Annotated in this window: 40 protein-coding genes and 2 pseudogenes; 29 read left to right on the top strand and 13 right to left on the bottom strand. The window is 69.9% G+C overall.

Annotation, left to right across the window (positions count from 1 at the left end; genetic code table 11):
- Window positions 1-117 precede the first annotated feature (117 nt).
- The 3 genes and pseudogenes from ACTG9Q_RS31930 to ACTG9Q_RS31920 all read right to left on the bottom strand — a co-directional run bounded on the left by ACTG9Q_RS31930 (window position 118) and on the right by ACTG9Q_RS31920 (window position 2771).
- Window positions 118-531 (bottom strand): hypothetical protein, encoded by a 414-nt coding sequence (locus ACTG9Q_RS31930; protein ID WP_455576679.1) that lies wholly within the window; start codon window positions 529-531, stop codon window positions 118-120.
- 70 nt (window positions 532-601) lie between these two features.
- Window positions 602-1384 (bottom strand): annotated as a pseudogene (locus tag ACTG9Q_RS31925) (amino acid permease); the annotation flags it as partial.
- 220 nt (window positions 1385-1604) lie between these two features.
- Entirely contained in the window at window positions 1605-2771 is a 1167-nt protein-coding gene (locus ACTG9Q_RS31920) for a S8 family peptidase (protein ID WP_455576678.1), read from the bottom strand.
- 489 nt (window positions 2772-3260) lie between these two features.
- Between ACTG9Q_RS31920 and ACTG9Q_RS31915 the strand changes: the two genes are divergently transcribed.
- From ACTG9Q_RS31915 to ACTG9Q_RS31885, 7 genes are all read left to right on the top strand, one after another.
- The gene (locus tag ACTG9Q_RS31915) at window positions 3261-3563 is read left to right on the top strand and encodes an urease subunit gamma (protein ID WP_455576677.1); all 303 of its coding nucleotides are present in this window, start codon (window positions 3261-3263) and stop codon (window positions 3561-3563) included.
- A gap of 11 nt (window positions 3564-3574) precedes the next feature.
- Window positions 3575-3880 carry an urease subunit beta gene (locus ACTG9Q_RS31910; protein WP_455576676.1) on the top strand — a complete coding sequence of 102 codons (306 nt, stop codon included), beginning with the start codon at window positions 3575-3577 and terminating at the stop codon, window positions 3878-3880.
- Entirely contained in the window at window positions 3877-5592 is a 1716-nt protein-coding gene (locus tag ACTG9Q_RS31905) for an urease subunit alpha (RefSeq protein ID WP_455576675.1), read from the top strand. Before ACTG9Q_RS31910 ends, ACTG9Q_RS31905 begins: the two co-directional genes overlap by 4 nt.
- Window positions 5593-5594: 2 nt before the next feature.
- The gene (locus ACTG9Q_RS31900; RefSeq protein ID WP_455576674.1) at window positions 5595-6263 is read left to right on the top strand and encodes an urease accessory protein UreF; all 669 of its coding nucleotides are present in this window, start codon (window positions 5595-5597) and stop codon (window positions 6261-6263) included.
- Window positions 6253-6936 carry an urease accessory protein UreG gene (gene ureG / locus ACTG9Q_RS31895; protein ID WP_455576673.1) on the top strand — a complete coding sequence of 228 codons (684 nt, stop codon included), beginning with the start codon at window positions 6253-6255 and terminating at the stop codon, window positions 6934-6936. The genes ACTG9Q_RS31900 and ureG overlap by 11 nt, the downstream gene beginning before the upstream one ends.
- The gene (locus tag ACTG9Q_RS31890; protein WP_455576672.1) at window positions 6936-7667 is read left to right on the top strand and encodes an urease accessory protein UreD; all 732 of its coding nucleotides are present in this window, start codon (window positions 6936-6938) and stop codon (window positions 7665-7667) included. The genes ureG and ACTG9Q_RS31890 overlap by 1 nt, the downstream gene beginning before the upstream one ends.
- 486 nt (window positions 7668-8153) lie before the next feature.
- The gene (locus ACTG9Q_RS31885; RefSeq protein ID WP_455576671.1) at window positions 8154-9353 is read left to right on the top strand and encodes a S8 family peptidase; all 1200 of its coding nucleotides are present in this window, start codon (window positions 8154-8156) and stop codon (window positions 9351-9353) included.
- A 229-nt stretch (window positions 9354-9582) separates the two neighbouring features.
- On the opposite strand, the gene ACTG9Q_RS31880 is transcribed toward ACTG9Q_RS31885, so the two are convergent.
- Window positions 9583-11187 carry a serine/threonine-protein kinase gene (locus ACTG9Q_RS31880; protein WP_455576670.1) on the bottom strand — a complete coding sequence of 535 codons (1605 nt, stop codon included), beginning with the start codon at window positions 11185-11187 and terminating at the stop codon, window positions 9583-9585.
- A 201-nt stretch (window positions 11188-11388) separates the two neighbouring features.
- Here ACTG9Q_RS31880 and ACTG9Q_RS31875 point away from each other — a divergent pair, with 201 nt between their 5' ends.
- On the top strand, window positions 11389-12117 hold the full coding sequence (locus tag ACTG9Q_RS31875; RefSeq protein ID WP_455576669.1) for a hypothetical protein: 729 nt from the start codon (window positions 11389-11391) through the stop codon (window positions 12115-12117).
- A 244-nt stretch (window positions 12118-12361) separates the two neighbouring features.
- Here the strand turns inward: ACTG9Q_RS31875 and ACTG9Q_RS31870 are convergent, their stop codons facing one another.
- Both ACTG9Q_RS31870 and ACTG9Q_RS31865 read right to left on the bottom strand, forming a co-directional pair.
- Window positions 12362-15040, bottom strand: coding sequence for a glycoside hydrolase family 2 TIM barrel-domain containing protein (locus tag ACTG9Q_RS31870; RefSeq protein ID WP_455576668.1), 2679 nt, complete (start codon window positions 15038-15040; stop codon window positions 12362-12364).
- Window positions 15041-15289: 249 nt separating this feature from the next.
- Entirely contained in the window at window positions 15290-16642 is a 1353-nt protein-coding gene (locus ACTG9Q_RS31865; protein WP_455576667.1) for a cellulase family glycosylhydrolase, read from the bottom strand.
- A gap of 603 nt (window positions 16643-17245) precedes the next feature.
- Between ACTG9Q_RS31865 and ACTG9Q_RS31860 the strand changes: the two genes are divergently transcribed.
- Complete coding sequence (locus ACTG9Q_RS31860; RefSeq protein ID WP_455576666.1) at window positions 17246-18694, top strand: glycosyl hydrolase; 1449 nt, start codon at window positions 17246-17248, stop codon at window positions 18692-18694.
- A 57-nt stretch (window positions 18695-18751) separates the two neighbouring features.
- Here the strand turns inward: ACTG9Q_RS31860 and ACTG9Q_RS31855 are convergent, their stop codons facing one another.
- Window positions 18752-19798 (bottom strand): ROK family protein, encoded by a 1047-nt coding sequence (locus tag ACTG9Q_RS31855; RefSeq protein ID WP_455576665.1) that lies wholly within the window; start codon window positions 19796-19798, stop codon window positions 18752-18754.
- Between the two features lie 10 nt (window positions 19799-19808).
- Between ACTG9Q_RS31855 and ACTG9Q_RS31850 the strand changes: the two genes are divergently transcribed.
- The 3 genes from ACTG9Q_RS31850 to ACTG9Q_RS31840 are packed head-to-tail and all read left to right on the top strand — an operon-like array spanning window position 19809 to window position 20811.
- A complete protein-coding gene (locus tag ACTG9Q_RS31850) occupies window positions 19809-20108 on the top strand; it encodes a hypothetical protein (RefSeq protein ID WP_455576664.1) in 300 nt (99 codons plus the stop codon).
- A complete protein-coding gene (locus ACTG9Q_RS31845) occupies window positions 20099-20293 on the top strand; it encodes a hypothetical protein (protein ID WP_455576663.1) in 195 nt (64 codons plus the stop codon). Before ACTG9Q_RS31850 ends, ACTG9Q_RS31845 begins: the two co-directional genes overlap by 10 nt.
- Window positions 20290-20811 (top strand): hypothetical protein, encoded by a 522-nt coding sequence (locus ACTG9Q_RS31840; protein WP_455576662.1) that lies wholly within the window; start codon window positions 20290-20292, stop codon window positions 20809-20811. The genes ACTG9Q_RS31845 and ACTG9Q_RS31840 overlap by 4 nt, the downstream gene beginning before the upstream one ends.
- A gap of 489 nt (window positions 20812-21300) precedes the next feature.
- Here the strand turns inward: ACTG9Q_RS31840 and ACTG9Q_RS31835 are convergent, their stop codons facing one another.
- From ACTG9Q_RS31835 to ACTG9Q_RS31820, 4 genes are all read right to left on the bottom strand, one after another.
- Window positions 21301-24420: a type I restriction endonuclease subunit R gene (locus ACTG9Q_RS31835; protein WP_455576661.1), complete on the bottom strand. Its 3120-nt coding sequence runs from the start codon at window positions 24418-24420 to the stop codon at window positions 21301-21303.
- 17 nt (window positions 24421-24437) lie between these two features.
- Window positions 24438-25670 (bottom strand): restriction endonuclease subunit S, encoded by a 1233-nt coding sequence (locus tag ACTG9Q_RS31830; RefSeq protein ID WP_455576660.1) that lies wholly within the window; start codon window positions 25668-25670, stop codon window positions 24438-24440.
- Window positions 25667-27412 carry a type I restriction-modification system subunit M gene (locus tag ACTG9Q_RS31825; protein WP_455576659.1) on the bottom strand — a complete coding sequence of 582 codons (1746 nt, stop codon included), beginning with the start codon at window positions 27410-27412 and terminating at the stop codon, window positions 25667-25669. Before ACTG9Q_RS31825 ends, ACTG9Q_RS31830 begins: the two co-directional genes overlap by 4 nt.
- Before the next feature lie 718 nt (window positions 27413-28130).
- Window positions 28131-28649, bottom strand: coding sequence for a toll/interleukin-1 receptor domain-containing protein (locus ACTG9Q_RS31820; protein WP_455576658.1), 519 nt, complete (start codon window positions 28647-28649; stop codon window positions 28131-28133).
- A gap of 63 nt (window positions 28650-28712) precedes the next feature.
- Here ACTG9Q_RS31820 and ACTG9Q_RS31815 point away from each other — a divergent pair, with 63 nt between their 5' ends.
- The 7 genes and pseudogenes from ACTG9Q_RS31815 to ACTG9Q_RS31785 all read left to right on the top strand — a co-directional run bounded on the left by ACTG9Q_RS31815 (window position 28713) and on the right by ACTG9Q_RS31785 (window position 40717).
- Entirely contained in the window at window positions 28713-30824 is a 2112-nt protein-coding gene (locus ACTG9Q_RS31815; RefSeq protein WP_455576657.1) for a tetratricopeptide repeat protein, read from the top strand.
- The gene (locus ACTG9Q_RS31810; RefSeq protein WP_455576656.1) at window positions 30821-31120 is read left to right on the top strand and encodes a CATRA system-associated protein; all 300 of its coding nucleotides are present in this window, start codon (window positions 30821-30823) and stop codon (window positions 31118-31120) included. The genes ACTG9Q_RS31815 and ACTG9Q_RS31810 overlap by 4 nt, the downstream gene beginning before the upstream one ends.
- Window positions 31120-32815 (top strand): annotated as a pseudogene (locus ACTG9Q_RS31805) (CATRA conflict system CASPASE/TPR repeat-associated protein). The gene ACTG9Q_RS31810 and the pseudogene ACTG9Q_RS31805 overlap by 1 nt, the downstream one beginning before the upstream one ends.
- The gene (locus ACTG9Q_RS31800; protein WP_455576655.1) at window positions 32805-36251 is read left to right on the top strand and encodes a CHAT domain-containing protein; all 3447 of its coding nucleotides are present in this window, start codon (window positions 32805-32807) and stop codon (window positions 36249-36251) included. The pseudogene ACTG9Q_RS31805 and the gene ACTG9Q_RS31800 overlap by 11 nt, the downstream one beginning before the upstream one ends.
- Window positions 36232-37410 carry an SEFIR domain-containing protein gene (locus ACTG9Q_RS31795; protein ID WP_455576654.1) on the top strand — a complete coding sequence of 393 codons (1179 nt, stop codon included), beginning with the start codon at window positions 36232-36234 and terminating at the stop codon, window positions 37408-37410. The genes ACTG9Q_RS31800 and ACTG9Q_RS31795 overlap by 20 nt, the downstream gene beginning before the upstream one ends.
- Window positions 37411-37563: 153 nt before the next feature.
- Window positions 37564-38073, top strand: a complete 510-nt coding sequence (locus ACTG9Q_RS31790; protein ID WP_455576653.1) for a GNAT family N-acetyltransferase — start codon at window positions 37564-37566, stop codon at window positions 38071-38073.
- A 385-nt stretch (window positions 38074-38458) separates the two neighbouring features.
- Window positions 38459-40717 (top strand): hypothetical protein, encoded by a 2259-nt coding sequence (locus tag ACTG9Q_RS31785; protein WP_455576652.1) that lies wholly within the window; start codon window positions 38459-38461, stop codon window positions 40715-40717.
- A gap of 118 nt (window positions 40718-40835) precedes the next feature.
- On the opposite strand, the gene ACTG9Q_RS31780 is transcribed toward ACTG9Q_RS31785, so the two are convergent.
- Window positions 40836-41921 (bottom strand): cytochrome P450, encoded by a 1086-nt coding sequence (locus ACTG9Q_RS31780; protein ID WP_455576651.1) that lies wholly within the window; start codon window positions 41919-41921, stop codon window positions 40836-40838.
- 304 nt (window positions 41922-42225) lie between these two features.
- Between ACTG9Q_RS31780 and ACTG9Q_RS31775 the strand changes: the two genes are divergently transcribed.
- Both ACTG9Q_RS31775 and ACTG9Q_RS31770 read left to right on the top strand, forming a co-directional pair.
- Window positions 42226-43047: a thioesterase II family protein gene (locus tag ACTG9Q_RS31775; protein ID WP_455576650.1), complete on the top strand. Its 822-nt coding sequence runs from the start codon at window positions 42226-42228 to the stop codon at window positions 43045-43047.
- Window positions 43038-43487: a hypothetical protein gene (locus ACTG9Q_RS31770; RefSeq protein ID WP_455576649.1), complete on the top strand. Its 450-nt coding sequence runs from the start codon at window positions 43038-43040 to the stop codon at window positions 43485-43487. The genes ACTG9Q_RS31775 and ACTG9Q_RS31770 overlap by 10 nt, the downstream gene beginning before the upstream one ends.
- A gap of 54 nt (window positions 43488-43541) precedes the next feature.
- Here the strand turns inward: ACTG9Q_RS31770 and ACTG9Q_RS31765 are convergent, their stop codons facing one another.
- Window positions 43542-44876 carry a GAF domain-containing protein gene (locus tag ACTG9Q_RS31765; protein WP_455576648.1) on the bottom strand — a complete coding sequence of 445 codons (1335 nt, stop codon included), beginning with the start codon at window positions 44874-44876 and terminating at the stop codon, window positions 43542-43544.
- Between the two features lie 425 nt (window positions 44877-45301).
- Between ACTG9Q_RS31765 and ACTG9Q_RS31760 the strand changes: the two genes are divergently transcribed.
- The 8 genes from ACTG9Q_RS31760 to ACTG9Q_RS31725 form a co-directional block, all read left to right on the top strand.
- On the top strand, window positions 45302-46477 hold the full coding sequence (locus tag ACTG9Q_RS31760) for a hypothetical protein (protein WP_455576647.1): 1176 nt from the start codon (window positions 45302-45304) through the stop codon (window positions 46475-46477).
- A gap of 238 nt (window positions 46478-46715) precedes the next feature.
- The gene (locus ACTG9Q_RS31755; RefSeq protein WP_455576646.1) at window positions 46716-47228 is read left to right on the top strand and encodes a 2'-5' RNA ligase family protein; all 513 of its coding nucleotides are present in this window, start codon (window positions 46716-46718) and stop codon (window positions 47226-47228) included.
- 115 nt (window positions 47229-47343) lie between these two features.
- The gene (locus ACTG9Q_RS31750; RefSeq protein WP_455576645.1) at window positions 47344-48513 is read left to right on the top strand and encodes an MFS transporter; all 1170 of its coding nucleotides are present in this window, start codon (window positions 47344-47346) and stop codon (window positions 48511-48513) included.
- Window positions 48510-49613 carry an aminotransferase class V-fold PLP-dependent enzyme gene (locus ACTG9Q_RS31745; RefSeq protein ID WP_455576644.1) on the top strand — a complete coding sequence of 368 codons (1104 nt, stop codon included), beginning with the start codon at window positions 48510-48512 and terminating at the stop codon, window positions 49611-49613. Before ACTG9Q_RS31750 ends, ACTG9Q_RS31745 begins: the two co-directional genes overlap by 4 nt.
- Before the next feature lie 245 nt (window positions 49614-49858).
- The gene (locus tag ACTG9Q_RS31740) at window positions 49859-52333 is read left to right on the top strand and encodes a tetratricopeptide repeat protein (RefSeq protein WP_455576643.1); all 2475 of its coding nucleotides are present in this window, start codon (window positions 49859-49861) and stop codon (window positions 52331-52333) included.
- A complete protein-coding gene (locus ACTG9Q_RS31735) occupies window positions 52330-53733 on the top strand; it encodes a leucyl aminopeptidase (RefSeq protein WP_455576642.1) in 1404 nt (467 codons plus the stop codon). Before ACTG9Q_RS31740 ends, ACTG9Q_RS31735 begins: the two co-directional genes overlap by 4 nt.
- A gap of 209 nt (window positions 53734-53942) precedes the next feature.
- Window positions 53943-54698 carry a class I SAM-dependent methyltransferase gene (locus ACTG9Q_RS31730; RefSeq protein WP_455576641.1) on the top strand — a complete coding sequence of 252 codons (756 nt, stop codon included), beginning with the start codon at window positions 53943-53945 and terminating at the stop codon, window positions 54696-54698.
- A 449-nt stretch (window positions 54699-55147) separates the two neighbouring features.
- Window positions 55148-55502 (top strand): endo-1,4-beta-xylanase (locus ACTG9Q_RS31725; RefSeq protein WP_455576640.1); only part of this gene is annotated, 355 nt, incomplete at its 3' end.

Below are 55502 nucleotides of genomic sequence, written 5' to 3'. Positions count from 1 at the left end.
GGAACACCCCCACCGACAAGCCCGTGAACACCGGCACCCACTCCGACCGGTCCGCACTGATCACCTGATCCACACCAAGATCATCGATCACACCGAGACAGCGTTACGGGACAACCTTTAGCGGGTGCGAATCCGTTTGACCGAGAAGGCGATGAGGATGACGGCCACCAGGGCGGCGGTCGAGAGCACCTGGGTGCGACCGCCGGGTGTGGTCAGCAGCAGGACGAACAGGCCGACGATCGCGGCCAGCGTCACCCACGACAGGTACGGGTGGGCCCACATGCGGACCGGGTGCTCGGGCCGGTGCAGCTTGAGCTGCGCGCACGCCACCAGGCCCCAGATGACCAGCATGACCATGCCGATGGCGTTGAGCAGGAACAGGAAGACGGTGTCCGGCCACAGGTAGTTCAGCAGCACCGCCACCAGTCCGAACAGCGACGACGCCACGACCGCCGCGCGCGGGACCTCGTTCGTGCCGGTGTTCGAGAGCGCCGTGGGGGCGAACCCGCGGGTGGAGAGCGAGAACGACATCCGCGCCCCCCGCGTACAGGGTCGCGTTGAGCGCCGACAGCAGCGCCACCAGGATGACGACGTTCATCACCTGGGCGGCGGCGGGCACCCCGATGTGGTTCAGCACCGCCGCGAACGGGCTTTCCCCCACCGCGACGTCGTTCCACGGCAACAAGGTCACCACGACCAGCAACGACCCCAGGTAGAACAGGCTCACCCGCCACATGGCGCTGCGCACCGCCCGCGCGACCGACCGCGCCGGGTCGTCCGACTCGGCCGCCGCGATGATCGCGATCTCCACCCCGCCGAACGCCACCACCGCGATGACCAACGCCTGCAACACCCCCGACCACCCGTTCGGCAGGAAGTCGGCGAAACCGCCCGTGACCCCGCCGCCGGGCATCGCCCCCAGGACCGCCAGCACCCCCAGCACCAGGAACGCGATGATCGCCACGACCTTGATCAGGGAGAACCAGAACTCGAACTCCCCGAACTTCCGCACCGCCGCCAGGTTGATCCCCATGAACAGCCCGACGAACACCAGGACGAGAATCCACTGTGGAACGCCCGGCGCCCATCCCCGGACGATGACCGCCGCCCCGGTCGCCTCCAGCCCGGCCACCACCGACATGGTGGTCCAGTACAGCCACCCCACCGTGAACCCGGCCCACTCCCCGAACGCCCGCCCCGCGTGCTCGGAGAACGCCCCGCTGGACGGGTGGGCCGAGGTCAACTCGGCCATCATCCGCATGACCAGCAATGTCAGCGCACCTGCCACCGCGAAGCACAGCAGCACAGCGGGCCCCGCCAGCGACACCGCCGCCCCCGACCCCACGAACAGCCCCGACCCGATCACACCACCGATCGCCAGCATCGTGACCTGGCGGTCCCGAAACCTCCCCCGCAGCGCGGGCCGCGCACCGGTCACCGTCACGGTCGTCTCCTCATGTCCGGTCCGCGTCAAGATCACCCAACCACACCGACCCGCCCCCGTCTGCCCGCCGCACAGACGCTTCCTGAACGGGACCGCGCGGTCCCGACGGGATGGGTGCCTGCCCCGGCGCGCGGGGGCGCCGCGTGCCGGGGCAGATCGTTCACAGACCCGCGGTGAACAGCAGGAGGTTCGCGGTGCCGCCGGTTGCGCCGTTGGTGACGACGTTCGGGGTGGCGTTGGCGTTGAGCCAGTTGTGCACCGTCGCCGAGGGGGCGTCGCCGTAGCGGGACTTGTAGAGCGCGGCCACGCCCGCCACGTGCGGAGCAGCCATGGAGGTGCCGCTCATCAGGCCGTTGCCGCCGGTGCGCAGCGTCGAGCGGATCGAGCCGCCCGGGGCGTAGAGGTCGATGCAGGAGCCGGTGCTGGAGAACGAGGAGCGGGCGTCGCTGCTCTCCGAGGAGGCCACCACGCTGGCGGTCTCCACCTTGCGCGGCAGGCGGTCGCAGGAGTTGCCGCCGGTGTTGCCCCCCGAGGTGGCCAGGAAGACCCCGGAGGCGATCATGTTCCGGATCGCGGTCTCCAGGCTCGCCGACGCGGTGAAGTTCCACGAGGTGTTCGCCACCGCGGGCCGCTGCGCGTTCGCGGTGACCCAGTTGATCGCGTTGAGCGCGGCGGTGGTGGTGGCGCTGCCGGAGCAGTTCATCATCTTCACCCCGTGCAGCCGCACCTCCTTGGCCACGCCGTAGGTGGTCGACCCGATGGTCCCGGCCACGTGCGTGCCGTGCCCCTGGCAGTCGGTGTTGTTGGTGTCGATGCCGTTGTAGTCGAAGGTGGCCCTACCGCCGTAGTCCGGGTGGCTCGGGGTGATCCCGGTGTCGATGATGTAGGCGTGCACGCCCGCGCCGGTCGCGGTGTAGGTGTAGCTCGCCGACAGCGGCCTCGCCCGCTGGTCCACCCGGTCGATCCCCCACGACGGCGGGTTGACCTGGGTGGCGTCGAGGACGTCGGTCACCAGCACGTCCTGTTCGATCGCGATGACCGCCGGGTCCTTCCGCAGGGCCCGTAACTGGCTGGGCGTCAGCTTGGCCGAGAACCCGGTGAACGCAGCGTCGTACACGCTTGCGGGCGTCACCCCCAGTGCTCCCGCGACCGCCGTCCCGTTGGCTTTCGGGTCCAGCGTGACGATGTAGCTCCCCTCGATCGGCTTCACGGTCGCCGACGCCACTCCCAGCGCAACCGGCACTCCCGCGTCGGCCGCCGCCGACACCCCACCTGTCATCGACACGGCCACCACGGCGACCGCGAACCCTCGCATCAACGAACGCACGGCTTGTCTCCTCACCGCCCCGACCCGCGCGCCCGGCGCAGGGTCGCCGGGACGAATTGGCACTGGACCAGGGCCTCATCAGCAGCCTGACCAGCCGTTCTCCCATGGTCAACAGTCCCAGCCGAACGGCAGCGCCCCCGTCACGGTCGGTCGACAAAACCGACAACTGGCAAGGACCGCCGCTCTCTTGCGAGCCCCCGGACAGCCCTGTCCCCACCCGCGCCGGTGACACAGCTCCCCTGCTCTGTGGACAGTTCACCCTGACGACAGATGGTCAGGTAGTGGTCGCCAGGCGATTACTTCGGTTCCAACGAGACGATCTTTGGTACGTCGCCGACAAAAGAGGGTTCTATTCGGCGGCAGTCGATCCTTGACGACCCCAGGGTCGTTAACACGCGCGTGATCCATTCAAGGCGGCTTCCGGCGGGCAGGCGGCACTAGAATGGCCACACCCGAGGCATCGCCTCTCCGACCGCGAAACGGATCGCCGTGCACCTCACGCCGCACGAACGTGACAAGTTGCTGGTCCACGTGGCCGCCGATGTGGCCCGGCGCAGGCTTGACCGCGGGGTGCTGCTCAACTATCCGGAGGCGGTCGCGCTGATCACCGCGCACGTGCTGGAGGGGGCCCGCGACGGGCTGGCCGTGCGGGAGTTGATGGCCAGTGGGCGTGGGGTCCTCTCCCGGGAGCAGGTGCAGGCCGGGGTGCCGGAGATGCTCGACTCCGTGCAGGTGGAGGCCACCTTCCCGGACGGGACCAAGCTGGTCACCGTGCATGACCCGATTCCGTGAGGAGCGCTGACATGCGGCCAGGCGAGGTGCTGTGCGGCGACGAGCCCGTCGACCTCAATCCCGGCAGGCCACGGGTCCGGCTGGTGGTGGTGAACGCCGCGGACCGGCCGGTCCAGGTCGGCTCGCACTACCACTTCGCCGAGGTCAACCCGGGGCTGCGGTTCGACCGCGAGGTGGCCTGGGGCCACCGCCTCGACATCCCGGCGGGGACCTCGGTGCGGTTCGAGCCCGGGATCGAGCACGAGGTCGACCTGGTGCCCATCGCGGGCCGCCGGATCGTCCCCGGGCTGCGCGGCGACCAGGCCGGTGATCTGTGACCCGGCTGTCCCGCGACCGCTACGCCGAGCTGTACGGCCCCACCGTCGGCGACCGCGTCCGCCTCGCCGACACCGATCTGCTGATCGAGGTCACCGAGGACCGCAGCCGCGGCGCGGGCGCGGGCGACGAGGTCCTCTTCGGCGGCGGCAAGGTGATCCGCGAGTCGATGGGCCAGGGCATGGCCACCCGGGCCGACGGCGCGCCCGACCTGGTGATCACCGGCGCGGTGATCCTGGACCACTGGGGCGTCGTCAAGGCCGACGTCGGCGTGCGCGACGGCCGCATCTGCGCGATCGGCAAGGCGGGCAACCCCGACACCATGGACGGGGTCGACCCGGCGCTGGTGATCGGGCCGTCCACCGAGGTCATCGCGGGCAACGGCCGCATCCTCACCGCGGGCGGCATCGACTGCCACGTGCACTTCATCTGCCCGCAGATCACCGACCAAGCGCTGGCCTCCGGCGTCACCACGCTCATCGGCGGCGGCACCGGGCCCGCCGAGGGCTCCAAGGCCACCACCGTCACCCCGGGCGCGTGGAACCTGGGCCGCATGATGCAGGCGATGGACCACCAGCCGGTCAACGTCCTGTTCCTGGGCAAGGGAAACACGGTCAGCAAGGAAGGGATGCTGGAGCAGGTCCGCGCGGGCGCGGGCGGCTTCAAGCTGCACGAGGACTGGGGAAGCACCCCGGCGGCCATCGACGCCTGCCTCGGCGTGGCCGACGAGACCGGCGTCCAGGTGGCCATCCACACCGACACCCTCAACGAGGCCGGGTTCGTGGAGTCCACTGTGGAGGCCATCGCCGGCCGCTCCATCAACGCGTACCACACCGAGGGCGCGGGCGGCGGGCACGCGCCCGACATCATCACCGTGGTCGGGCTGCCCAACGTGCTGCCCTCCTCGACCAACCCCACCCGCCCGCACACGGTCAACACCATCGATGAGCACCTCGACATGCTCATCGTCTGCCACCACCTCAATCCCTCGGTGCCCGAGGACCTGGCCTTCGCCGAGAGCCGCATCCGGCCCAGCACCATCGCCGCCGAGGACGTGCTGCACGACCTGGGCGCGATCTCGATGATCGGGTCGGACTCCCAGGCCATGGGACGCGTCGGCGAGGTCGTCATCCGCACCTGGCAGACCGCGCACGTGATGAAGCTGCGCCGCGGCGCCCTGCCCGGCGACGGCGCCGCCGACAACATGCGGGCCCGCCGCTACGTCGCCAAGTACACGATCAACCCGGCCATCGCGCACGGCATCGCCCACGAGGTCGGCTCGGTCGAGGTCGGCAAGCTGGCCGACCTGGTGCTGTGGGAGCCCAAGTTCTTCGGCGTCCGCCCGCACGCGGTGCTCAAGGGCGGGTTCGTGGCCTGGGCGGCGATGGGCGACGCCAACGCCTCCATCCCCACCCCGCAGCCGGTGCTCGCCCGCCCCATGTACGGGGCCGCGCCGTCGGTGGCGGCGGCGAGCGGCCTGCTGTTCGTCGCGCCGTCGGCGGACGGCGCGCTGGCCGACCGGTGGGGGCTGGCCGGCGCCATCGTGCCGGTGACCGACACCCGCTCGGTGTCCAAGGCGGACATGCTGCTCAACGACGCGCTGCCCGACGTCCGCGTCGACGCCGACAGCTTCGCCGTGCGCATCGACGGCGAACTGGTGGAGCCCCATCCGGTCGACGTGCTGCCCATGGCGCAGCGCTACTTCCTGTTCTGATCGTGGATATCGCCGCGCTGCTGCTGGCCGACTCCCGCTTCCCCGGCGGCGGCCACGTCCACTCCGGCGGGCTGGAGGAGGCCGTGGCCCGCAGGCTCGTCACCGATGTGCCGAGCCTGCGGGTGTTCCTCGGCGGCAGGCTGCGGACGGCGGGCGGGCTGGCCGCCGTCTTCGCCGCCGCGGCGGCTTCCCGGATGGGTGACTGGGCCCGGCTCGACGCCGAGATGGACGCCCGCACCCCCTCCCCCGCCCAGCGCTCGGCGTCGCGGGCGCAGGGCCGGGCGACGCTGCGCGCGGGCGCGGTGGCCTGGCCGTCGGCCGAGCTGCGCGCGCTGGCCGCGGCGACCCCGCGCCCGCACCACCCGATCGTGCTCGGCGCGCTGGCCGCCCTGGCGGGCGGCAGCCCGGTGGGGGCCGCGGCGACGGCCGGGTACCTGGCCGTCAGCGGCCCGGCGAGCGCGGCCATCCGGCTGCTGGGGCTCGACCCGTTCGCGGTCAACGCCGCCATCGCCGACCTCGCGCCCGCCCTGCGCGCCCAGGCGGAGCGGGCCGCGGCGACCGCCGCTGCCGACCCGGTCGACCTGCCCGCCCCCGGATCGCCGGGACTGGACCTGCTCGCGGAGTCCCATCTCCGCAACCACAAAGCGGAGGTGCGTCTCTTTGCCAGTTGATCACGGCCACGGACACCTGGTGTCCTTCGACCCGACCGAGATCGAGCCCGACCGCCACTCCCCCGCACCCGCCGCGGGCCGCGCGGTGCGCATCGGCATCGGCGGGCCGGTCGGCAGCGGCAAGACGGCGCTGGTCGCGGCGCTGTGCCGGGCGCTGCGCGGGGAGGTCGACCTCGCCGTGGTGACCAACGACATCTACACCACCGAGGACGCCGACTTCCTGCGCCGGGCAGGGGTGCTCGCCGACGACCGGATTGAGGCGGTGCAGACCGGAGCCTGCCCGCACACCGCGATCCGCGACGACATCACCGCCAACCTCGACGCCGTCGACACCCTCACCGAGCGCTTCCCCGAGGTGCGGCTGATCATCATCGAGAGCGGCGGCGACAACCTCACCGCGGTGTTCAGCCGCGGGCTGGTCGACGCCCAGGTGTTCGTGGTGGACGTGGCGGGCGGCGACAAGGTGCCCCGCAAGGGCGGCCCCGGCGTCACCACGGCCGACCTGCTGGTGATCAACAAGACCGATCTCGCCCCGCTGGTCGGCGCCGACCTCGACGTCATGCGGTCCGACGCCCACCGGATGCGCGGCGACCTCCCGGTGATCAGCCAGTCCCTTGTGGACACCCCGGACGCGCCCGACGTGGCGGCCTGGGTGCGCGGGCTGCTCGCCTGATGAAGGCCAGGGCCCGAGTCGTGGCCGAGGCCGTCGGCGGCCGGACCGTGCTGCGGGTGCTGGAGTCGGCGGCCCCGCTCACCCTGGTGCCCCGCCGCGGCCCCGGCCCGGTGACCGTCCACCTGGTCGGCAGCGCCGCCGCCCCGCTCGGCGGCGACGACCTGCACCTGACCGTCGAGGTCGGGCCGGGCGCCGAACTGGTGGTCGCCGGGGTGGCGGCCACCGTCGTGCTGCCCGGCCCGTCCGGCGAGCCCAGCCGCGCCGCCGTCGCCCTGCGGGTGGCCGACGGCGGCTCGCTGGCCTACCTGCCCGAGCCGACCGTGGTCACCGCCCGCGCGCTGCACACCGCCGAGCTGCGCGCCACCCTGTCCGGCACGGCCCGCCTGCGCTGCCGCGAGACACTGGTCCTGGGTCGCACCGACGAGCTTCCCGGCACCCTCGTCAGCGACTGGCACGTCGTCCGCGATGGCGTTCCCCTGCTCCGCCAACGCCTCGCCGTCGGCGACCCCGGCCTCGACGCCTCCCCGGCGGGCCAGGCGGGCCACCGCGTCCTGGCCACCGAACTCCGCGTCGGCGACCCGGACGTCCCGACCCCGACCAGCGGCGACTGGTGGTCGCTGGTCCCCTTGGCCCACGGCGGCACCCTGGCAACAGTGCTGGCCCACAACGCCGTCACCGCGGGCCGCCGCCTCGCCGAGGCCATGGCGGTGCCGCAGGCGGTTCATCGGTGAACCGGCGGCCACCCGGGGTCGGTCGCCCTGCGCGGTGTCGCCCTGGTCCGCTCCGGGCGGTCTTGGCCCAGCTCCCCGTGCCGTTCTCGGCAAGGGTGACGACGGCGCGCGATCCGCTCGCACGACCACGTCCGTTTCCCCGCCCTGCGCGTGACCGGGCGCGCCCGCACCTCCGGATGGCCGCCGGGTCGAGGTTCGGCCGGATGACCGTTGTGGGCGGTCGGCGCGGCGTCAATGTCGATCAGCGATGCCCGGAGAAGGAGAAACCGATGCGTTCGACGGCAAGGCTTCTCGTGGTGGCGCTGAGGGCTGCGATCGGGTTCGTGGTCGCCCCAGCGGCGGCGAACTGCGTGGCGTTCCATCGGCCCTATCGTTTGCCGCGCGGGCGTGCTTTGTTTAATCCGGAAGGTTCCCCGACATCGGCGCCCGAGCGATGCTCGCGCGCCGACCCTGCGGTTGGAGGAGCGTTTGAGGATCGGACTGGTAGTGGCGTTGGCGGTTTCCGGGATCGTGGCCGCGCCCGCACAGGCGGCGACGGGGGCGGTGCTCCACAGCGGGCATCCCGACGCCGTCTCGGGCAGTTACATCGTGGTGCTCAAGAAGGGCACCGATCTGAGCGCGGCGCGGACGGAGGTCGTGCACGGCACAAAGATCACCTTCAGCTACGAGCACGCCCTCTCCGGGTACGCCGTGCGGACCGACGCGACGAACGCCCGCCGGATCGCGGCGGACCCGCGGGTGGCCTACGTGGCGCAGGACCTGCGGGTCCGGCTCACCGACGCGGACCGGCCCGCCGCGCCCCCGCCGACGGTGGGCGCGCAGGCGCTGGGCGTGCAGATCAACCCGCCGTCCTGGGGCCTGGACCGGCTCGACCAGCGGTACCGCCCGATTGACGCGCGGTACCACTACGCCAACACCGGGTCGAACGTGCGCGCCTACATCGTCGGCACCGGCATCCGGTACACCCACCGGGAGTTCACCGGGTCCGCGGTGGCCGGCTACGACGCGGTCGGCGGGGTCGTCCCGCCCGGGTCCGACTGCAACGGGCACGGCACGCACATGGCGGGCACCGTCGGCGGGCAGACCGTGGGCGTCGCCAAGGACGTGACGCTGGTGTCGGTGCGGGTGCTCAACTGCCAGGGCAGCGGCACGTACTCGGCCATCCTGGCCGGGATCAACTGGATCACCCAGGACACCCAGGCCAGTGGGCGGCGCTCGGTGGTGATGATGAGCGTGGGCAGCTCGTTCAACCAGGCGTTCAACGACGCGATCACCGCGTCCACGAACGCCAACGTGCACTACTCGCTGCCCTCGGGCAGCGCAGGCGGCGACGCGTGCGGGTCCTCCCCCGGCAGCGCCACGGCGGGCACCACGGTCTCGGCGTCGGACGCGACCGACACCCGGGCGTCGTTCACGAACTTCGGGCCGTGCGTCGACCTGTTCGCCCCCGGGGTGAACATCTACTCCGCGTGGGGAACCTCCGACTCGGCGTACTCGACCATCAGCGGCGTCACGGCGAGCGCGCACGCCACCGGGGTCGCGGCACTGTGGCGGCACAGGTTCCCCAACGACAGCGCCCTCGCCACAGCCGCCGCGCTGACGGCCAACGCGACACCGGGGATCGTGGCCAACGTACCCGCGAACACGGCGAACCTGCTGCTGCACTCGGGAATGATCCCAACCTGACCGATCCGGGCGCGGCGGCCTGACCGGGTCGCCGCGTCCGGGGCGCGGCGCGCGAGGACGCGCCCCCGTCAGATCACCGCCCGCGTGTGCGATGGACTGCCGAGACTTGCTGAATTCCTCACCGCGATCGTCTAGGGGTTGACCAGCGGCGCAGTGGAAGGAGTTGCCGCTCTCATTCCGGGATGGTGTCGACCGCGCGTGGCCGGTTCCGGCAACGGGCCGGGCATGGTCAGCTGTCGCGGGCGAAGAGCTTGATCACGTCGCCGTCGAGGTCGGCGAGGAGGTAGGCGCCGCCGTAGTCGTCGCTGAGGTAGAGCTTCAGCTCGGGGGTGCCGTCGATGATGTCGGTGTCAATGACGATGTAGCGCATGGTGGGCTTGGCGATGCCCAGTTCTTTGTCCGCCCGCTTCCACAACCCGGGCAGCGCGTTCCAGTTCACCTCGTTGAGGTCGAGCACGGCGCGGTCGGCGTCCACCGTGTCCGGGCCCGTCCTGGCGGCGGTGCCGTCGCGGTACTCGAAGTCGTCGAATCCGTTCTTGACCGCCGCGGCCGGTGCGGTCGCCGATGCGTGCCCGGTATGGATGATCAGCTCGGACACCTTGGTGCCGCCCATCACCTCGGTCAGCGCACTGACCACCCCGCGCACGCCGTCCGGGGTGAGCAAGTCCTCCGACACGGTCGTGGTCGTGGTCGGGTTGACGGGCACTTCGGTTTTCCGTGGAGTGGTGGCTTGCGTGACCGACGTGTCCGTACCGGCGCTCGACGGGTTCTCGCCTGAGCCCGGGTCGCGGATGAGCAGTAGCGCGACCGTGAGGACCAGCGCCGCCGCGGTCACCGAGAACACGGCGGCGGCGGCGCGGTTGCGTGGAGCTGCCGGGATCGGACGCGACGGCGGACCGGACTGCTGGTAGGGCTGGTACTGCTGCTCGTACCGAGGCGCGGCGAACGGGACAACCGACACCGCCGGAGTGGGCGGCCCGAGTGGCGCGACCGTCCCGCGCTCGGCCGCCGCGAGCATCCGGTCGAGGACCTCGCCGGTGGGCCGGTGGGCCGGATCGGGAACGAGTACCGCGCTGAGGACGGGGCCGAGCGCACCCGCCCGCCGCGGCGGGGGTACCTGCTCGGTCAGCACCGCGGCGAGGGTGGCCATCGTGCTCCCGCGCCGCAGCGGGTGATGGCCTTCGACGGCCACGTACAGCAGCATCGCGAGGGACCAGAGGTCTGACGCGGTCTTGGTCTCATCGCCGAGCAGCCGCTCGGGGGCGATGTACTCGGGGGACCCGATCACCTCGCCGGTCGCGGTGAGCTGGCCGGAGTCGTGCAGGGCGGCGATGCCGAAGTCGGTGAGCACGGCGCTGCCGTCCGGCCGCAGCAGGACGTTGCCCGGCTTGACGTCGCGGTGCAGCACGCCCGCGGTGTGCGCGGCGCGGAGTGCTCGGAGGATGTCACGCCCGAGCCGAGCGGCCTCCGCCGGAGCGAGCGCGCCGTTGCGGAGCCGCGAGTCCAGCGACGTCCCATCGACCAGCTCCATGACGATCCACGGGTACGGCGAGTCGTCCGACTCGATGATCTGGTAGATCGACACGACGTTCGGGTGCTGCAGCCGGGCAAGCGCGCGGGACTCGCGCAGCACGCGCTCCCGCTGTTGCGCGGCCAGCACGGGGTCGTGCTCAAACAGCGCGGTGTCGGCCGGACGCACCTCCTTGATGGCGACCTCGCGCCGCAGACCCACGTCACGGGCGCGCCACACCGTCCCCATCCCACCGCTGCCCAGTCGATCCAGCAGCTCGAACCGGCCGCCCACCACGCGCCCGCCCTGTTCTCTTTCAGACACGTGCACACGCTAGCTGTCGCGGGTCGTGGCGTTGAGGACGGCGGCGCCGTCGACCAGATCTGCCGTTTCCAACCTCAGGCCCGGTTCAGGGGTGAACCTCCTGGTCAGCCATTGGCAACGGGCACGTGCGAGCGACAATCCGTCCCGAGCGCGCCGCGGTTGACGCTCCCGATTGATACCTTTCGCTCACGCCCGGTCACGGTGGGCGAGAACCTGGGAGGGGCGGTGCCGGACTTCTTCACGGACAAGCAGGGGCGGGTCAGACCGATCAGGGGCAAGAGCGGCAAGAGCGCCGTGATCGGCGGCGTGCTGGCGCTGGGGGTGTTCGCCTCGGGAGGCGGGTTCGGCTCGCTGGGCGTGGGCGGCGGTGCCGTCGGAGGACAGGTGGCCGCACACGGGGTGGTCGGATCGGTGCGGTTGGGCGGGGCGCCCGGCCAGCTGAGGGCACGCAAGATCGCTGGGCAGAAGGCGGCACCGCACAGCGCCAAGCGCGCTTGGCAGCGGATGGGGCTGCGCGAGGTCAAGCGGACAGCCAAGCAGCAAGCCTCCTGCGTGGCCACCTCCTTCGGGCAAGTGCGGGACTTCCTTACAAGGCACCGGTGCACCTACCTGGAGCGCGTGTTGTTCACCGTCGGCGACGACGCGGGGAACACCGCGGTGGTCTCCGTCGCCTGGGTCGGCTTGGCCGACCGGGGCAGCGCGCGGCAATTTCGGAACCTGATGGACGTACAGGGCAGCGGCGACATCACACCGCTCGGCGGGCCGCTGCTCAACCTCGGCGAAATCACCTTCACCGGACTCCGCTACGGCAGCGTCCTGAACCGTACGGCCGTCACGGTCGCCGAAGCCGAGAACGCCTTGGGCGGACAGTTCGACCACGAGTCGCTTGACGCGATCGCTGAGGTCGCGGCATATCTGCCGCGGCCGTGATCATGCCCTGCGTCAGCTGAAGGTTCCCGGCGACGTCCAGCACGTTCAGCTCGGTGGACTTGTCCGGCACGGAGTCCTAAGTCTGCGCCGGACCGGCAGTGGGCGCCCCGCACACGGCCACGAGGAAACAGCGAAGACTGGGGTCCTCGTCATCGCTCATGACACTCTTCCCCTCAACGGATGGCCGGTGAGCACCGTGCGGTGGAACGTGGTCCGCGTGCGTGGTGGTCTTCGACGGCTTTGGTCAGGCGGTGAACCGGAAGTGCACGGTGCGGTTGTACTGGCCGGCGGCCATGGCCTGCTGGCTTTCCGGGCCGAGGGTGCTCGCGGCGTGGAACTTGTTGCCGATGGCGGGGATGGCGTCCAGCAGGGAGATGCCGCCGCCGGGGAACGGGGCGGTGGCGGTCATCGGGCTGGGGCCGACCTCGGGGGTGAACAGGCGCAGGAAGAGGTTGTCCTGTTCGGCGACGAGGGTGATGGTGCCCTCGGTGGTGCGCAGCGCGGCCCAGTAGGTGTTGGCGTGGTAGCCCTTGAACTCGGGGTACTGCCACACGGTGGCGCCGGTGGCGGTGCGGTTGTAGTCCTTGGTCCACACACCGTGGTGCACGCCGCGCATCCGGTTCTTCCACACCCGGTAGGGGCCGTCGCCCAGCCAGGTCATGCCGAGGACGCGGTTCTCCGGGTAGTCCAGGTTCACGCCGAGGAAGTCGTGGCCGCCGGTGCGGGTGTAGCGGTACTCCAGGCGCAGCCAGCCGTTGGAGTCCAGGCGCCAGCGGACCTGGTTGAGGTCTCCTGAGTAGGTGGCCTGCACGACGTGGCCGGTGCCGTCGCGGAAGTGGGTGAAGCCGCTCAGCGACGCCGAGCCGACCGCCATCGCCGGGCCGTTGGTAAGCGAGACGAAGGTCCCGTTGCGGGTGACGCGGGTGAGCCTGCCGGTGGACTTGGCGATCGTGACCGCCGTGCCGTTGGCGCTCATGGTCACGCCGGTGCTGTCCTCGGTGACGGTCGTGGTGCCCGACACGGGGACGACGATGCGCCGAGCGACATCGACCGCCTTCTTGATCCGCCAGCTCCACGTGCACAGCGTCCGGCCGGTCGGGTCGAGCACGTCGATCCGCAAGGTGTCGGCGTCGGTCCACGTGGTGGGCAGCGCCAGCGGGACCGCGCCGCTCGCGCCCGGCGCGGCGTTCGGCCCGGCCACGCTGCCCTGCGCGAGGACGGTCGGCGCGGTGCCCGACGTGCCCGGCGCCGCCTGCCTGAGCAGCTGCCAGGAGAACCGGCAGCCCGCCAGGTTGGTGTGGTCGTAGCGGTTGACCACGTTGACCCGGCCGTCGAAGCCCGTCGGGAACGTGGTGGCGTAGTAGCCCGGGTTGGTGAGCTGGACCGGTGACCAGATGTCGCGGATGGTGTGGAAGCTGACCTCCTTCTCGCGGAAGGGCCCGAGGATGCCGTCCGGGCCGGAGTTGCCGGTGGTGTCGATGGCACCGCCCCGGTCGTCGCGGCGAAGCCCCTCGTCCACGAACGCCCAGATGAACCCGCCTGCCCGGCGCGCGCCCGCGCCCAACAGGGCCCAGTAGTCGTTGAGGCCCGCGCCGCCGCCACCGTCGTAGAGGCCGTGCAGGAACTCGGTCGGCATGTGGATCGCCGAGCCGTTGAGGATGTTGCGGGTGCTGTCGTAGGTCTCGTAGTGGTCGGTGTTGAGGCCGCTGAACGTCGCCCACGGGTGGATCACCGGGCGTCGCTGCGGGTCATAGCGGGCGTAATCGTCGTCCAGAGCGGTGTTCCAGCCACCCTCGTTGCCGTTCGCCCACATCACGACCGACGGGTGGTTGACGTCACGGGTCACCAGCGACGCGACCAGCGGCGCGCCCACGTTCTCGTCGTAGCGTTTTTGCCAGCCTGCCAGCTCGTCGATCACGTACAGGCCCAGCTCGTCGCACAGGTCGAGGAAGAAGGTGTCCGGCGGGTAGTGCGACATCCGCACGGCGTTGTTGTTCATCTCCTTCATCAACAGGACGTCCATCCGCGCCATGCGGGGGCTCGAAGCGCGGCCCAGCGTCGGCCAGAACGTGTGCCGGTTCGTGCCCTTCAGGATGACCTTCGACCCGTTGACGTACACGCCGTCACCGGCGCGGACCTCGATCGTGCGGAACCCGAAGCGCTCGGTGAGGCCGTGCAGCGGTGTGCCGCCGCTGTCGGTCAGCTGCACGTCGACCAGGTGCAGGTTCGGGGTCTCCGCGGTCCAGGTCTGCGGCGCCGACACCGACGTCGTCAGGGTCGCCATCGTCGCGCCCGAGTTGACCGCGACCGAGAACGTCCCCCCGACCGCGGTGCCGTCGAGCCGCCTGAGCTGCCCGACCACCCGACCGGGCCCGGTCACGCCCGCCAGGTGGACGTCCATCCGGAAGGCGCCGGTGTGCTTCGCGTCGATCGCCACCCGGTCGATCCGCGAGGCCGGGAACGCCTGCAGCGAGACCGGCCGGTAGATGCCGCTGAAGTTCCAGTAGTCGCCGCGCCGTTCGGCGTCGTTGACCGAGTTGTTCGCCGAGTCCCGGCTGACCGTCACCTCCAGCAGGTTCTCCTGCCCCAACCGCAGCAACGACGTGACGTCGTAGCGGAAGCGGTAGAAGCCGCCCTGGTGGGTCGGGCCCGCGAGAGTCCCGTTGATCCGCACCTGGGTGTCGGTCATCGACCCTTCGAAGACCACGAAGATCCGCCTGCCGGACCACGACGAGGACGGGGTGAACCGGCGCCGGTACAGGCCCCTCTCGTTGGGCCGCAGGTTCCAGCCCCACTGGTAGGTACCGAAACCCTGACACTCCCAGTTGGACGGAGTCGGGATCGTGCGCCACACCCCCGCGTTGCGGCCCTCCGTGACCTGGAAGTCCCACGGAACGGTGTTGTCCGCGTCAGATCCGGTCAACAGCAGGGTTTCGGTGGCGGGTCCTGCCGGAGCCGCGGCGGAGGTGGTCGCGCCCAGTGTGTTCAGACCGAGGGCGGACAAGCCCGCGATTCCCACCCCGGTCGCGCTCAACTCCAAGAAGTCTCGACGGCCGAACTCCACGTGAACCTCCAGGATGCGCGTGTTGTCGCCGACTCCGCCGCGTGCGACGGAGTCGGACGACAGGTCAACTTTCTTGATGATCTACAAAGGTCTGGCTGACGACTTCGGCTATCGCATGTTCGCCACGACGAAGGGCGCGTGGCCGTGCAGGTAGTTGGTCCAGCCCCCGGAGACCGGTGCGCCCGGGGCGAGCAGGTTCGTGGAGTCGGAGCCGGTGTGGAGCTTCCACGCGGTCCAGGAGATGTTGTTGGCCCGCATCCAGTCCACCCACGCCTGGGCCTCGGGTATGCAGGTGCGGCCGTCCGTGCCGCCGTCGGCGTGGCTGGCTCCCCACTCGGTGACGAAGAGCGCGATGCCCGAGCGAATCGCGGCGTCGGCCCGGTCCCGCAACCACTTGCCGTGCGAACAGGAGTAGAAGTGCAGCGTGTACATCAGGTTCGTGCCGGACAGCGGGCTGGCCGCCGCTTGGTCGACGCCCTGCGACCAGGTCGGCGTTCCCAGGACGATGATGTTGTCGGGGTCCGACGAGCGAATGGCCGAGACGACTGCCTGGTGGTACGGCTTGATCACCGAGGCCCAGCTCACCTGCAGCGGCTCGTTCCACGGTTCCCAGATGACGTTGGGCAGGTGGCCGTAGCGGCGTGCGAGGTCGGAGAAGAAGGCGACGGCCTGGGAGCGCGACAGGTTCGCTTCGTGGGCGTGGTAGTCCACGATCACGTAGACGCCCGCCGAGACGGCGTTGTTGATGATCGTCTCGACCTGCCCGCGGGCCTTGGTCGGGTTGCTCAAGTAGGCGCCGGACGGCTCGACCCCCATCGCGGCGCGGATGACCGGCAGGTTCCAGTTGTCCCGCATCCAGCGCAGCGCCGAGAGGTTCTCCGCGTAGGCGGGGTTCTCCCAGTTCAGCCAGAAGCTGCTGATCCCCCGAAGCTGGACCCGCGCGCCGTTGCGGTCGCACATGCCCGCCCCGCAGACCCTGAGCTGGCCGTGGCGCGCGACGGGAGTGGAGGACGGCGGGTTGGTCGTGGTCGGCGGGGTGGTGGTCACGGGCGGGGCGCCGGTCGAGGTCCACTGCTGGTGGGCCGCTCCGCTACACGTCCACAGGACGATCAGGGTGCCGTTGCCGGTGCCCGCCCCGCTCGCGTCCAGGCAGAGGCCAGACTGCGCGCCGGTGATCGTGCCGTTGGCGTTGACGTTCCACTGCTGGTTCGCGCCGTTGTTGCAGTCCCAGATGACGACCCTCGTGCCCGGAGCGGTGCCTGCGCCGAAGGCGTCGAGGCACTTCGAGCCGAGTACGCGCAGCTGCCTGGACGACGTGTGGTCGAAGGTCTGCTTCGACGATCCGTCGCAGTCGTACAGGGACACCTGCAGGCCGTTCTGCGTGGAACCGCCCGGCACGTCCACGCAACGCCCTGACGGCACCCCCTTGATCGTCAGGGTGGCCGCGGCGGCGTCCTTCACGCCGAGGAGCGTTCCGGCGATCACCAACGCGGCGGCGGCTATCGCGATGACCGGTGACTTGCGGAGTTTCGTGGTCCCGCTTCGACTTGTTCCTAGGACATCCATGTTTCCTCGCGTTGACTCAGGTGATCGCGAACAGGGAGGAAGAGGCCCGATCTCGCCCTGGACTCGTGCTCACCGTCCAGGAGCCTGGGATAGGCGCACCGCGACGTCGGACGCTTCGCTCGGCGTCAACGACCTCTAACTTTTCGGGTAAGCGCTTTCCTGCTGGCCGACTGCAGGTGTGGGATGCCCCACTGTCAACCACGCTTCCCAGCCACAGCACGGATTTGACCGCCCACCGCGCGATCCCCGCCGCGACCCCTTGACTTAGTTTCATCATGTACTTAACATTCTTGTCCAACGCACTTCACTACCGCACGGAGCAGGGACCACTCCGGCGGGGACAAGGGGCGATGATGCCCAGCTCGCTGCGCAGAGCCCCGCTAGCCCGCACCCCAGCGGGCACACCACCGCGGCCACGAGGCGGGGCCGCGCCAGGAGCGCCGGGAAGGCTTCACACGCCCCTCCGGCACACCGTCAACCGCACATCGAGGAGCAAAGATGCTCTTAGTTCACCCTGCCCGCAAAAAAGCGGTCCGCGCGCTGCTTGCCGCGTGCGTCGCGCTTCCCGGGCTCGCACTCGCCGTCGCGGCGGGCTCGGGCACCGCGAGCGCGGCCCCGGCGCCGCTGGTCGGCGCGCAGTCCGGCAAGTGCCTGGACGTCGTGGGCAACAACCAGACACCGGGTACCGCCGTGCAGATCTGGGACTGCCAAGGCCAGGCGAGCCAGGCGTGGGACTTCATGTCCACCGGAGAGGTCCGCGTCTATAGCGGCACCCGATGCCTGGACGTCCCTGGTGGAGCCACCGCGCCGGGAACCCGCCTGACGATCTGGAACTGCACCGGCGGGGCCAACCAGAGCTTCCGGCACAACAGCGACGGCAGCGTCACCGCGGTGCAGTCGGGCCTCTGCCTCGACGTGGCCAACCAGAGCACGGCCAACGGCGCCGCTGTGACCCTGTGGAACTGCAACGGCGGAGCCAACCAGCGCTGGTCTCGCAGCTCCCAGCCACCCACCACCACGACCACGCCGCCACCCGGCGGCTGCGGGGTCGCCCCGGTCAACCCCAACGCGACAGCCCAGGCCCGCCGGGTGCTCTGCTACATCCAGGGCCAGTACGGCCGGGCGATCCTGTCCGGACAGCAGGAGTCCACCTGGATCGGCGGACCCGAGTACGAGATGAGCTACATCTACAACAACACCGGCAAGTACCCCGCCATCCGCGGCCTGGACAAGGGCGACTCCGCCGACTTCGCCTCCCGCGCCATCACCTGGTGGAACTCCGGCGGCATCCCCATGGTCGGCTACCACATGGGCGCGCCGACATTCCCCGACGGCTATGACGGCTCCCGGCAGACCGTGTCCATCAACGCCGTGCTCACCTCCGGCACGCGCGAGCACACCTCGTTCCTGCAGCGCCTCGACGGACTCGCGAGTTCCCTGCAGCAGATGGAGAACGCGGGCGCGGTCGCGATCGTGCGCCCGTTCCACGAGGCGGGCGGCACCTGGTTCTGGTGGAGCAAGGAAGGCGGCAGCCAGTACAACCGGCTCTGGCGCTTCACCTTCGACTACCTCACCCGGACCAAGGGCCTGGACAACCTCATCTGGCTGCACGGCTACAACGGCCAGCCGCAGAGCTCCTTCTACCCCGGCAAGCAGTACGTCGACATCGGCGGGGCCGACACCTACGCCGGGAACGGCAACTACGACCCGCTCAAGCCCATGTACGACGCCGTCCGCAACATCGTCGGCAGCACGCTGCCCATCGCCCTGCACGAGAACGGTCCCATCCCGGACCCGGACCGCATGCAGTCGACAGGCGCTCGCTGGGTGCTGTTCGGCACCTGGCACGGCACCCACCTGACCGTCAGCAACTCCACCGCGCACTTGCGCAAGGTCTACGGCCACAGCTACGTCATCACCAGGGACGAGCTGCCCAACTTCCGCTAGCAGAGCCTGGGGTGGCACGGTCGCGCAAACCGTGCCACCCCAAGGTGCTCAGTCCCATCACGGGCTGGTGCCGGTGATCACCGCGCGGATCGCCAGAATGGCGGCCGACCTCGCCCACTCGCCGAAGTCGAACGGCTGCACCACCAGGTGGATCGCCGCGGCATCACCCTCGAACACGTCGGCCATCCCGCGCTCGACCGCCTCGGTCGCCACCTCGTACAGCGGCAGCCCCTCCCCCGTGAGCAGGACCCGCTCCGGGTCGAGGAAGTTCGCAGCGTGGCCGATCAGCGCGCCGAGCGCGTACCCGGATTCGGTGAACACCCGGACCGCCTCCGGGTCCCCGGCCCGCGCCAGCGCGACGGCCTCCTCGTAGCTCACCCGTCCACCCAGGCGGCGCAGGATCACGTGCGTCATCAGGAAACTCGACACGCACCCGCGGTGCCCGTAACCGCACTCCGGGCCGCCCACCGGGTCCACGAGCAGGTGCGCGAACCGCGGCGGCAAGCCCCGCGCTCCGCGCACCACGCGCCCGTCGACCACGAGACCGGTCCCGACACCGGCGCCCACCGTGATCAGCACCATTGAGGACACCCCGACCCCCGCGCCGAACCAGTGCACCGCCGCCGTCAACGCCTGCACGTCGTTGTCCACCGCCGTGGGCACCCCGGTCGCCTCCTGCAACGCCTCGGCCAACCGGACTTCGCCGTCCCAGTCGAGAAAGCCCGCGCCGCTCACGACACCGTCCCGGACGACGCCGCCCACCGTCACACCGAGCCCGGTGAACCCCGGAAACCGGCGCACCACCCGCGCGATCTGCCGGACCACCGCGCCAGGCTCGACAGAGGTCAACGCCTCGCTCTCCGTGGCGACCACCGACGAGGTCAGGTCCGTGAGCGCGGCGTACAGCCGATCACCGGTCAACTTCACCCCGAGGAAGTGGTGCGCGGCGGCCCGAACCTCCAGGATCTCCAACGGCCGCCCCACCCCCACCAACCGCTCCCGCCCACCATCGACCAACAGCCCGTGGTCGGCTAACGTCCTGGTGACCCGACTCAACGTCGGCCGCGAGAGGTTCAGCCGGGGCGCGATCGCCGCACGCGGCATCCCCCCATGGATGAGCACCTCCATCAGCACCGCGCGGGCCTGCTCTGGCAACACGGGCCACGGCCGGGATTCCGTAAGCGACACAGGCCAAACCTACCTCGCCCGTGCGATAGACGAGTCCGACTTCGCGTGGTCGCCAGCGCTGGTCGGTGAGGACCAGTCCAGCAAGCCGGCGGCGCTGACCGCCGACCTGCGCAGAGCGCCGTCGACCAGCGGCGACGGCAAACAGATCACCTCCGGCTACTCCTACTGGGGAACCGGCCCGGCCATCGCCTGGGCGCGCGCAGCAACCCGTTCTACATGGTCATGAAGCAGAGCCTGGCCACCTTCGGCGCGCGCTGGCGCCAGCTCGAACCGCACACCAGCTCGGACTTCCCCGGCAAGCGCTCGGCGTCGCCGTTCGGCATGGAACTGGTGCTCGCCCGACCGGGCGACGGCGTGTCCGACCAGCACACGCCCGTCAACCGCGCCGAGGCGCTGTGGGGCCGCGAATGACCCGATTGGCGATCACCTGGCTGACCTTCCTCGCGCTCGCCGTCGCCCTGGTCATGGGCGTGCTGTGGTTCACCACGTCGCCGACGGGCGATCGGCTGGAGCCCGCGGTGAATTCGCTGGCGGTGCTGGCGGGCATCACCGGGATCTTCGTCGAGCGTTGGGCCGCCCAGCGCGAACGCCGCAACCAGGCCCTGGAGTCGATCCGCGAGGAGCTGGAGCGCAACGCCGCCGTGCTCGACGACGACGCGTTCGCCACCACCGCGGGCGCGCACCGGCGGCTCTACCCCCCGGCTGATCCGCTCCACGGTCGACGCCGCGTTCAGCACCGGCGCGCTCGACGGGCGCGGCGACGGCGACCTCGTCGTGCTGCTGCACCGCTGGCGCGACTCCGTCGGGTCGGTGAACCGGCGCCTCGAGCTGACCGAGATGCTGCTGTTCACCACGTCGTCCAGCGACGAGATCGTGCAGTTCAACCAGGCGCTGCACGGCCCGGCCAGCGTCCTGCACGATGCCCGTGAGCTACTGCGAGCCGTGCGCGACCGGGTCGTCAGGGCATCTTCCGCGGTGAAACGAAGTTCTTGAGTTCCCATGCGCTGGTGCCTGCAGGTCGACCTGCCCCGCGCGTGGCACCGGTTCACTGTGTGGCCAGCTCAGTCCGCATTGGCGGCCCTGAGCACGGGGCCGCAGGCGTGTCGGTGGCACAAGCCCAGCAGCGAGTTGGCTGGTTCGGGGTAGTCCGCGAGCCGACATCCGCCGTAGCCGGGCAAGGGCTTCCACTCGGCGAAGCTGGCCTCCAGATCGTCGGGCCGACGGTGGCGATACCAGTGGAACGCGTGAAGTGGCAGAGCGGCCGAGTCCGACTGCGGCGGCAGGGAGGGCACTCCCCAGCGACCTCGATCATGCTGTCGCCACTCATTCCAGTCAGGCTGTTCCTCGCCTGCCTGTTCGCTGACGGGGAAGTGGAGCACGGACGTCGCACGCCTGGCCTCTCCGCTCGGACTTCCGCGTCAGAAACTCGCCGGTTGGTCGATTGCCACCTCGTAAAAGGCGTCAGCGATTGCCGCCATGACACCATTGATCGCAGGCCCGTCGCTGAAGAAGTAATCAGCCATTGTGTTGTGGGCGTCTTGATTGTCGACAACCGCCTCGGTGACAGCTGTATGAAAGTCCTGCGACTCCATGAACTGCTTCTTCGAGTTCACTTTGGTCTGCCTGACCAGATCGGGGTACGCGAGCAACCGCTGGACCAGTCCATGAACGAACTCTCGGACCTGGGACTCGGTGAACGACTCGGCCCCGAAAAGGTCGTTCATCTTGTCGATGACCACCTGCAGCGCGACGTACTTCGACTCCTTCTTCGTTCCGGTCCCCGCTGCGTTGATACCTTTCAGTTGGCCGTCGCCGATCAGTGAGATGTCGACCGTGCTCGCCTTGTTGTGCTTCACCCCAACCAGAACCACGTCGGAGAGGTCGACCTCCGCAGCCCAAGCGGACTCGGCGATGACCTTCTCCAGCAGGCGCAGGAAGATCGAGAGCATCTCCAGGTATGGATCGCCGTAGTCGACGATCTGGCTCATGAAGTCGTAAAGCCGCACGTAGGTGGAGACGTCCTTGCGAAACATGTCGAGGGCGGTGAGTGTGACCTTGTCGCCTTCCTCGATCGCCCTGGCGTAGCGGCGCCGGAAGTCGTGCTGCGCTGGGCTGATCGCCGCTGAGAGCGCGTTGTTGCCCTTACGGGTGACCCACAGCTCGGCCACCTTGCGGACATCTTCTTCGGTGTAGATCCCGGCCTGTGCGAGCTTGTTGGCAAGGTGGATGACGACGTATGGGTCGGTCTCAGTCTCCAAGGTGGCATTCTTGAAGTATGGTTCGAAGGACGCCCTAATGTCCTCGGGTTTGTTCACGAAGTCGAGGACGAATGTCTTGCGCTTCTGCTCCCCGCTCATGGTGCGGTGGGTGCGGTTGAGCCGGGAAAGCGTCTGCACCGCGGTGACCCCGGACAGCTTCTTGTCGACATACATCGCGGAGAGCAGCGGCTGATCGAACCCTGTCTGAAATTTGTTGGCAACCAGCATGATCTTGTAGGTCTCACCTTTGAACGCGGCGGCCAGATCGGCGCCTGCTCCGGGGTTCATGTTCGGCTCGGTGAATTCGTCGTCCGTGGTCGGCGCCGGTCCCCAGTCCGTGACCCACTCCTCGTCCTTGGCCATCGACACGGCTCCGGAGAAAGCGACCAATGTCCGATAGTCGTAGGTGGCGTCCTGGGCTGCACGCTTGGCGATGTAGGCGTCGATCGCCTTCTTGTACTTCACTGCGGCCTTGCGCGAGCCGGTCACGACCATCGCCTTGGCCTTGCCGTCCAAAAGGTGCGCGACGTTGGTGTGGAAGTGCTCGACGATGATCTGGACCTTCTGGCCGATGTTCGTCGGGTGTAACTGGACCCAGCGCATCAAACCCTTGCGGGCAGCGGCTTCTTCGACCTCGTCGCCGTCGTTGCCGTCACCGGTTGCTTTGCTGGCGATCTTCAACGCGGTGTCGTAGGACTGATAGCCCTTCAACACGTCGAGAATGTAGTCCTCTTCGATCGCCTGCTTCATCGAGTAGAGGTGGAACTCGACTGGCTTGCCGTCAGAACCTTTGCGACCGAAGAGTTCCAACGTCTTGTTCTTCGGGGTCGCGGTGAACGCGAGGTAGGAGATGTTCGGCGACTCGGCGCGCTCGGTCATCTCCGCGGCCAAGACCGACTCGACGTCGACTGCGCCGCCATCTTCGATCTCCTCGAGCTCATCGGCGGTCAACACCTGCTTGAGCTTGTTGGAGATCTGGCCGGACTGGGAGGAGTGCGCCTCGTCAGCGATGACGGCGAACCGCTTGCCCTTCAGCCCGGCGTCAGCCCGAATCTCTTCAAGCGCGTACGGGAACGTCTGCACCGTCACCGCGATGATCAGCTCGCCGTTCTTCAACGCCCGTGCCAGCAGCCCGGACTTCGACTTCGCACCCGCCTTACGGACGTCTTCGGGGCTGATCGTGGCCACGATCTTGCCGGTGCCGTCGATCTGCCGGATCGCGTCCTGCAGTTGCCCGTCGAGGACGGTGCGGTCGACTACCACGATGACCGAGTCGAAAACCTTCTTGTCCTCGACGTGCAGCCGCGCAAGGCGATGGGCTGTCCAGGCGATGGTGTTCGTCTTCCCGGACCCGGCTGAGTGCTCGATCAGATAGCGATGACCCACACCTTCCTCGGCCACCGCGGCCACGATCTTCGTCACCGCTTCCCACTGGTGCAAACGCGGAAAGAGCATGCTTGTGCGGCGCACCGAGGTGCCGGTGGAGACGTCCCACTCCTCCTTGGTCTGCACGATCATCAGGCGGCCGATGATGTTCAACCAGGCGTGCTTTTCCCAGACGCGCTCCCACAGGTATGCCGTTGAAGACTTCCCGTCCCCGCCAGGAGGGTTCCCGCCACCGTCGCAGCCGATGTTGAACGGCAGGAAGTGGGTCTTCTCCCCCTCCAGTCTGGTGGTCATCGCGGCGAGGTCGTTCGAGACGGCGAAGTGAACCAGCGCCCGATGACCGAAGGACAGCAGCGGCTCGGGGCGGCCGTTCGTCAGCGGGTTGCGCTTCTTCTTGTATTGAATGATCGCTTCGTCTAGGGACTGGGTGAAGTCGGTCTTCAGTTCGACCGTGGACACCGGGAGGCCGTTGACAAAGAAGACCAGGTCGATATTGCGCTGGTCTGCGGTAGAGAAGTGCACCTGCTGCATCACGCGCACCCGCATCGCGGCGTACTCGGCGTTGGTGGTTTCGTTCAGCGTCGTCTCGGGGCGGAACTGGGCCAGCTTCAGCCGGCCGCCGCCGATGTATTGCACGCCGTTCCGCAGGATACTAAGCGTGCCACCGCCGTGTTCGAGGGGCTTGTCGAGGGCCGCGACCAGTACGTCGAGAAATTTCGCCTGCGAGCCTGCGGCTTTCAAAGCTTTCTCATACGCCGACTCCTGGGTCGCCTTCAGCCAGGCGAACAGGTCATCGGGGAACAGGGCGCGCTCGCGGTCGTAGCCGGTGTCTTTGGCCGAGTGCAGCCAGCCGTGGGCGTGGAGGTGCTCACAGATTTCGGCCTCAAAGACCACCTCATTATGGTCAGCCATCACGCCTCTCGAACATTGATCTGCCCCGTCACCGCAGCAGTGATCAGCGCCGCCCGGCGTTCTTTTGAAAGCGCAATGAACCGCTCCACCTCAGCGATGAGTATGTCGATTTTGACTGTCTGATCGTTGATGTGCTCAGCGATGCGGCGCTGCTCCGCGAGGTTCGGCAGCCAGATCGGCGTCATGCGCAAAATCGGCAGCCGGACGTTTGCCACTGTCGACCCATTTGCCGAAAGCACAAAGTGATCTTGAACACGATCTGAGTAGATCTGCCAGAGCAGAAACTCTCCGATGCATACCGAGTGATCGATCCGCAATAGCACCATCCGCTGGCCTAGACAAATCAGATCGTTCGGAACCATACACGCTTCGCCAGCTGGCGCCTCGCGCGTAAATAGGAGGTCACCTACCGACGGCGCCCCTCCGACATTCCGAGACTTCCATGTGTCGACACTGACAGGAAATCCATTCCCCGGTCGAAACTTTCCATTCCTGACCGAGGCGGTTCGGACTGCCTCATACTCGCTGTCGTCCGCCACTTCGGGAGTTGTGTGCGGACAATCGACGATATCGATACACGCGTTCCGAAGTCGAACGTTGGGCACCTGATTGACAAAGACCCCGTCGACAAGCGAACGCCGCCGCTCGCGAAGGAGGTCGATGAGGTGCCGCTGCTCCTCGATGAGGGTGTCGATGCGGCCAGTCTCGCGGTCGAGGTAGTCGGCAATGGCCCTCTGCCGGTCCGGCGGCGGCAGCGGGATCGGGATACGTGCGAGCTTCTCGGCAGTTAGGTGAGGCATCGAGACCACGTTGCAGTAGGCCCGGATATAACCGCTTGCCCGCAGCGCAATCAGGTAGAACGCAATGAAACGGCCGTCGAATTGCTCAAAGGGACGAAGTCGATTAATGGAGTTCTGAAACCCCCAGCCTGGAAGGTCCTCGCCGATATAGGCGGCACGACCGAACCCGCCCTGTCCACCTTCGACGACGACTACGTCCCCCGCCTGGAGTTTCAACTGCTCCAGTTCGGCTTCTCCGAACCACATCTCGTTCACGTCATCGAGGACAAGCAAGCCATCAGGCTGTACGTTGGCGGCGCGCATGTACAGGGCACGTACATCGCCACCGGAGTCCTTGCTCTGCAGCATCTTGCCGAGCGTGACTGCCGATACATTCTTAATCCGACCGGCGATCCACCCATCGGGCAATGTCGTCCAGAGAGGATTGCTCACTGCTCTACCTCACGCAGAAGGTCGAGGATCTTGGCGACCTGCTTCTCCAGGTCGGCGTCGATTTCAGCGAGAGGACGGGGCGGAAGATACTTGTAAAAATGACGAGAGAAGGGAATCTCGTAGCCAGTCTTGACCTTGGTCCAGTCGATCCAAGCATCGAGGAAGTGCGGCTTCACTTCAGCGTCGAAGTAGGCTTGGATGACATCCAGTTTACTGACAGGACTGGCGGTTGAATCGCCGTAGGTGAAGGGCACGTTCTCGGTTTCGCGCTTCTTGGCGTCCGGTTTCGGTTTGCCTTCGCGGTCGACGACGGGCTTGCCGTCCTCGTCCAACAGGGGCCGTTCGACGGTGATGCTCCAGTAGCCGAACTCGTCGTTCCGCAGAACCCTAGAGGTGTCAGGGTCGGCGTCGACGAAGTCGGTGTACAGCTTGACGACCTTGGCTCGATCGGTGTTGCCGATTTCGCGGTTCTTGGCGCCGAGGTTCTTGCGTATTTTGGTCCAAAACGAGGAGCCGTCGATAAGCTGGACCGTACCCTTGCGGTCGGGATGCTTAGTGTTGTCGAGAATCCAGATGTAGGTAGCGATGCCGGTGTTGAAGAACATGTTGGTTGGCAGCGCGACGATCGCCTCGACGAGGTCGTTCTCCAGCAGCCACTTGCGGATATTCGACGGGCCGGATTCCGCGCCGCCGTTGAACAGCGGAGAGCCGTTCATGACGATCCCGACCCGACCGCCGCCGTCCTCCGGTGCGCGCATCTTGTGGACCAGGTGCAGCAGGAACAGCATCTGCCCATCGGAGGTGGCCGGGAGGCCGGGCGCGAAGCGGCCGTAGGGGCCCGCGGAGTCGTGCTCGTTCTTGATGGCCTTTGCGTACTGTTTCCAGTCCACGCCGTAGGGCGGGTTGGACATGCAGAAGTCGAACTGGCGACCCTTGAACGCGTCGTCGGTCAGCGTGTTGCCGAAGGCAATGTTGGTCGCGTCGTGGCCCTTGGCGAGTAGGTCGGACTTGCAAATGGCGTAGGACTGTGGGTTGTACTCTTGGCCGTACAGGCCGAGCCGGGCGTCCGGGTTCTGCGCGAGCAGGTGCTCCTCGGCAAGTGACAGCATGCCGCCGGTGCCTGCGGTGGGGTCGTAGAGCGACCGGATGATGCCTGCCTCGGTCAGGTCGGCGTCCTTCTCGGCGAAGAGCAGGTCGACCAGCAGTCGGATCGCGTCGCGCGGGGTGTAGTGGTCGCCGGAGGTCTCATTGGCGGCCTCGTTGAACTTGCGGATGATGTACTCGAACGCGTCCCCCATGTCCGAATTGGACACCACGTCGGGATGGAGTTCGATGGCTCTGAAGGCTTTGACGACCTCGCGCAAGAGTCCTGCCTTCTCCAGCGCAAGAATTTCTTTCTTGAAGTCGAAGTAGTCGAACACGTCGACGTCTGCGGAAAACCGGTCGATGTAGTCGGCGAGGTTGTCCGCAAGACCGTCGGCGTCGGCCAGGAGATTAGCGAAGGAGTAACGCGAGGTGTTGTAGAACGGTCGGCCAGTGACCTTCGTGACCTCGACCTTGAGCCGGTTGGGGTTGGGGTACCTGGCCGCCAGCTCGCGCACGGTCTCCCGGTCAGGTTCGAGGATGCAGTCAAGGCGGCGCAGGATCGTGAGCGGCAGGATTACGTTTCCGTACTGGTTGGGGCGGTAAGGGCCCCGAAGTTGGTCGGCTATCGACCAGATGAAGCTACCGAGTGTGCTCACAACGATCCTTACGTAAGTCAGTTGTACGGATAACATCTTGCCGGAGGCTGCCGCTCGTCCGGCCTTCAGGCCTGGCGCGTCTCCGTGGTTATCAGCGTTGCAGGCGGCTGAACAGCCGGACCAGCGGCGGGTGGTGATCGGCAAGGTCGAGGATGGGCGTATGACAGCATGTTGACCTAGCTGAGCAGATCTGACCTCCTGAACTGGAGAGATCGGCATGGGCGTCGCCATGGCGGCGAGGAGCGGCTGAACCGGGTGGCGTGGCAGGTGACCCGGCGGGTGTTCCAGCCACTGCTTGCCAGACTCTGCGCCGAAGCGGGCCTGCCGCAGGTGCCGCCGAGCGGCGCGTTCATGGCTATAGCCCGGCGGTCGTCCCGGTGCCCTCGGACTGGCCGTACGGCAACCACGTCACCGGCTACTGGTCAGCCATCCCGGACTCGGCTACTACTCGCCGCCGCCTTGGCCGACTTCCTGGCTGTGGGCGACCCCGCCGGTGTGCCTCGGCTTCGGCAGAATGCCCGACGGTGCGCTGGCCCGCACTGCGCTGCTGGTTGCCCGGAGGACGGCGCGGACATGGGCGCCCGGGATCAGGCAGCCACCTTGCCAGACCGCGCGCGAACCGCTCGGATACAGACGGGCTCGCGGGCTTGGCGACAGCGGCCCAGTGTTGTCGGCCGATATAGCGGAAGCTGTTGCGCAGCAGGTGGACGACCTGTGGTCATGAGGTCAGCGGGGGCAGCGCCGGGAGAGTGCCCAGAGCGGGCGGGAGGTGCTTGGGCTGCTGGGTGAGCACCCGGAGCAGGTCTTCCATCCCGGCCTGGGTGAGATCCTTGATCACGAAGTTGTCCATGGCGCGAGGCTGGAGGAAGAGGGGGATCTGGTCGACGGTGTGGTCTGGCAGGACGACCGGGAGGATCTTCGGCAGCCAGCGGCGGCGGTCGCTGTAGACCAGTTCTCGGAGGAGGGCCGCCTCCGACTGGGTGCCCCGGTGCCGCCGTCCGAGCGCACCGTCGCCGATTCTGCGGTATGCGCTGGACGCGATGGCGAGGATGTAGTCGGATCGGGTGACGGTCTCGATCATCCACGGGTACCAGTCCTTGCGGATGCCCGTGGTCCACCGGTCGAGGGTGGTGTCGATGCCGAGCTGTTGGAGGGTGCGGGCGAACTCCAACACCAGTTGCTTGTGCTGGGGCGTCTGGTGCGTGTAGGAGACGAACACCGTCGGGGTGGGGATCATCCGCTCCTTCCGCCGGAAGTGCTGGCGCTGCCAGAATAGTCGTCCCGCAGGACGGGAGCGGAGATGGCGAGCGTCGAGAACTCGGTGAACTGCGAGTCGGCGAAGATGGTCGTCCAGATCGGGGAGGTGACCGGTGGCCTCGCGGTCCACCATCCGCGGCGCAAGGCGGTCGTGCCGCGCAATCTGCCGCCGTCAAACCGGCATTTCGTCGGCCGTGCCGCTGTGCTCGACCAGCTCACCGGCCTGTCTGGCTCGGAGAACCGGATCTGCGTGGTGGACGGGCCGCCGGGGATCGGCAAGACCACGCTGGTCGTGCGGTGGGCAGCGGGGGCGGCGGACGCCTTCCCGGACGGTCAGCTGTACGTCGACCTGCGCGGCTACGACCCGCGCCGGGCGCCCATGGCTCCGGACGACGCGGTCCGGGTGATGTTGGGCGCGCTGCGGGTGGACCCGGTGCCGGTCGATCCGGACGGGCGGAGCGCGATGTTCCACAGCGTCCTCGCCGCCCGGCGCATGATCCTCGTGCTGGACAACGCCCGCGACAGCGGCCAAGTCGGCCCGCTGCTGCCTGCCGGGCCGCGCTGCTTCACCGTCGTGACGGCGCGGGACCGGCTGGACGGCCTGGTCGTGCGGCACGGCGTCGAGCGCCTGACCCTGGGCGTACTCGACGACAGCGAGTCGACCCGGTTGCTGGAGAACCACCTCGGCACCGAGCGGATGGGGGCCGCGGCGGCCCGCGTGGTCACGGCGTGCGCGGGCCACCCGCTGGCGCTCAACGTCGTCGCCGCGCGCGCCGCCGCCGATGCCACCGTGCCCTTGACCGAGATCGCTGACGAGCTGCGGGACAGCACGCTGGAGGCGCTGCGGCTGGAGGACGCTCCGGACGCAGACCTGCGGACCGTGTTCTCCCTGTCCTACCAGCACCTCCCTGGACCGGTCGCGGCGGCTTTCCGCGCACTCGCTCTGCATCCCGGCCAGCCCCTCGGCTTGGCCGCGGCCGCCGCGATGACCGGCACCGACATCGGGTGCGCCCGCCGAACGCTGGCGGAACTCGTCCGCAGGCACCTCTTGGAGCCAATGTCCGAGCAGCGCTACGCCTTCCACGACCTGACCCGCGCCTACGGCTGGGACACCGCGCGCCGGGAAGACCCGCCTACCCGACCCCGGGAGGCGCTGCGCGCGCTGTTCAACCACTACCTGCACGCGGCGGACCGCGCGGACCAGCTGCTGAACTCCCACCGCCGCCCGCTGCCGTTCGAGCCGTGCGCCCGGCCCGACCTGCTCCCCGACCTCGCCGACCGCGCGCAGGCGCTGGCCTGGTTCGCCGCCGAGTACGCCCACCTCCCGGCCTGTGCCCGGCTGGCCGCCGAGCTGGGCGAGCACCCCTACACCTGGCAGCTGGCCTGGGTGACCTCGAACTACGCCTACCTGACAGCGCGCTGGCAGGACTGGGTCACCACCCACCGGGACGCGGTCGCGGCAGCTCGGATGGCAGGCGACCGGGTGGCGGAGGTGCGGCTGCGCCAATCCTTGGCTCGCGCGCACTGCGAGCGCGGCGCCTTTGACGATGCCGTCACGGGTTTCCAAGCCGTGTTGCGGACCATGGACGGCCTCGATGACACCCGGGGCAGGGCGAACGCGCTCAACGGCTTGGCGGGTGTCCACCTGCGGTCGGGCAACCACGCCGAGGCGCTGCGGGTGGCAACGAGCGCGTTGGGGCTCTACGCGTCGACAGACGATGACGCAGGCACAGCGAGCACTCATGCCATGCTGGGCCGGGCAAACCACAGGCTGGGCCGCCCGACCGAGGCCGCCGACCACCACGAACAGGCGTGGTCCGCCTACGCCGTGGCGGGAAACCTGTACGGGCTCGCGCACTCCGCGGACTGCCTGGCTGAACTCGCGGACGACCCGGCGGAGGCCCGCGCCCGCTTGGCGGAGGCGGTGGGGCTGCACTACGCGGTCGGGAACCGCCACTACGCCGCCCGTTCGTGTGAACGACTGCGAGCCTTGACGCACCGTGCGGGCGAGATCCACGCGCTGGACCGGGCGATAGCGTTCCTGGAAGGCCCCGCCGACTCCGATGACACCGAGTTCCTGGCGCTGCTCGGTTCGCCTTCCACTGAAGGCTATTGTGGCCCGCGGAGGACCCCGAGGGCGGAGGGCCGCGGATGATGGACACGGCGCAGTCGGAGATCAGCGGAGCCTTGACCTGGCTGCGGGAGCAGCGGCTCACCTCCGCGGACTGGGCGTTCGTGGAGGGACAGCTCGCCGCGCTCGACTCCGCGCTGGCCGACGGCGACGCGAACCGGGTCCTGCGCGTCGCCTACGAACTCGACCGGCTGACCCGGCGGGTAAAGACCCGGCTGGGCGAAGATCCCGACGACGACCGGGTGGAGATGCCGCGCGATCTGCGTGACCAGGCCAACGAACGGGTCGACGGGCTGCTGAAAGACCCTGACGAGCGGTGATGCCGCTGGCCGCCCCTGCGTTGCTGGTCTACCGGTTCCACCTGCCAGGCCCGCAGGCCTGGGGTGAGATCGGCGCCCGCTGGGACGCACTGGGGCTGGTTGCGGCCGTCCCCGGCTTGGGGGTCCCCGCCAGACCTGGGGCCGACCCTCCCGGCTCCGGCTCGGAGCTGGTGATCGCGGCAACGGCAGGGCCACCAGGCATTCGCGAAGCCTTCGCGCGCGTGGAGCACGACGCGGTCTGCGAGGTCGTGGTGCTGGCCCCGGGGCGGGACTTCGCCCCTGGCACATGGGTGGACCTGCTGGGACGCGGTCGCGAGCGGTACCGAGCCGATCGGCGAGGTCAGGGTCCTGCTCGGTCTCACCGATACGCCAGGTCCGGCAGCGGTGAAGCGGGCGGTGCCGCCGCCGGTGCTGCCCGGTTGGCACCGGCGGTGGGATGAGCTGACCCTGCCCGACGGCACGGTGGTGCGCTGCTGGGACCTCGTGCCCGGCACCGACGACGGGGCGCCGCTGCGCAGGCTCGCGGTGGTCGGGCCGCCTGCCGGGGAGGGCACGGTGGACAGTCTGGTGTGGACCTGCGGGGACGGTGGGCTGGCACCGTTCGGGCGGCACCTGCTCCACGCGGCCAAGATCCGCGAAGTGGTTCGCGTGTTCGCCGACGGCCGCGCGACGCGGGCCGTCCGGAGCCGCTTGGACACAGCTGTCGATGAAGGGGACGGCGACGCCCTCGCCAAGGCGGTGTCCACCGCCGCGACAGTCGACAGCCGCCTTGCGCGCGCCCGCGCGGCCATTGTCGCCACCGCGGCCAACCTCGGCACCTGCCTGCCGTTCCCACGCCAGGGCAGGGGCCCGCTGCACGACGACTTGGCACTGGCCGCCTGGCTCGACCAGCGGATGATGGACGAGGCAGAGAGCCTCGGCCGTGCGCTCGCCGACGCCTGCCGGGTTCTGGACGGCCCGCGCCGCACCGCGCGGTGCGCGGTGGTGCTGGCCGCGTCGGCGCTCGTGTTCGACGCCGTGCGGGCCTACCTTGTCGCCCCGGTCAGCGAGGTGGAGGAGCGCGGCTCACTCTACGAGACGGGTACCCTGCCCAACGGGTGGCAGGTGGCGCTGGCACAGCTGTCCGGAGACGGACCCGCGGCGGGGGTGGAGTTGGAGCGGGCGGCGCGGCGGTTCGGTCCGGAGTTGGTGCTGTTCGTGTGCTCGGCGGTGGGCCGAGGCGCCGTGCGGGCGGGAGACGTGGTGGCCGCGGCGACGGTGTACGACTACGCGGCGGGCACTGACGGGCCTGCCGGACCGCGTCACACGGTCAAGACCCATCACGCGGCGCATCGGCTCACCCAGCGCGCGCTGGCCGTCACGCGCCGTCCGCGGTGGCGGACGCCCGGACGGGCCCTCGTGGGTCCGCTGGCCACCGGCAGCCGTATCCCCCTCGACCAGGACTCGGTGACCGCCGTGCTGCTCGACGCGACGGCCTCCGACGCGCTGGCCGTGGAGTCGGGTGGGTTCGGGTTCCTGCACGCCGCCTACGTCAACCCGCCGGTCGATGCCCTGGTCGTGGCGGGCATCGACCGCACCGCCAGCGCACCGGGACGGGTCGTCGGAGGGCGGTCTGCCCGCAATGCCGCCGCATTCGCCGTCGACCTGCTCGACTCCATCCCGCCTCGGACGGGAGAGGCTGATCATGTGCGTTGATGAGCTGGCGAAGGTCAGGGCGCGCATTGAGCGCGCGGCCGGCGGTGATCTGGACGCGGTCCTCGAAGCGGGCGCCCTCACCGACGCCGCCGCGTTGTTGGCGGCGGCGCCGCGTGACGATCTGGCGGCCGCCAGGTCCGCGGGAGTGCTTCACGCGCTGCGTGCCTGGGCGCTTCCCGATAAGGAGGACGCCCTCGACTTCGCCTGCGCGGCCGAGCTGCTGCGGCCCGCGTACCAGGCGGGCCACGACGTGCCGGAGATCGTGCGGGAGATCGTCGCGCTGGACATTCCAGACTTCCTGACCGACATCGCGTCCGCACTGCTGATCCACGCCCGGCACACCCTGGACGTCCGCAGGGCGGGCGACGCCGCGGACCACCTGCGGTTCGCGATGCGGCTGACCGGCCCTGACCACCCCGAGCGCGGCGCGCACCTGACCAACACGCACGCGGCGTACCGCATCCGCTACGACGTCACCGACGACATCACCGACCTCGATCAGGCCCTCCGGGCGGCGGTCGCGCTGTGGGAGCGGGAGGAACCCGACACGGCGGCCTGGGCGAAGTGGGCCTTCGTCATCGGCAAGTACTGGCACTGGCGGTACCTGCACACCGGCGCGCACCACGATTGCGACCAAGCGGTCCGGCACCTCCACCTGGCGGTGGAAGCCTCGGCGGAGGGGACGCCGGAGCTGGTCACCCGTCTGCGGGAACTCGGCGTCGCACTGGACGACCGAGCCGACAGCGGCGGCGGGGCGGACGACGCAGGCGCCGCCGTCACCGCGCTGGAGCGGGCGCTGAAGCTGGCAGGCGACCCTGATGACCTCTGGCGCCTGCGGTCGCAGCTGTCGGACGCGCTGCGGCTGCGGTTCGACCTGACGGCGCACGCGGAGGACCTCGTCCGCGCCGAGCGGTTGGGCAGGGACGTGCTGGCGGCCACCGACGCCAACGACCGCGCGTATGTGAACCGGCTGAGCCGGTTGGGCATCATTTTGCGGACGAAGTTCGAGCAGACCGGCGACGCGAAGGACCTGAACGACGCCATCGACCTGCTGCGGGCGGCGGCCGAGCCAGTCGAGCACCACTGGGAGCGGGCCAAGCGGCTGTCGAACCTGGCCGACGCGCTGCGCCTGAGGGTTGAGCGCGTCGGGTCCCTGGCCGATGCCGACGACGCCGTCGACATCGCGCGGGAGATGGTCGAGGAGAGCGCGGCCGAGGACCCCGACCTGCCGATGCTGCTGAGCACCCTGGCCAGCGTCCTGCTCACCCGGTTCGAGCGCTCTGGCGAGCTAGCCGACCTTGACGAGTCCATCACCCGCGGCGCGGAGGCGGCGGCGCGCGTGACCGCGGGACACATCATCGAGTCGATCGTGCTGACCAACCACTCGACGCTGCTGATCGCCCGCTATGACCGGCTCGGCAGGCCCGACGACATCGACGACGCGATCGCCATCGCTCGGCAGGTGGTCAACCTGCCGGAGACCGCGGACCCGAGCCTCACCGAACGTCGGATCAACCTGGCCCTGCCCCTGCTCACCCGCTACCGGCGCGCCGCGACCCCGGACGACGCCGACGCCGATGCCGACGCCGAGGAAGCCATCGACCTTCTGGAGCGGGTCGTGCGGGAGACCCCGCCTGCCCATCCCCGGCGGTCGACCCGGCTGACCAACGCCGCGTTCGCCTACTTGTGCAAGCTGCAGAAGAACAAGCGGGGCGCCGTCGCCGAGTTCGACCGCGCGGTGGCGCTGGCCGAGGAGGCCGAACGGCTCAGCCACCCCGACGACGGTGAACGCGTGCTCACGCTGGCCAACCTGGGCGCGGCGCGGGCGCTGCGGTACGAGGCCCTCGGATCGTTGGACGACGCCCGGGCGGCGCTGACCGCCGACCGGGCCGCAGCGACGCTCGTGACCGCCCGCCCCGCAGTCCGGGTACAGACCGCTCGCCAGTGGGGGTTCACCGCCGTGACCTTGGCGGACTGGCCAGAGGCGGTCGCCGCCTACACCCTCGCCGTCGAGCTCATCGGCACGGTCGCGCCGCGCGAACTCGACCGTGGCGACGTGGAGTACGCGCTGGGCGAGCTATCCGGCCTGGGCGCGGAGGCGGCGGCGGGCTGCCTGCTCGCGGGCGACCATGAGCAGGCGCTGCGGCTGTGGGACCAGTCCGTCGGTGTCCTGCTGTCCCGGGCGCTGGACACCCGAACGGACGTCGCCCGGCTCGCCACGGCCGACGAGGAACTCGCGGCGCAATTCACCCGGCTGCGCCGCAGGCTGGACAACGGATCGCCTTTTGCCGACGGCGGGCAGCGGCGCGCGTTCGGCCAAGAGCTCGCCGACCTGCTCGACCGCATCCGCGCCGTGCCGAACCTGAGGGACTTCCTGCTCCCGCCCGAGTTCGCCGAGCTGCTGCCCGCCGCGGAGCACGGGCCCGTGGTGGTGATCGTCATCGCCGAGCACTGCTCGGCGGCGATGGCGTTGACGCCGGAGGGCGTGGTCGTGGTCGACCTGCCCGACGCCACCCCCGACGCGGTCCGCGACCAGGTCGGGGCGCTGCTCGGCGCCACCGGCGACGATTCGGCCCCCGACGTGCTGACCGGGGTGCTGCGGTGGGCGTGGGACGCGATCACGGGCCCGGTGCTCGACGCGCTGGCGTTGACCGGTGTCGACCCGCTGCCCAGGCTGTGGTGGTGCCCGACGGGCCTGCTCTCCCTCGTTCCCCTGCACGCGGCAGGCCACCACGACGACGCGTCCGGCCTTGGCCCGCCGCGCACCGTGCTCGACCGCGTGGTGTCCTCCTACACCCCGACCGTCCGAGCGTTGTTGCACGCCCGCAGGCCCCGCGCGGACCGACCCGTGCGGCCGCTGGTCATCGCCATGCCGAAGACCGACGGCGAGGCCGATCTGCCCGGTGCCGAGCTGGAGGCGGCGGCAGTGCGCTCGGCCATCGCCGACGCCGAGGTGCTGATCGGAGCGGATGCGCACAAGGCCGCTGTCGTCGACCGGGTGGCCGATCACGACTGGGTGCACTTCGGCTGCCACGGCAACACGGACCTGGACAACCCGTCGGCGAGCGGTCTGCTCCTCGCTGACCACAAGGCGGCGCCGCTGACCGTTCTCGACGTCAACCGGCTGGACCTGGCCGACGCCGAGTTCGCGTTTCTGTCGGCGTGCTCGACCGCGCGCACGGGGTCGGCGCTGCCCGACGAGGCGATTCACCTGGCGTCGGCCTTCCAGATCGCGGGCTACCGGCACGTGGTGGCGACGCTGTGGCCGATCGCGGACCGGCACGCGGTGAGGATGACCACGAGGGTGTACGAGGCGATCGCCGAGGAGGGGGTCGGTGCGACCCCCTACGCACTGCACGAGGCGACTCGGGACCTGCGCGACACGTGGAGGGCCTTCCCCGACGTCTGGGCGGGGTATGTCCACAACGGCGCCTAGAGCGTACGTCTCGTATTACGCCGAGTCGGTCGAGCACGTCGATCAGGTCCGGTCGTTCGCGGCCCTGCTGCGCTCACACGGCATCGACGCGCGAATGGACATCTGGGCGGGCACGGCGCGCCTCGATCGTCCACTCTGGAGCCTGAACGAGTTGCGCGCGGCCGACCGGGTGCTGGTGATCGCGTCGCCGACGTACCGGCGGGTCGGGGACGACGGGGTCGCCGTCGCGGAGATGGCCGACCTCGCCGGCGAGCTGGCCGCTTTGCGGGACCTCGTGCACGGCGACCGCGACGGGTGGCTGCCCCGGATCGTGCCGGTTCTGCTCCCGGGGCGCGACATCGTGGAAGTGCCGGTGTTCATGCAAGCCCGGACCGCGGGAGCCATCCGGGTCGCGGAGCTGACCTCCGCCGGGGTGCGCCCTCTGCTGCGGGAGCTGACCGGCAGCCCCGAACACCTGCCGCCGCGGTTGGGTCCGGCACTGCCCGATGTCGTCTCCTCCGCCGTGGTCGTGACCCCGGACTCGGCGGTGTACCAGGCGCTCGGGGTGGGCGTGCTCTCCGAGACGGAAGCCCGGGGGACGCTGTTCGAGCTGGTCGCGCCCGGCCGTTCGGCGTTCTGGCTCGGCCAGATCGCCGAGACCGACCCCGCGGCCGCCACCCACGTGGAGCGCGTTGCCGCACGATTCGCCGGGCTGCCAATCCTGCTGGTGGGCACGGCGGTGGGATTGTCCGGGGTCCGGGCAGGACACGTCGTGGTGGCCGACCACGTGTATGGCTATGACTCGGCACATTCAGCCGACGACGGCGACCGCGCCCAGATCAAGACCGCGGCCCCCGCCCACCGACTGCTCCAGCGTGCCCAGGCTGTCGCTCGCACCCAGGTGCGCGCCGTCGTGGGCCCGGTGGCCACGGGAGCAAAGCGGATCACCGGGCGGTGGTCACCAGCCGCCGCCTGGATCGCCGACCACTGCGCCGACGCCCTCGCCGCCGACTCCTGCGCCTACGGCTTCCTCCACGCGGCCTCGGCGGCCCCGGACGTCGAGGCCCTGGCGATCCACGGCATCACCAGCCGCCTCGGCGCCCGCACGGCCCGCGCGGCCGCCCCTGCCGCGGCGGCCTTCGCGACCGCGCTGATCGACTCGCTGACCGGTCACCGATAGAGACGGGCGCCGTCCTGCTTGGTCTATCTCGACGGTGTCGTGCTCGACGTCCCTGCCCGTCGACCCGTCTCGGTCGCCGCCGCGCTGTGCGCACGGCCACCTGTTCAGTTGATCAAGGTCTTTGTTAGATTTCCACGAGTGGACCCTGCGACCATGCGCGTGACCGACACGGTCACCCTCCATTCCCCGGAACCCGGCGATCTCGGCTGGGTCGTCTCCGCCCACGGCGCCTTCTACGCCCGTGAGCACGGCTGGGACGCGACCTTCGAGGCCATGGTGGCCTCCTTGGTGGCCAGCTACGTCGCCGAGTTCGACCCCGCGCTGGACCACTGCTGGATCGCCGTATCGAACGCCGTGCGGGTCGGCTCGGTCTTCTGCGTCCACGAGGACCGCGAGACCGCCCGCCTGCGCATGCTGGTCGTCGACCCCGACGTCCGCGGCCGGGGGGTCGGCGCCCGCCTGGTCGGCGAGTGCGTCCAGTTCGCCCGCCAAGCGGGCTACCGACGGATGGTCCTGCTCACCACCGACGACCTGGCCGCCGCCCGCAGCCTCTACGAACGCGCGGGCTTCGTCCTTGACCGCGTCGAGCCCGTCCGCCAGTTCGGCCACAAGGTCAACGAACAGCACTGGTCGATGGACCTCCAAGGGATGTCCCTCAACTGATCTTGTGCTCGTGTCAAGAGACGGTTGGCCGGCCGGTGGTGATGAGGTTGCGGAGGAAGCCACCGAGGACGACATTGACACCATTTCGGACAGATTCCCCGGTGGTCGTCAACTCGTACTTTCCCCATAGCCAGCACCAACAGCAAAGACGAACTGCTCATGCGCCAAGCACGGCTTCAGGTGGATTCCTCGAACTGGGCGAGCTGGTAGCCTTGAGGACTGCGACGACAACCTGGCGGGTTGCCATCGCCGGGCGCTGCGACCAAGCGCGAAGCGCCGGGTTTGACCGAGGCGGATGGCCTTCACGTGCGGGACTTCTCGCGTAGGATACTGCGATGATCATGGGGATGTCTCCTCCCGCCAATCCGATCGCCGTGGGGTGACCATGGACGTCTCCAACTCGGTCACGGCAGCGTGGATCAGCGGTCCGGTCATCCAGATCGGCTCGGTGTCGAAGAATGTGACGCTGGCCTTAACACGTGCAGACTACACGCTGCAATGGCTCGAACCTGTGCCGCTCACCGATGAGACCGAGCACGTGCCACAGCATAAGAAGGCTCCGAGTTACCTACTCGACGCGCGTCGAGGGGTCGTGCCGTATCTGCCCAGGCCTGACGTGCAGGAACAGTTGTCCGCATGGTTGAGCGACGACGCGCCGATGTCAGTGCTGCTCGTGCACGGCCCTGGTGGTCATGGGAAAACGCGACTGGCCGCCGCGTTCGCGACTCGCGTTCACCAGATGGGCTGGCTAGTCGCGCAAGCCGTGGAGTTCACGCAGCAGGCACAGCCTGGAACCCCCGCCGACCGACCGGTATTGGTCGTGGTGGACTACGCCGAACGGTGGCGCGCAACTGTCCTGCAGCGCATGATCGCATCGTTGCCCGCCGACTTCCGGGGACAGCGGGTGCGGGTCTTGTTGCTCGCGAGGTCGTCCGCGCTGTGGCGGCCACTGTCCGACCAGTTGGACCGGTTGCCCGTGGAACTGCCGGAGCCGATCCGGCTGGGTGATCTCGCCGCCGACCGCGAATATGTGTTCCACCACGCGGTGGGCGTTTTCAGCACGGCGTTGAACCGCGAAACCCGCGAGATCGAGACACCGGACTTGTCGAGCGCAGCTTACGAATCGGTTCTCACCTTGCACATGGCCGCTCTGGTAGCGGTGTGCTCGGACTCGCCGGAGGATCATCCGGCGCCTGGCGAACTGTCCCAGTACTTGCTCCGCCACGAACGCCGTTTCTGGCCGACGGAGATCTGGGATGACCTGGCGTGCTGCGTCTTCCTGGCCACCTTGCTGGGACCGGTCACCACCGAGGCCGCCTGCGCGCTGCTCGACCGCGCCAGCGTCGCGCGTGACGCGTTACGTTGGCACGACCGGCTGTACCCGCCCGCCGCCCGCACCGCGCTGACGCCCCTGCGTCCGGACCGCTTCGGCGAGGACTTCATCGCGGACCACCTCCTGCACGATCCTCGCGCCTGCGACCTGCTCACCGAGCTGCCGCTCGGCCGGAACGGGCTGATCACCCTGGCCGCGGCCGCTGAACGTCACGAACACGTCCGAAACCTCCTCTGGTCACTGCTGCCCTCGACACCGAACGACGACCTCAGTGATCCGCTGATCGAGGTTGTGGCACAACACGCTCCGACAGAGGTGCGCCAAGCGGTACACGACAGACTGCCCCACTTCCGGGTCGACCTCCTCCGCTCTCCCCTGCTACTCGCCCAGCAACTGCACGACTCGCTTCCAGTCGACGCGCGATTCGAGCGTGCGGTGATGATGACCGACCTGGCGAATCGGCAATCGATAGCGGGCGACCACCAGGCAGCCCTGACATCCGTCACCGCCGCGATCGAAGACCTCCGCCAATTGTCCGAAACCGACGCCAAGGTGCAGTCGGAGCTCGCGAGAAGCCTGCAGGACGCTGGCACCTATCTGCACAACGTCGGCAAGTGGACGCTCGCCTGGGGTCCCGCTGATGAGGCGGTCGAGATATACCGGAAGCTCGCCGCCGAGAATCCCGCGCACCGGTTCTCCTTGGCACAGGCACTCACCACCAGCGCCCTGCGGTTCAGCGAAATCAACAATCTGTCACAGGCAGCGATCCTCGCCCGTGAGGCGATCACACTCTGGCAACGGATTCCCCGGTTCGACCCGTTGTTCCACGACGAACAACTGGCCAGGGCGTACAACGCGCTCGGTGTCGTACTACTCCGCGACGATTCCGCCACGGAGGCGGTGGAAGCGCTCACCGAAGCCGCCGCGATCTACCGCAGGTTGACCGAGCTCGATTTCCTCACGTACCTGCCCAGCTGGGCTCGCAACATGGCGAACGTGGGCGTCGCCCTCGCCTTCGCATCGCGCCACGACTCCGCGCTGACGTGCGCTTTGACGGCAGTGGAAGCCTGCAGAATACTGGTCAGCCTGGACGAAGAGGCTTTCCTGTCGATGCTGGCCAGTGCCTGCCTCGCACTCGCCAGCGGACAGAACTCCACACCGGACCCCGCACCTGAAGCGCTCCCCCACGCTGAGGAAGCCCTCGCGCTGTACCGCCGGCTCGAAACACAACAACCCGGAGTGTTCAAGGACAACATGGCTGCCGCGGAAACGATCCTGGCCGAACTGAGGTTCACTCCTCACCGCCCATGATCCAGGGAGTTCCTGCACCTCGTCCCAGCGTCACAGGAACCAATATTCAACTCGACTCTGCCAGCATACGACTGTCTTCCGGCGATCACCTCCGCGTCCACTTTCCTCCAGACTTCGTTCACACGGCGATTTCCAGGTGCTCCAGTCCTCGGTACGTGCGGTTGGAGTTCCACTGGAAAGACAGTGATTTCGCGTTCGGGCAGCGACTGGCGAACTCCCGCAGGGTCAGGGTCGCCTCCAGGCGGGCCAGGGCGGCGCCGATGCAGAAGTGGGGGCCGACGCCGAAGGCCAGGTGGTCGGTGCGGGGGTGGCCGGGCACGTGGGTGGGGGCGCGGGTGGGGGCGTCGGTGGGGGTGAACGGGTCGCGGCCGGTCAGGGAGACCACGACGGGGGCGGTGGCGGGGATGTGGGTCCCGTCCACGGTGACGGTTCCGGTGGCGGTGCGGGCGACGTGGCCCAGGGGTGGGCGGAAGGCCAGCACCTGCTCCACGACGGAGTCGGCTTCCTCGTCCGCCAGTGGGCCGGTCAGCTTGTTCTCCACGGCGTACCAGAGTGTCATTCCGATGAGGGACGCGCTGGTCTCCAGGCCGCCGAAGAGCACCATCGAGCAGGTTGCCAGGCGGTCGCGGTCGCTGTCGCCCGCCAGTGCCCAGATCGCGCCCGCGCCGTCCACTTCGGCCATCGCCGCGCCCATCTCGCGCACGGCCTCCTGCGCCCGGCGCGCCCGGTCGACGCGGTAGGAGGCGGCGATGAAGTCGGCGATGGCGCGCGCCCACCCGTGCAGCCGCTCGGTGGGCACGTCGGGCAGGCCGACGATGTGCCCGATCGCCCTGGCCGAGATCTCCGCGGCAGGCCCGGCGATGGCGTCACCGCCGCCGGAGCGGGCGAACCCGTCGACGGCGTCGGCGACGATGCCTGACAGCTCCTCGCGCAGCCTGCGGATGCCCGCCGCGGAGAACATGGCGCCGACCTTGCGCCGGGCCGCCTTGTGCTCGTCGCCGTCCAGCATGACGAACCAGCGGCCCAGGGTCTCCAACAGTTCGGCGCACTCCGCCCGAGCGCCGCGGGGCAGGTGGAACCCCGTGCCCATCACCTGCGACGAGAACACCGGGTCGGCCAGCGCCGACCGGGCGCCGTCCCCGGCGATCACCCAGGACCCGAGGTCGTGGCGGTAGCAACCGGGCCCGCCCGTGCTGTCCGACATGGATCGTCCTCCCCCATTCGTCCGTCGACCTCGGAATCCGGCTGAGGAACGCTGGAAACCCCTCGCCCGCACCGGAAGCGGTCGCAAGATCGAGAGTAGCCGATCACCGCAAGGGCGATCCGCGCCTTTGGTCCCGGTCGAGAACCGGTACACCGCAGGGGTTTTCCTCCTTGCCTGCGCGAGAACACCTGTGCATGGTGGGGCTTCCAATTGAGGGGTCGGCTGACCATCCGGGGGACGTCATGCACCACGAGCGTTCGGCACCGCCGGACAACGGCGAACCGCCGCGAGCGCGGGGAAGGGCGTGAACGTGCTTTTGCGACCACCCACGACCGCCGACTGGCTGGCGACCCTCCGCAAGGCCGACGGCGCGGCCCGGCGTCGGCTGGTCCTGTTCGCCCACGCGGGTTCCGGCCCCAACGAGCTGCTGCCCGCGTTCGGCTGGGCGCCGCCGGACGTGGAGATCACCGGCATCGTCCTCCCCGGACGCGAGCGCCGCTTCCGCTGCGCCTTCGAGGAAGTCCTGACCGACACCCGAGCGGTGCTGGACGCCATCACGACCGGTCTGTGCGCGCTGCCCCCGCTGCCGACCGTGCTGTTCGGACACAGCCTGGGAGCGCAGCTGGCCGCGGCCACCGCCGCGGCCGAACCCGTTTCCTGCCAAGGGTTGGTGCTCTCGGCCTGCCCGCCCGCCACGCCGGGGTACGAGGAGCCGCCGCCGGAGGAGACCGAGGTCCTCGACATCATCTCCCGCACCGACGGCGACGCCGTGTCCGCCATCGACCACCCGGCGCTGCGCGAGCGCGCCCTGAGGGTGCTGCGCGCCGATCTCGCCCTGGGCCGCAGGCTGGCCGCGGCCGCGGCCCGGCCCCGGGTGACGCCGGTGGTCATCGGCGGCGCCGACGACCGGCTGGTGACGCCCGCCGAACTCGACGTGCTCGCCCGGCAGCACGGCGCCGGGAGGCCGCACCTGCTGCCCGGCGGCCACTTCTCCCTCCTCGGCGAGCACAACGCCGCCGCCGTCCGCCGGGTCGTCGGCGGTGTCCTCGACAGCGTCCTCAGCGCCCCGCCCGCCCCGCCCCAGTCCGCCACCCCACCACCACTGCGAGGACGCCCATGTCTGTAGACCTTCAGCCCACCACGGCCGTCGACGGGGCACCCGCGGCCGAGCGCCACTGGGACAGGGCGGACCTCGGCGCCCTGGCCGGGCGGCCGGTCGCGGCGGTGCTGACCGCGCTGCTCCTGGTCGCCCGCACGCACACCGACACCCCGCGCGCCACCATCGGGCTGGTCCGCGGCGGCCTCCTGACCGCCCGCGACGGCGGCTCGCTGGTCGGCGCGTGCTTCACCCGGATCGGGGGTTCGGCCGTCGACGCGTTCGAGGTCGGCCTGGACCCCGACCACCCGCACCGGCACACCGCGTACTCGGCGCTGGTCTTCGCCTCAACGGTGTCCCTGGCCGCCGACCACGGCCTCCCCCGCGTCGAACTGGGCGTCGGCCACCCGTTCCCCAAGGCCAAGCGCGGCGCGTCCCTGACCCGCCTGTGGGACATGACCGCCCGCTGAGCACTCAGGCCGGTGCGCCGACATCCCGCGCGAGCGGGTGCTTGCCGACTGGGTTCACCCGGCGCGGGGAGGTTCGGCGTGTTGTGCCCGGACGGGCTTGCGGTTGACGTAGGCGGCCAGGCCGCTGAGTTCTTCGTTGGCGATGAACGCCGACCGCACGGTGAGGATGGCTTCCTCGACGTGGGTCTGGCAGCCCCACGCCGCGTCGCCCCAGGGGTCGGCGACCTTGAGCTCGGCCGGTGCGGTGCACCCGTCGGCGCCGCCGAGCCCGCACCGCTCGGGGTGTGGCACGGCGGCCTGCGCGGCCGCGGCGGTGCGCATCCGGGCGGTGAGTTCGGCGGCGGCGGTGGCGCGCTCCTCGGCCTCGGCCCGCAGTTTCCGCTCCATGCGTATCGCTTTGGCCAGCTCGTCACGGGCCGCTTCGGCCCGGGTCTCGGCGTCTCGGCGCGCCTGCTCGCTGTGGTGGCGTTCGATGGCCAGGGCCGCGGTGCCCGCGAAGACCCGGGAAAGGGCGAAGTCGAAGTCGTGCGGGACGCGCGGGACCCGGTGGTACATGGCGAAGGTGCCCAGCAGGCTCCCGTCGCGGGCCAGGATCGGCGTGGACCAGCAGGCGGCCAGCCCGGCCCGGTCGGCCAGGTCCCGGAAGTCGTCCCAGAACGGGTCGGTGGCGATGTCGGTGACGATGACCGGTTCCCGTCGATGGGCGGCCGTGCCACACGAGCCGACGCCCTCCCCGGTGGCGATCCCGTCGATGGCCTGGTTGTAGAAGTCGGGCAGGCTGGGCGCGGCCCCGTGGCGCAGGTGCAGGCCGTCGGGTTCGGCGAGCAGGACGGAGACGAGCACCTCCTGCGGCGCGAGGCTCTCGATGCAGCGGGACATCCCGTCGAGGACATCGGCCAGCGGAGCCTGCCGGGCGATCTGCTCGAGCAGGGCGCGGTGTTCGGTCATCAGCTGCTGGGCGTGCTTGACCTGGGTGGTCTCGACGCCGATCACCCGGATTCCGATGACGGCGCCCTCGGCGTCACGACGCGGCTCGTAGGTGAAGTCGAAGAACGCCTCCCGCGCGTGCGGGCCGGTCTCGAACACGACTCGGACATCGCGGCCGGTGTGGGACTCACCGGTTCGGTGGACTTGGTCGAGCAGAGCGATGAAGCCCTGACCGGCCAGTTCGGGCACCAGCTCGACGAGCGGGACACCGGTGCGCGCCCGCTGCTCGCCGATGGTGGCGAAGAACGCCGGGTTCGCCGTCTCCACCAGGTGCGAGGGCCCCACCAGCGAGGCGAACACGGCGATGGACTGGCCGAACAGTGCCCGCAGGTCCTCCTCCGCCGACTGCCCGGCGACCGCGGGCTCCGCGGCGAGGGGGTGCTGGCCTGATGCCGCCGTCATGGTGTGGTCCGTTCCTCGTTTGTGCGGTGTCACCGTAGTACCGGGAACGATCGGGTGCATAACGGCCGTGCCTGCCACGGCGGGCACGCCGAGCAGGCCGGTTCACGTCGTCACAACTTTCTAGATAGAAGATGAAAGTAACATCCACAACTCTGAAACGTGCAATAAGCGTTCTAGCTGCATCTTCACAGAAAAAGCAAACGAGGTATTGCGAAACGTTTCAATCCTTCGGATACTTGGCAGCATCGACGGTGACGACCCGCGAAAGGCGCATTCTGGGAGCGCTCCCAACATTGTGTGGGACATCTTTGTCCCGCATCGGGGATGCGCTATCCGTTTGCCTCCCGTGGACGTCGATTGGCAGAAGTCCGCTCCCATTCGCTCCCGCTCGTGTTGTTGTCCCACAACGAGAGGAACTTGGTGCAATGAAGCTCCAACGGTTGGGCTGGGGAGCCGCGGCGCTCGTCGCCGTGGCCTTCAGCGGCGCGGTGGTGCCGCAGGTGATCGCCGCGCCCACGACGCCGCCGAACGCATCGGTCCAGGCAGTGGCGGCGTGCGGTGAGGGCACCTTCCACGCCGAGGTCGTCGCCAGCGGCGGCACGTTCACCGCTCGCCGCGGCAGCAGGACCGTCTACACCGGCTCCGACTTCCGCTCCGCCGCCCAGGCCGCGATCAACAGCCTGACCGCGGGCCGCTCGTCGAAGGAACGCGTCGTGCTCCGCGCGGGCGGCACCGTCAGCGCCGGGTCGCGGATCTCGCTGCCCAGCTATACCGTCCTGGACTCCTGCGGGACCATCAACGTCTCGGGTACCGGTTCCGGCGACAACGCGCCGGTCTACTCCCGCGGCACCACCCAGGTCGAAGTCCAGAACCTCGCCCTGACCGGCTCACCGGTCTACGGCATCTTCATGCGCAACGTCACCAACGTCGCCCTCGGCCAGATCGACATGCGCCTCTCCCGGGGTCTCGGTGTCCGCATCGACAACCGCGGTGACACCAGCCAGCGCAGCCGCAACATCACCATCAACACCGTCTACGTCCAAGGCGCCTCCTCCCACGCGGTCGAGACCTATGGCGTCGACAACATCACCATCGGCACCGTCACCGCCCGCTCCGTCGGCGAATCCGGCCTCCTGCTCAACGAGACCACCAACGCCACCGTCGGCACCGTCGACGCCCAGAACGCGGGCGCCGGCACCGGCTACGCCGCCTTCCGCACCGCCAACCGCAACGGCCGCATCAGCAACGCCTACCCCACCAACATCCGCGTCGGCCTCGTCAGGGCCAGCGGCGGCGGGCGCGGCGTCTTCTGCGTCTCCGAGAGCGGCGGCCTGGCCATCGACCGCATCGAGCTGTCGAACACCGGCAACAACGCCATCCTCATCGAGAACTGCAGCAACGTGACCATCGCCAACCAGGGCGGCTTCGTCACCGGCGGCGGCGAGATCCGGTTGGCCGCGCGCTCGGAGTTCCCCAACAACAGCCGCATCTACATCCAGAACCTCGACGTCACCAACCAGGTCATCCGGGAAAGCCCCTGCGGCACCGAGACCGAGTTCCGCAACATCCGCATGAACAACAGCACCTGGGCCGTCTGCTGACCTCGCGGCGCGCGCCGCGAACGATAGGGCCCGCGCCCTGAGGAGCGGGGTACCAGGAACCACGGTGAGCGGCCGCGTCGGCGGGCCGCTCACCGTGGCCGTTGCCGTCAGGGCGGCACGACACCGTGGACCACCACACCCGGCCACCGCATCGCCGCACCCGCATACTCGTCAACGGGCACCCATGGGCTGGACCATGCCCCTCTCCCCTGGCCGGGCGGTTCACAAGGATGACGCGATGACGGGACCACTGATCGTGTCCGTGCACGTCGACGATGAGGCGCAGCGCGCGTGGGACGAGATCAGACGCACGCACTTCCCGGCGGAGAGACTGGTGGTCGGCGCCCACCTGACCCTGTTCCACGCCCTGCCTCCCGACCAGGAGCGCGACATCCTCGCCGCCATCGCGGAGGTCAGCCGCCGCGCGCCATTCCGGATGCGCGGCGGCCCCTACCGATCACTCGGCCGGGGCGTGGCCCTCGCCATCGATTCCGCGGACCTCGCCGACCTGCACGCCGGGCTACGGCGACGGTGGCACCCCTGGCTCACCCGCCAGGACGCGCAACCGTTCCGCCCCCACGTGACGGTCCAGAACAAGGTCGACCCCGACACCGCCAGAACCACCCTGCGGCACCTCAGCACGCGACCACCGCCCGCCGACGCCACCGCCCTGGGTTTGTCCGTCTGGCACTACGCCGGAGGTCCCTGGACCCACCTCCACACCCAGCCATTCGACCCCGATCCGCGATAGCGACCACCGGGCCCGGCTGGTGGGCTCCGCCCGCGGGTCCGCAGAGATTTTCCGCGGAGATTTCCGCGGAGATTGACGTCCCGGATTAGATGGGGCGATGGCGGTCAATGGTGGGGTGACGACGACGCGCGGCGGCAGGCAGTTGGGGCTGCTGCTGGGGGCGAAAGCCGTGTCCGATATCGGGTACGCGCTGGACTTCGTGTGCCTGTCGGTCTTCGTGTGGGAGCTGAGTCGGTCGCCGCTGGCCACGGGGCTGGTGAGCGTGTCGCTGTACGCGGGCGCGATCGTCGGGGGCAGGCTGGGCCACGTCCACGGCGCGCGGTGGAACCGGCGGGCGGTCATGATCGCCGCGGACTTGGTGCGGGCCGCCGTCCTGCTCGTGCTCGTGATCGCCCCCGGCCAGCCGCAGCTCTACGTCGCCGTCTTCCTGGTGGGCGTGGGCCGGTCGGTGTTCGAGGGCACGCTGAGCGCGGCGACCCCGGTGCTGGCGGGCGAGCGGACGCAGCTGGTCAACAGCGTGATCGCCGGGCTCAAGGGCGTGGCGTTCATGCTCGGCATGGGCCTGTCCGCGCTGGCGGTCCCGCTGGTCGGCTTCCAGGGCGTGTTCGCCATCGACGCCGCCAGCTACGCCGTGTCGGCGCTGGTGCTCGCCGCCATCCGGGTGCCGTTCCGGGAGAGCGGGACGGCCGCGGCGGCCGAGGACGGGAAGGTGCTCTGGCCCGCCGTGGTCGCGGCCGGTCTCGTGCCGCTGTTCGCGGTGCGCTCCCTGGACGCGTTCGGCAGCTCGTCGCAGCACGTCGGCATCCCGATCCTGGGCAGCGAGCTGAGCCCCGGGTCGCCGACGACGGCCGCGGGCGTCATCTGGGGCGTCTGGGCGGCCGGGCTGCTGCTCGCCGGGTTCGTCTTCCGGCCGCTGGCCACCCGGTCCATCGCCCGCGCGCCGGGGGTGGTGTTCTGCCTGGCGACGATCGTCATGTCGGTCGGCTTCATCGGCATCTTCTGGTTCGACGACTGGGGGCTGCGGCTGGCCAGCGCGGCCCTCGCCGGGATCGGCGACGCGTTCAGCGAGGTCGCCTTCAAGCAGGCCGTCCAGCGCCTGCCCGACGAGCGGCGCGGCCCGGTCTTCGGCCTCTCCCAGATCGTCGTCAACAGCGGGTTCATGGCGGGGCTGGTCGCCACCAGCCTGGTGCTGACCCCCGACCTGGTGCCGCAGTGGGTGCTGTTGCTGCACGGCGTACCGATGCTGGTGGCCGCCGCCGCGATCGTCCGGTTGCGCGGCCGGTGACCGCCTACCTCGACTACGCGGGCCTCGGGAGGCTCCGCCCGCCCGCCGTGGCCGCCATGCGCGAGGCGCTGGTCGACGTCCTGCCGCACGGCAGCGCCGAGATCGGCCGGATCTTCCCCGCGCGCCGCCGGGTCCGCGCCCTGTTCGCCGACCTGCTCGACTGCTCGACCGACGAGATCGCCGTCGTCCCCAACACCTCGACCGGCGTGCACCTCGTCGCCGACGGCCTGGACTGGCGCCCCGGCGACGAGATCGTGGTGTTCGACCGGGACTTCCCGGCCAACGTGCACCCGTGGCGCGCCCTCGGCCTGCGCCTGGTGTGGGTGCCGATGCGGGACGGCGGCTACCTGCTGGAGGACGTCGAAGCCGCCATCGGCCCGGCCACCCGGCTGGTCGCGGTCAGCCACGTCAACTTCGCCACCGGGTTCCGCATCGACCTCGACGCCGTGTGCGCGCTCGCGCACCGCGTCGGCGCGCTGGTCAGCGTCGACGCGGTGCAGAGCGTCGGGGCGCTCCCGCTGTCGCTGGCCGACACCCCGGTCGACTTCCTCGCCGCGGGCGCGCACAAGTGGCTCTGCGGCCCGGTCGGCACCGGCGTCTTCTTCTGCCGTCGCGAGCACCTGCCCCGGCTGCGCCTGCCGAGCGGGTGGGTGGGCTACACCGGCGCCAACGACATGTTGACCAAGGGCGCGGGCCACTTCCGCTACGACCTGTCCCCGCTGCCGACGGCGGCCCGGGCCGAGGGCGGGATGTACGACGTGCTCGGCATGGTGGGCCTCGCCGAGACCCTTGCCGAATTGTCCGAAGTGGGCATTGACGCCGTCGCGGCCAGGGTAGGCCGGTTGGTCCAGCGACTCACCGCCGGGCTGCTCAGCGCGGGGTGCTCCATCTCCGCGAGTTCCCACGCCGACTCGCGGTCCGGCATCGTCGGCTTCACCCACCCAGCGACGGAATCCGTTGCGCTGGCGAAGGAACTGGTCGCCGAGGGCATCCACGTGTCACACCCCGACGGCTTGGTCCGGGCGTCGCCGCATTACTGGACCGAGGACGCGGAAGTCGACGCGCTCATCGCCGCCGTCGCCCGCACCGGCACTTGTTGACGGCCGGTTGACCGCGCTCTTGTTCACCTGTTCGACGCGCTGCTATCTTCCGATTCATTGTTCCCCAACAGCATGGGAGACGCACATGGCCTACGAGACTTGGGAATCACTGGCCGACGAGGTCGAGATCAGCACCGGAGCCGCGGACTGCTGGGTGTGCCTGGTCGACGCCTGACCAATCCGGACGGCCTCGCGGAGCATCAGCCCCGCGAGGCCTTTCCTCGGCAGTAGGGGGCAGCGCGGCGATGCACCGCTGGGAGCTGGCGCACGGCCACACCGGGGCCAACGCGCCGAGCTGGCTCACCTTCGAGGTCCACCGGCCCTATTTCGACGGTGCCGACTCGCCGCTGACCACGGTGCACGCCAGGGGGTCGCTGTTCGCGGCCCGCCGGTTCGAGCAGCGCGCGCCGACCGCGCCACGCTTCGGGATGACGATGCCGGGGAGCTACCGGACCCTGCTCGACGAGGAGTCCCGGCTGAGCGGCCACCGCGTCACCGACCCGACCGAACTCCCTCCCGAGCTGGCGTCGCCGACCTGGTCGCTGATGGCGGAAGCCTACGCGCACCGAGCCGATCTGGACACTGTGGACAGAGTCGGGCTCGCGCACTGGCTGCTGGCCGTCTGCCTGCCGCACGCGGTGTGCACGCTGTTTCCCCTCGACCGCAACGAAGCCGAGTGCGCCGACCCGGTGACGGCGGCCGGGCAGTGGGCCAGGGCAAGCGCCCTCTTCGCCGTCGCGGGACTTTCCGACCACACCAGGGCCGCGTACGCCCCGCTGGTGGACAATCCCGCCCCGACCACGACGCACGCGCAGGCCGTCGCCGCGTGGGGCTACCTGCTCGCCCGCCACGCCGGTGACGACGCCGCGGCCCCCGCGCTCTTCGCCCGCGCCGGGCAGATCCTCAAAGGACTCGACCTCACCGCTTTCGAGCGCGCCCTGCTGCACTCCCGGCTCCTGCTGCGCCAAGTGGTGCACGCCGAGCGGCAGCACGCGTTCGACCACGCGTGGCAGCTCCTCGCCGAGGCCGAGGACGTCATGGAGAAGCCTGCCGACCCCGACGAGGAGGCGCTGGCCGTCGAGATGCGGCGCAGGATCGTCGACCGCAGCGTCGACATCGCCGTGCGCCGCGGCGACACCGACGCGGAGTCCCGGCTCATCACCGAGGGGCTGGCGCTCGACCCGTACGACGTCAAGATCCGCATGCAGGCCGCGCAGGCCGACGAACGCCGCGGCGACGACGAGGCGGCGCTGGCGGGCTACCTCGACGCGGCCCGGCTCGGCCCGTACGGCACCGCGTTCGCGCTGCTGGCCGCCGCCCGCCGCGCGGGCGCCCTCGGCCACGACGAGTTCGCCCGCGTTCTCGTCGAACGCGCCCACCGCGTCGCGCCCCGCTCCGAACGTGTCCGCCTGCGCCTGGCGGAGCTGTCCGACCCGCCGCTCGCCGAGGTGCTCCAGCGCCCCGCGCGGCACCCGCACGAGAGCAACTGGCACTACCGGATGTACGCCGCGTACTTCAACCTCGGCGAGTCCGGCTCGCCCTGCCTCTACGCCGCGCTGCCCACGCTGGCCCACGGGTTCGCCGAGGCGGGCGCCCCGCCGGAGGTCAACTGGCAGCGCCTGATGCCGCCCGCCTTCCGCGCCAACCTGGTCCGGGAGTCCGGCCTGGCGGAGTTCGCCGTCGCCCACCCCGCCGACCTGCCCGCCCCCCTGCGCACGCCCGCCTGGGAGCGGTTGTGCGCGTGGGTGGCGGAGTTCCCCTCCGCTGACGCCGAACGCCAGTACCTCACCGCGATGGTGCTGTTCCGGCTCGGTTTCGGCAAGGTCGTGCTCGACCTCATCCCGCCGCGCCCGACCGCCGAGCTGACCACCCCCGCGCAGTTGAGGCTGTGGCACTGGCGTGATGTCGTGGCCTACGTCGGCTCGGTCGGGTCCGGCGCGGTCCACACGCCGACGGCGTCCTTCGAGATCGCCGAGCACCCCGCCTGCCCGACGCACCTGCGGTTCGTCATCGCGGTCTTCGCCGTCGTCTTCCACGCGCGGGAGACCAAGTCGCTGGAGGACGCGGCGCACTGGCGGGACAGGGCCCAGGAAAGCCTCGACGAGCTGCTGGCCGACGACGCGCGCCCGCCGTTCGAGAAGGCGATGCTGGAAAGCCGCTTCTACCGCAGCGTCACCTACGTGCCGTTCCTGCGCCGCGACCGCGAGCAGCTGGTCGCGGAGATGGACCGGGCCGAGGAGCTGGCCCGCTCGGTGCGGCCGAGCACGCCGTACGAGGAGTTCCTGGCCAGGGAGAACCTGCGGGCCTGCCTGGAGAGCCGGTCGAAGGAGGCGTTCGCCTTCGGCGAGCACGAGCGCGGCAGGCGGCTCGTCGCCAAGGTGCTGACCATCGACCCGTACGAGCCCAAGACGCACATGGAGCTGGCCGAGGTGCTGCTGGCCGAGGGCCGCGAGCGGGAAGCGGGAGAGTCCTACCTGCGCACCGCCCGCCTCGGCCCGATCGGCACGGCCCGCGGGTACGCGCTCGCGGGCGAGTGCTTCGACCGCGCCGGGCTGCCGGTGCTCGCCGAGGACTGCTTCGCGCAGGCGCTGCGGGTCGACCCGTACGCGGTGTCCGCGGCGCGCGGCTGGGCCAGGGTCGCCTCGGGCGCCCTGGTCGACACCGCGGCGGCCTACGCCCGCGACCTGCTGGCCTGGGGCGCCGCGCGCGGGGCCCGATGATCGAGTGGCGGCTGGGCCCGTCGACCGCGGAGACCTCGGTGCTGCCCGCCTACGCCGACCGCCCGCCGGACGCGGTCCCGCCGGGGTTCCTCGCCGCGGTCGGCTTCCACGGGCACGTCGGGCAGGTCGTCCAGGTGCCCGGGTTCGTGCTCTTCGGGCTCGGCCCGGCGCGCGAGGTGGACGCCGACACCGTTCGGCGCGCGGCGGGCTGCCTGGCCCGCGAGGTGCGCGGGCACCGGCACTTGGCGGTCACCGTCCCGCCGGGCTTCCTGCGCCCGCTGGTGGAGGGGTTCGCGCTCGGCGCGTACCGGTTCACCCGCTACCGCGACCCCGGCGGCACCGAGCGTGTCGACCTGCTCGCCGCCGACGCCGACCCGGCCGACCTGCGCACCGCCGTCGTCCTCGCCGACGCGGTCACCCTCGCCCGCGACCTGGTCACCGAGCCGGGCGAGGACCTCACCCCGGCCGCCTTCGCCGAGCGCGCCGAGCAGGTCGCCCAGAGCAGCGGCCTGGACTGCGAGATCTGGGACGAGCACCGCATCGCCGCGGAACGCCTCGGCGGGCTCCTCGGCGTCGCCAGGGGGTCGCGGCACTTGCCGCGCCTGGTCCGGCTCCGGCACCTGCCGCGGCACCCGGACCCGCCGATCGCGCTGGTGGGCAAGGGCGTCACCTTCGACGCGGGCGGGCTGTCGCTCAAGCCGACCCCGCAGATGATCGACATGAAGGCCGACATGGCGGGCGCGGCCACCGCCCTGGCCGCGATGTCGGCGCTCGGCGCGCTGGCCTGCCCGCACCCGGTCGACGCGTGGCTGCCGCTCACCGAGAACATGGCCACCGACGACCCCATGCGCATCGGCGACGTCCTGTGCATCCGCGACGGCACCACCGTCGAGGTCCGCAACGCCGACGCCGAGGGCAGGCTGATCCTCGCCGACGCGCTCGTCCTGGCAGCCGAGACCGGGCCCGCGGCGATCGTCGACGTCGCCACCCTCACCGACGCCGCCGCCATCGCACTGGGCCGCGACATCGCCGCCGTCATGGGCAACGACCCCGCGCTGACCGACGCCGTCCTCGCCGCCGCCGCCCGCGCGGGGGAGCCGGTGTGGCCGCTGCCGCTGCCGCGGGGCTACCGGCCGCAACTGGACTCGGCCATCGCCGACCTGGTCAACTACACCACCGGCGTCCGACACGGCACCGCCCTGCTCGCGGGCCTGTTCCTGCAGCACTTCGTGCCCGACGGCACGCCGTGGGCGCACCTCGACATCCAGGGCACCGCCATTGCCGAGCGCGCCCACGGTGAATGGCCGCGCGGCGCCACCGGGTTCGGGGTGCGCACCCTGGTGGAGCTGGCCGTCGCGGGCGCGCCCGACCCGCGCCTTGGGGGCTTGCGAGCGGGATAGCCGCCGGGAGCCCGCCCGGGGTGCCCGAAAACCCGTTTACCGGTCCGGCCGGGCGCTGCTAGCGTCAGGGTGAACCGCTGACTGTGGAGGAAGCCATGGTTGCCCGGAACCTCACACCGGGCCACCGCACCGAGGCCGTGTGACGGCCCAGGTGCCGCCCGGTGACATCGCCATCTGGAGCCGATGCACCGCAAGGAGCTTTCTTTCCCATGTCCGGAATACCTTCGTCCACCTGGTACGTGGACTTCTTCACCGAACTGCCCAACGAGTTCTGGCGGCGTGCCGTGCCGCCGGAAACCACCGTCGAGGAGATCGATTTCGTCGAGGAACGCCTCGGCCTCGCACCGCGCTCCCTGGTCCTGGACGTGCCGTGCGGCAGCGGGCGGCACAGCCTGGAACTCGCCCGGCGCGGGCACCGGGTGACCGGTGTCGACCTGTCCGCCGAGGCGATCGGGCACGCCCGGCGGGCCGCCGCCGGGCTCGACGTCGACCTCGTCCACGCCGACATGCGGGAGATCCCGCGTGACAACCGGTTCGACGCCGTGGTGTGCCTCGGCAACAGCTTCGGCTACCTCGAACTCGACGGCCTGCGGGAGTTCACCGCCGCGCTGGGCGGCGCCGTCCGCCCCGGCGGCGGCCTGGTCGTCGACTTCGCCTCGGCGGCCGAGTCGATCCTGCCCGGCTACCAGGCCGAGCCGCGAACCATGCGGACCGGCGACATCACCGTCCTCGCGACCAACGAGTACGACGTCGCCGGGAGCCGGATGCTCAGCCACTACCTTTTCACCCGCGGCGAGGAAGAACTCGACGTGACCGCGATCCACCACGTATACACGGTGGCGCAGATCGTCGATCTTCTGTCCGGTAACGGGTTCACCGACATCGAGCTGTTCGACGGCCCAAGCGGCGAACCCTACGGGATCGGAAGCGGACGACTCCTGCTCACCGCACGCCGAACGTCCTGAGTAGACACTCCGGCCGGGGCACCGCCCCGGCCGGAGATCTCACGACAATGAAACTACGGCCGACCACCGTGGGTCAATGCTAAATGTGAGCGCTAACTTTTAGCAGCCACCCCTGCGACGAGTCGAGTTCGGCTCAACCTGCCCCAAGCTGGGGACATGACGTCAGCTCCACTTTGGACAATACCGGTCGTCACCGCCCAACCGGGCCGGACAAGTCGGCTCACCTGCACGAAACAGTTGCGTTACGTCTTGACCGACTGGGTGCCATCGTTCACAGTCTGAAGACACGAACGACGCTCGTGGCTGTGATTGCCGTGCTGATGCGCTTCTGTTCACGAGGCGGCTTTCATGGCTTGACGTTAGCGCTAACACATAGGCGTCTCGGCATCGGCGGCGTTCCTGTCACCTCGGGCACCCGGGCCTGCGGTGTTTGATCCGAAGGACATGTGATGGAGCATTCAATACGGGCGGTCACCCGGCCCGCGCCCGCGTGGCGACCAAGGGCGACGGCGCTGCTGCTCGCCGGAGGACTGGTCGCCACCATGCTGGCGGGGGCGTTCCACGGTTCGGCCAGTGCGGCGGGGACGACCTTGGCCACCGCGGCGGCGGAGACGGGCCGGTACTTCGGCACCGCCGTCGCCGCGGGCAGGCTCGGCGACCCGACCTATTCCGGACTCCTCCAGCGCGAGTTCGACATGGTGACCGCCGAGAACGAGATGAAGATCGACGCCTTGGAACCCAACCAGGGCCAGTTCTCCTACGCCAACGCCGACCGCATCGTCAACCACGCCCGCAACCAGGGCA

Source organism: Actinokineospora lacus, from assembly GCF_053813445.1.
This window is presented reverse-complemented; position numbering and strand designations above follow the sequence as displayed.

Excerpts from the sequence above, each read along its gene's own strand:
- ACTG9Q_RS31930 (WP_455576679.1), bottom strand. The coding sequence starts at position 531 with ATGTCGTTCTCGCTCTCCACCCGCGGGTTCGCCCCCACGGCGCTCTCG.
- ACTG9Q_RS31910 (WP_455576676.1), top strand. The coding sequence starts at position 3,575 with ATGCGGCCAGGCGAGGTGCTGTGCGGCGACGAGCCCGTCGACCTCAAT.
- ACTG9Q_RS31890 (WP_455576672.1), top strand. The coding sequence starts at position 6,936 with ATGAAGGCCAGGGCCCGAGTCGTGGCCGAGGCCGTCGGCGGCCGGACC.
- ACTG9Q_RS31860 (WP_455576666.1), top strand. The coding sequence starts at position 17,246 with ATGCTCTTAGTTCACCCTGCCCGCAAAAAAGCGGTCCGCGCGCTGCTT.
- ACTG9Q_RS31855 (WP_455576665.1), bottom strand. The coding sequence starts at position 19,798 with ATGCCGCGTGCGGCGATCGCGCCCCGGCTGAACCTCTCGCGGCCGACG.
- ACTG9Q_RS31850 (WP_455576664.1), top strand. The coding sequence starts at position 19,809 with ATGAGCACCTCCATCAGCACCGCGCGGGCCTGCTCTGGCAACACGGGC.
- ACTG9Q_RS31845 (WP_455576663.1), top strand. The coding sequence starts at position 20,099 with ATGGTCATGAAGCAGAGCCTGGCCACCTTCGGCGCGCGCTGGCGCCAG.
- ACTG9Q_RS31840 (WP_455576662.1), top strand. The coding sequence starts at position 20,290 with ATGACCCGATTGGCGATCACCTGGCTGACCTTCCTCGCGCTCGCCGTC.
- ACTG9Q_RS31820 (WP_455576658.1), bottom strand. The coding sequence starts at position 28,649 with ATGATCCCCACCCCGACGGTGTTCGTCTCCTACACGCACCAGACGCCC.
- ACTG9Q_RS31815 (WP_455576657.1), top strand. The coding sequence starts at position 28,713 with ATGGCGAGCGTCGAGAACTCGGTGAACTGCGAGTCGGCGAAGATGGTC.
- ACTG9Q_RS31810 (WP_455576656.1), top strand. The coding sequence starts at position 30,821 with ATGATGGACACGGCGCAGTCGGAGATCAGCGGAGCCTTGACCTGGCTG.
- ACTG9Q_RS31800 (WP_455576655.1), top strand. The coding sequence starts at position 32,805 with ATGTGCGTTGATGAGCTGGCGAAGGTCAGGGCGCGCATTGAGCGCGCG.
- ACTG9Q_RS31795 (WP_455576654.1), top strand. The coding sequence starts at position 36,232 with ATGTCCACAACGGCGCCTAGAGCGTACGTCTCGTATTACGCCGAGTCG.
- ACTG9Q_RS31790 (WP_455576653.1), top strand. The coding sequence starts at position 37,564 with ATGCGCGTGACCGACACGGTCACCCTCCATTCCCCGGAACCCGGCGAT.
- ACTG9Q_RS31785 (WP_455576652.1), top strand. The coding sequence starts at position 38,459 with ATGGACGTCTCCAACTCGGTCACGGCAGCGTGGATCAGCGGTCCGGTC.
- ACTG9Q_RS31780 (WP_455576651.1), bottom strand. The coding sequence starts at position 41,921 with ATGTCGGACAGCACGGGCGGGCCCGGTTGCTACCGCCACGACCTCGGG.
- ACTG9Q_RS31770 (WP_455576649.1), top strand. The coding sequence starts at position 43,038 with ATGTCTGTAGACCTTCAGCCCACCACGGCCGTCGACGGGGCACCCGCG.
- ACTG9Q_RS31765 (WP_455576648.1), bottom strand. The coding sequence starts at position 44,876 with ATGACGGCGGCATCAGGCCAGCACCCCCTCGCCGCGGAGCCCGCGGTC.
- ACTG9Q_RS31760 (WP_455576647.1), top strand. The coding sequence starts at position 45,302 with ATGAAGCTCCAACGGTTGGGCTGGGGAGCCGCGGCGCTCGTCGCCGTG.
- ACTG9Q_RS31755 (WP_455576646.1), top strand. The coding sequence starts at position 46,716 with ATGACGGGACCACTGATCGTGTCCGTGCACGTCGACGATGAGGCGCAG.
- ACTG9Q_RS31740 (WP_455576643.1), top strand. The coding sequence starts at position 49,859 with ATGCACCGCTGGGAGCTGGCGCACGGCCACACCGGGGCCAACGCGCCG.
- ACTG9Q_RS31735 (WP_455576642.1), top strand. The coding sequence starts at position 52,330 with ATGATCGAGTGGCGGCTGGGCCCGTCGACCGCGGAGACCTCGGTGCTG.
- ACTG9Q_RS31730 (WP_455576641.1), top strand. The coding sequence starts at position 53,943 with ATGTCCGGAATACCTTCGTCCACCTGGTACGTGGACTTCTTCACCGAA.